Source organism: Isoptericola sp. NPDC055881 (genome assembly GCF_053615895.1).
Map to the genome: position 1 here is coordinate 1 of NZ_JBSHCR010000019.1, position 57671 is coordinate 57671.

Annotated in this window: 45 protein-coding genes and 3 tRNA genes (1 of these 48 running past the window's edge); 25 read left to right on the forward strand and 23 right to left on the reverse strand. The window is 74.6% G+C overall.

Annotation, left to right across the window (positions count from 1 at the left end; genetic code table 11):
• Positions 1–91: 91 nt before the first annotated feature.
• From putP to ACWGKI_RS08100, 3 genes are all read right to left on the reverse strand, one after another.
• A complete protein-coding gene (gene putP, locus ACWGKI_RS08090) occupies positions 92–1597 on the reverse strand; it encodes a sodium/proline symporter PutP (RefSeq protein WP_452186110.1) in 1506 nt (501 codons plus the stop codon).
• 191 nt (positions 1598–1788) lie between these two features.
• Positions 1789–1861, reverse strand: a tRNA-Arg gene (locus ACWGKI_RS08095).
• A 187-nt stretch (positions 1862–2048) separates the two neighbouring features.
• A tRNA-Ser gene (locus ACWGKI_RS08100) sits at positions 2049–2140 on the reverse strand.
• A 113-nt stretch (positions 2141–2253) separates the two neighbouring features.
• Between ACWGKI_RS08100 and ACWGKI_RS08105 the strand changes: the two genes are divergently transcribed.
• Positions 2254–4107: a GMC family oxidoreductase N-terminal domain-containing protein gene (locus ACWGKI_RS08105; RefSeq protein ID WP_452186112.1), complete on the forward strand. Its 1854-nt coding sequence runs from the start codon at positions 2254–2256 to the stop codon at positions 4105–4107.
• A gap of 46 nt (positions 4108–4153) precedes the next feature.
• On the opposite strand, the gene ACWGKI_RS08110 is transcribed toward ACWGKI_RS08105, so the two are convergent.
• From ACWGKI_RS08110 to ACWGKI_RS08130, 5 genes are all read right to left on the reverse strand, one after another.
• A tRNA-Ser gene (locus ACWGKI_RS08110) sits at positions 4154–4241 on the reverse strand.
• A gap of 114 nt (positions 4242–4355) precedes the next feature.
• Complete coding sequence (locus tag ACWGKI_RS08115; protein WP_452186114.1) at positions 4356–5186, reverse strand: GTP-binding protein; 831 nt, start codon at positions 5184–5186, stop codon at positions 4356–4358.
• Between the two features lie 70 nt (positions 5187–5256).
• Complete coding sequence (locus tag ACWGKI_RS08120; RefSeq protein WP_380244951.1) at positions 5257–5673, reverse strand: DUF742 domain-containing protein; 417 nt, start codon at positions 5671–5673, stop codon at positions 5257–5259.
• 10 nt (positions 5674–5683) lie between these two features.
• Positions 5684–6133: a roadblock/LC7 domain-containing protein gene (locus ACWGKI_RS08125; protein ID WP_380244950.1), complete on the reverse strand. Its 450-nt coding sequence runs from the start codon at positions 6131–6133 to the stop codon at positions 5684–5686.
• 34 nt (positions 6134–6167) lie between these two features.
• Positions 6168–9893 carry an ATP-binding protein gene (locus ACWGKI_RS08130; protein WP_452186117.1) on the reverse strand — a complete coding sequence of 1242 codons (3726 nt, stop codon included), beginning with the start codon at positions 9891–9893 and terminating at the stop codon, positions 6168–6170.
• A gap of 180 nt (positions 9894–10073) precedes the next feature.
• Here ACWGKI_RS08130 and ACWGKI_RS08135 point away from each other — a divergent pair, with 180 nt between their 5' ends.
• Both ACWGKI_RS08135 and ACWGKI_RS08140 read left to right on the forward strand, forming a co-directional pair.
• Entirely contained in the window at positions 10074–11051 is a 978-nt protein-coding gene (locus ACWGKI_RS08135) for an NAD(P)H-quinone oxidoreductase (protein WP_452186119.1), read from the forward strand.
• A gap of 37 nt (positions 11052–11088) precedes the next feature.
• On the forward strand, positions 11089–11685 hold the full coding sequence (locus ACWGKI_RS08140) for a bacterial proteasome activator family protein (protein ID WP_380244947.1): 597 nt from the start codon (positions 11089–11091) through the stop codon (positions 11683–11685).
• Between the two features lie 18 nt (positions 11686–11703).
• Here ACWGKI_RS08140 and ACWGKI_RS08145 read toward each other — a convergent pair whose 3' ends face one another.
• A complete protein-coding gene (locus tag ACWGKI_RS08145) occupies positions 11704–12576 on the reverse strand; it encodes an EamA family transporter (RefSeq protein ID WP_452186121.1) in 873 nt (290 codons plus the stop codon).
• Positions 12577–12776: 200 nt separating this feature from the next.
• Between ACWGKI_RS08145 and ACWGKI_RS08150 the strand changes: the two genes are divergently transcribed.
• Complete coding sequence (locus ACWGKI_RS08150) at positions 12777–13229, forward strand: DUF805 domain-containing protein (protein WP_452186123.1); 453 nt, start codon at positions 12777–12779, stop codon at positions 13227–13229.
• 104 nt (positions 13230–13333) lie between these two features.
• Here the strand turns inward: ACWGKI_RS08150 and ACWGKI_RS08155 are convergent, their stop codons facing one another.
• The 3 genes from ACWGKI_RS08155 to ACWGKI_RS08165 all read right to left on the reverse strand — a co-directional run bounded on the left by ACWGKI_RS08155 (position 13334) and on the right by ACWGKI_RS08165 (position 16826).
• The gene (locus tag ACWGKI_RS08155) at positions 13334–14296 is read right to left on the reverse strand and encodes a carbohydrate ABC transporter permease (protein WP_380242878.1); all 963 of its coding nucleotides are present in this window, start codon (positions 14294–14296) and stop codon (positions 13334–13336) included.
• Positions 14293–15282, reverse strand: a complete 990-nt coding sequence (locus tag ACWGKI_RS08160) for a carbohydrate ABC transporter permease (RefSeq protein ID WP_380242876.1) — start codon at positions 15280–15282, stop codon at positions 14293–14295. Before ACWGKI_RS08160 ends, ACWGKI_RS08155 begins: the two co-directional genes overlap by 4 nt.
• A gap of 146 nt (positions 15283–15428) precedes the next feature.
• Positions 15429–16826 (reverse strand): ABC transporter substrate-binding protein, encoded by a 1398-nt coding sequence (locus ACWGKI_RS08165; protein ID WP_452186125.1) that lies wholly within the window; start codon positions 16824–16826, stop codon positions 15429–15431.
• Between the two features lie 222 nt (positions 16827–17048).
• On the opposite strand from ACWGKI_RS08165, the gene map reads away from it, so the two are divergent.
• The gene (gene map, locus ACWGKI_RS08170) at positions 17049–17831 is read left to right on the forward strand and encodes a type I methionyl aminopeptidase (RefSeq protein ID WP_452186127.1); all 783 of its coding nucleotides are present in this window, start codon (positions 17049–17051) and stop codon (positions 17829–17831) included.
• A 73-nt stretch (positions 17832–17904) separates the two neighbouring features.
• On the opposite strand, the gene ACWGKI_RS08175 is transcribed toward map, so the two are convergent.
• Both ACWGKI_RS08175 and serS read right to left on the reverse strand, forming a co-directional pair.
• Positions 17905–18744, reverse strand: coding sequence for an HAD family hydrolase (locus tag ACWGKI_RS08175; protein WP_452186129.1), 840 nt, complete (start codon positions 18742–18744; stop codon positions 17905–17907).
• Positions 18741–20012 (reverse strand): serine--tRNA ligase, encoded by a 1272-nt coding sequence (serS, locus tag ACWGKI_RS08180; protein ID WP_380242868.1) that lies wholly within the window; start codon positions 20010–20012, stop codon positions 18741–18743. The genes ACWGKI_RS08175 and serS overlap by 4 nt, the downstream gene beginning before the upstream one ends.
• A gap of 256 nt (positions 20013–20268) precedes the next feature.
• On the opposite strand from serS, the gene ACWGKI_RS08185 reads away from it, so the two are divergent.
• Positions 20269–21378, forward strand: a complete 1110-nt coding sequence (locus tag ACWGKI_RS08185) for a diacylglycerol/lipid kinase family protein (protein ID WP_452186131.1) — start codon at positions 20269–20271, stop codon at positions 21376–21378.
• 71 nt (positions 21379–21449) lie between these two features.
• Positions 21450–26081, forward strand: a complete 4632-nt coding sequence (locus tag ACWGKI_RS08190) for a hypothetical protein (RefSeq protein ID WP_452186133.1) — start codon at positions 21450–21452, stop codon at positions 26079–26081.
• 42 nt (positions 26082–26123) lie between these two features.
• On the opposite strand, the gene ACWGKI_RS08195 is transcribed toward ACWGKI_RS08190, so the two are convergent.
• A complete protein-coding gene (locus ACWGKI_RS08195; RefSeq protein WP_452186134.1) occupies positions 26124–27335 on the reverse strand; it encodes an ROK family protein in 1212 nt (403 codons plus the stop codon).
• 222 nt (positions 27336–27557) lie between these two features.
• On the opposite strand from ACWGKI_RS08195, the gene ACWGKI_RS08200 reads away from it, so the two are divergent.
• On the forward strand, positions 27558–29237 hold the full coding sequence (locus tag ACWGKI_RS08200; protein WP_452186136.1) for a glycoside hydrolase family 13 protein: 1680 nt from the start codon (positions 27558–27560) through the stop codon (positions 29235–29237).
• 26 nt (positions 29238–29263) lie between these two features.
• On the opposite strand, the gene ACWGKI_RS08205 is transcribed toward ACWGKI_RS08200, so the two are convergent.
• From ACWGKI_RS08205 to ACWGKI_RS08225, 5 genes are all read right to left on the reverse strand, one after another.
• Positions 29264–30637: an MFS transporter gene (locus tag ACWGKI_RS08205; RefSeq protein ID WP_452186138.1), complete on the reverse strand. Its 1374-nt coding sequence runs from the start codon at positions 30635–30637 to the stop codon at positions 29264–29266.
• Positions 30634–31587 carry a ChbG/HpnK family deacetylase gene (locus ACWGKI_RS08210; protein ID WP_452186140.1) on the reverse strand — a complete coding sequence of 318 codons (954 nt, stop codon included), beginning with the start codon at positions 31585–31587 and terminating at the stop codon, positions 30634–30636. The genes ACWGKI_RS08205 and ACWGKI_RS08210 overlap by 4 nt, the downstream gene beginning before the upstream one ends.
• Complete coding sequence (locus ACWGKI_RS08215; RefSeq protein ID WP_380242853.1) at positions 31584–32750, reverse strand: ROK family protein; 1167 nt, start codon at positions 32748–32750, stop codon at positions 31584–31586. Before ACWGKI_RS08215 ends, ACWGKI_RS08210 begins: the two co-directional genes overlap by 4 nt.
• A gap of 107 nt (positions 32751–32857) precedes the next feature.
• Positions 32858–33784 (reverse strand): glycosyltransferase family 2 protein, encoded by a 927-nt coding sequence (locus ACWGKI_RS08220; protein WP_452186142.1) that lies wholly within the window; start codon positions 33782–33784, stop codon positions 32858–32860.
• A 264-nt stretch (positions 33785–34048) separates the two neighbouring features.
• On the reverse strand, positions 34049–34882 hold the full coding sequence (locus tag ACWGKI_RS08225) for a DUF5926 family protein (protein ID WP_380242851.1): 834 nt from the start codon (positions 34880–34882) through the stop codon (positions 34049–34051).
• Positions 34883–35302: 420 nt separating this feature from the next.
• Between ACWGKI_RS08225 and ACWGKI_RS08230 the strand changes: the two genes are divergently transcribed.
• From ACWGKI_RS08230 to ACWGKI_RS08245, 4 genes are all read left to right on the forward strand, one after another.
• Positions 35303–36688: a CoA transferase gene (locus tag ACWGKI_RS08230; protein ID WP_452186144.1), complete on the forward strand. Its 1386-nt coding sequence runs from the start codon at positions 35303–35305 to the stop codon at positions 36686–36688.
• 151 nt (positions 36689–36839) lie between these two features.
• Entirely contained in the window at positions 36840–37433 is a 594-nt protein-coding gene (locus ACWGKI_RS08235) for a sulfite oxidase-like oxidoreductase (protein ID WP_452186146.1), read from the forward strand.
• Positions 37430–38140, forward strand: a complete 711-nt coding sequence (locus ACWGKI_RS08240) for an FAD-binding oxidoreductase (protein WP_452186148.1) — start codon at positions 37430–37432, stop codon at positions 38138–38140. The genes ACWGKI_RS08235 and ACWGKI_RS08240 overlap by 4 nt, the downstream gene beginning before the upstream one ends.
• Positions 38140–38415 (forward strand): DUF6510 family protein, encoded by a 276-nt coding sequence (locus ACWGKI_RS08245; protein WP_452186150.1) that lies wholly within the window; start codon positions 38140–38142, stop codon positions 38413–38415. The genes ACWGKI_RS08240 and ACWGKI_RS08245 overlap by 1 nt, the downstream gene beginning before the upstream one ends.
• 6 nt (positions 38416–38421) lie before the next feature.
• On the opposite strand, the gene ACWGKI_RS08250 is transcribed toward ACWGKI_RS08245, so the two are convergent.
• The 3 genes from ACWGKI_RS08250 to ACWGKI_RS08260 all read right to left on the reverse strand — a co-directional run bounded on the left by ACWGKI_RS08250 (position 38422) and on the right by ACWGKI_RS08260 (position 41478).
• Positions 38422–39399, reverse strand: coding sequence for a Ppx/GppA phosphatase family protein (locus tag ACWGKI_RS08250; RefSeq protein WP_452186152.1), 978 nt, complete (start codon positions 39397–39399; stop codon positions 38422–38424).
• Between the two features lie 91 nt (positions 39400–39490).
• Positions 39491–39871, reverse strand: coding sequence for an SHOCT domain-containing protein (locus tag ACWGKI_RS08255; protein ID WP_380242839.1), 381 nt, complete (start codon positions 39869–39871; stop codon positions 39491–39493).
• A 176-nt stretch (positions 39872–40047) separates the two neighbouring features.
• Positions 40048–41478, reverse strand: a complete 1431-nt coding sequence (locus ACWGKI_RS08260) for a glutamyl-tRNA reductase (RefSeq protein WP_452186154.1) — start codon at positions 41476–41478, stop codon at positions 40048–40050.
• Between the two features lie 49 nt (positions 41479–41527).
• Between ACWGKI_RS08260 and hemE the strand changes: the two genes are divergently transcribed.
• From hemE to ACWGKI_RS08325, 13 genes are all read left to right on the forward strand, one after another.
• Positions 41528–42682 carry a uroporphyrinogen decarboxylase gene (gene hemE / locus ACWGKI_RS08265; RefSeq protein WP_452186156.1) on the forward strand — a complete coding sequence of 385 codons (1155 nt, stop codon included), beginning with the start codon at positions 41528–41530 and terminating at the stop codon, positions 42680–42682.
• Complete coding sequence (locus ACWGKI_RS08270) at positions 42679–44211, forward strand: protoporphyrinogen/coproporphyrinogen oxidase (protein WP_452186158.1); 1533 nt, start codon at positions 42679–42681, stop codon at positions 44209–44211. Before hemE ends, ACWGKI_RS08270 begins: the two co-directional genes overlap by 4 nt.
• A 246-nt stretch (positions 44212–44457) precedes the next feature.
• Positions 44458–45525 (forward strand): hydroxymethylbilane synthase, encoded by a 1068-nt coding sequence (gene hemC / locus ACWGKI_RS08275; RefSeq protein ID WP_452186160.1) that lies wholly within the window; start codon positions 44458–44460, stop codon positions 45523–45525.
• On the forward strand, positions 45522–46370 hold the full coding sequence (locus ACWGKI_RS08280) for a uroporphyrinogen-III synthase (protein WP_452186162.1): 849 nt from the start codon (positions 45522–45524) through the stop codon (positions 46368–46370). The genes hemC and ACWGKI_RS08280 overlap by 4 nt, the downstream gene beginning before the upstream one ends.
• Positions 46371–46420: 50 nt before the next feature.
• Entirely contained in the window at positions 46421–47371 is a 951-nt protein-coding gene (gene hemB / locus ACWGKI_RS08285) for a porphobilinogen synthase (RefSeq protein ID WP_452186186.1), read from the forward strand.
• A gap of 61 nt (positions 47372–47432) precedes the next feature.
• A complete protein-coding gene (gene hemL / locus ACWGKI_RS08290; RefSeq protein ID WP_452186164.1) occupies positions 47433–48761 on the forward strand; it encodes a glutamate-1-semialdehyde 2,1-aminomutase in 1329 nt (442 codons plus the stop codon).
• A 181-nt stretch (positions 48762–48942) separates the two neighbouring features.
• The gene (locus tag ACWGKI_RS08295; protein WP_452186166.1) at positions 48943–50079 is read left to right on the forward strand and encodes a LacI family DNA-binding transcriptional regulator; all 1137 of its coding nucleotides are present in this window, start codon (positions 48943–48945) and stop codon (positions 50077–50079) included.
• A gap of 145 nt (positions 50080–50224) precedes the next feature.
• Positions 50225–51886 carry an ABC transporter substrate-binding protein gene (locus tag ACWGKI_RS08300; RefSeq protein ID WP_380243552.1) on the forward strand — a complete coding sequence of 554 codons (1662 nt, stop codon included), beginning with the start codon at positions 50225–50227 and terminating at the stop codon, positions 51884–51886.
• Between the two features lie 120 nt (positions 51887–52006).
• Positions 52007–52987, forward strand: a complete 981-nt coding sequence (locus ACWGKI_RS08305) for an ABC transporter permease (protein WP_380243562.1) — start codon at positions 52007–52009, stop codon at positions 52985–52987.
• A 5-nt stretch (positions 52988–52992) separates the two neighbouring features.
• Entirely contained in the window at positions 52993–53964 is a 972-nt protein-coding gene (locus tag ACWGKI_RS08310) for an ABC transporter permease (RefSeq protein ID WP_452186169.1), read from the forward strand.
• A complete protein-coding gene (locus tag ACWGKI_RS08315) occupies positions 53961–55634 on the forward strand; it encodes an ABC transporter ATP-binding protein (protein ID WP_452186171.1) in 1674 nt (557 codons plus the stop codon). The genes ACWGKI_RS08310 and ACWGKI_RS08315 overlap by 4 nt, the downstream gene beginning before the upstream one ends.
• An 11-nt stretch (positions 55635–55645) precedes the next feature.
• A complete protein-coding gene (locus ACWGKI_RS08320; RefSeq protein WP_452186173.1) occupies positions 55646–56563 on the forward strand; it encodes an alpha/beta fold hydrolase in 918 nt (305 codons plus the stop codon).
• Positions 56564–56639: 76 nt separating this feature from the next.
• Positions 56640–57671, forward strand: partial view of a glycoside hydrolase family 1 protein gene (locus tag ACWGKI_RS08325; RefSeq protein ID WP_452186175.1) — the 5' portion only. It continues 144 nt past the right edge of the window; only the first 1032 of its 1176 coding nucleotides appear in the window; it begins with the start codon at positions 56640–56642; the stop codon falls past the right edge of the window.

Below are 57671 nucleotides of genomic sequence, written 5' to 3' on the forward strand. Positions count from 1 at the left end.
CGCCACGTCCCGCCACGGCCCGCCGGCGAGGCCGATGAGGCCCCGGCCGGGCACCTGTCCGCCCCCCGGGCGCGGCGGTGCCGGCGGCGCGTCAGACGCGCTGCAGCTCCGGCCGCTCCCCACGGGCGAGACGCCGTGCGGCGTCGAACTCCTCGAGCACCGCACCGTCCGGCCTCGGCGTCACGAGGCTGACGACGACCGCCACGAGGAGGCCGATCGCGAACCCGGGGACGATCTCGTACAGGCTGTCCGCGAGGGACGTACGTCCCCAGACGAACGCGACGACCGCACCGGCGACCATCCCCGAGAGCGCACCCCACCGCGTCAGGCGACGCCAGTAGAGGCTCAGGACGACGACCGGTCCGAACGCCGACCCGAACCCGGCCCACGCGAAGCCCACCAGGTCGAGGATCGAGGACGTCCGGTCCAGGGCGATCAGCGCCGCGACCACCGCGACGAGCAGGACGCCGCCCCGGCCGAGCATCACCTCGGCCCGGGGGCTGAGCCGGAGCCCGGACATCTTCACCAGGTCCTCGACGAGCGCCGAGGAGGACACGATCAGCTGCGACGAGATCGTCGACATGATCGCCGCCAGCACCGCGGCCAGCACCAGGCCCGCCACCAGCGGGTGGAAGAGGAGCTGGGCGAGCAGCAGGAAGATGGTCTCCGGGTTGTCGACCTGGAGACCCTTGACGTTCGCGTAGGCGACGCCGACCAGCCCGGTCATCACGGCGCCCAGCGCGGTCAGCACCATCCAGCCGATGCCGATCCGTCGTCCGGCGGTCGCGTCCTGCGGCGTGCGGATGGCCATGAAGCGCACGATGATGTGCGGCTGCCCGAAGTACCCCAGGCCCCACGCGAGCGCAGAGATGACGCCGGTGGCGGTGGCGCCGGCGAAGAACGACAGGTGCTGCGTGGTGCCGGCGGCGTCCGCGGCTCGGATCCCCTCCTGCACCGCCGACCAACCACCCAGGTCGACCACGGCGATCACCGGCACCGCGACGAGCGCCGCGAGCATCAACACCCCCTGCGCGACGTCGGTCCACGTCGCCCCGAGGAACCCGCCGAAGAGCGTGTAGGCGAGCGTCACGCCGCCGACGACGAGGAGCCCGGTGAGGTAGTCCAGCCCGAACGAGCTCTCGAAGAACGTCCCGCCCGCGACCATCCCGGACGAGACGTAGAAGGTGAAGAACACCAGGACGATCAGGCCGGCCGCGACGCGCAGCAGGTGCGCGGGGTCGCGGAGGCGGTTGTCGAAGAAGCTCGGGATGGTGATCGAGTTGTTCGCGACCTCCGTGTAGGCCCGCAGACGGGGGGCCACGAACTTCCAGTTGAGCCACGCGCCCACGGTCAGGCCCACCGCGATCCACGCCTCGACGAGCCCGGTGAGGTAGATCGCGCCGGGCAGCCCCATGAGCAGCCAGCCCGACATGTCGGAGGCGCCCGCGCTCAGGGCGGCCACGCCGGGGCGCAGCCGGCGCCCACCGAGCATGTAGTCGTCCAGGTCGTCGGTCCTGCGGAACGCTGCGTACCCGATGCCCAGCATCGCCAGGAGGTACGCGACGATCGCGATCGTCTGCCAGGTCTGATCGCTCATGCGATCGATCACCCTCTCGGTCGTGTCGTTGCAGCGTCTGGCGCTGGACGCGCCGACCGCCGCGACGTGCGCGACGGGCCGGGGCCAGGTCGTGACGCGGTCGGCGCTGACCTCGCTGCTGTGCCACCCCGTGGGGCCGAAACGACCAACGGCCCGATCCCGTGTGGGGATCGAGCCGTTGTGCCTTTCGGTGCGCCCGGAGGGATTCGAACCCCCAACCTTCTGATCCGTAGTCAGATGCTCTATCCGTTGAGCTACGGGCGCAGTCCTGACCGGCGCTGTCGCACCGACCGACGAGAACATTACAGGCACCGGGCCCGTTCCCCAAACCGACGGGGCCCATCGTGATGCACGACACCGGGACGACCTCCGGCAGGGCGGTTCTCGCGCCCCGCCGACCCGACATCAGGCAACAGAAAAGGCCCCGGGCGATCAGCAGCCGGAGCCTTCCTGGCGGAGACGGCGGGATTTGAACCCGCGAACGGGTTGCCCCGTTACCACCTTAGCAGGGTGGCGCACTAGACCAGACTATGCGACGTCTCCTCGCGGCAGCACAACCACACCGCGGCGCCCAGAGTAACCGCCGGGCATGCCTGGGGGCAAAAGCCGTGCGCCGTCGCCCCCGCCGCACCCCGGACCGCGCTACGGTCTGGCGCATGCTGGACGACGACGACCAGACCCTCCGCAGAGCCTCCGGCCCGGTCCGCAGCCAGGTCAGCAGCCCGGTCTGCAGCCCGGTCACCGAGCAGCCCGCCGACCCCGCCGACGACTACGACGACTACGACGTCCTCGTCGTCGGCTCAGGCTTCGGGGGCAGCGTGGCTGCCCTGCGGCTCACGGAGAAGGGCTACCGCGTCGGCGTGCTCGAGGCGGGCCGACGGTTCGCCGACGACGAGCTGCCGCGCACCTCCTGGGACCTGCGCCGCTTCCTCTGGGCCCCCGCCCTGGGCTGCTACGGCATCCAGCGGATCCACCGCCTCAAGGACGTCCTCGTGCTCGCCGGGGCGGGCGTCGGTGGCGGCTCCCTCGTGTACGCCAACACCCTGTACCGGCCGCCCGACGCGTTCTGGTCGGACCCCGCCTGGGCGCACGTGACCGACTGGAAGGCAGAGCTCGACCCCTACTACGACCAGGCCGAGCGGATGCTCGGCGCGGTCGAGTACCGCCGCACCACCCCCGCGGACGAGCTCGTGCGCGACGTGGCCGAGGAGCTCGGCGTCGGGCACACGTTCCGCAAGGTCCGGGTCGGCGTGTTCCTCGGGGACGACGGAGCCGCCGGGCCCTCGCGGCCCGGCGACGGGTCCGAGAACGCCGTCCCCGACCCCTTCTTCGGGGGCAGGGGACCGGACCGCAGCCCGTGCCTGCACTGCGGCGAGTGCATGACGGGCTGCCGGCACAACGCGAAGAACACGCTCGTCAAGAACTACCTGCACCTCGCGGAGGCCGCCGGTGCCCGCGTGCACCCGCTGACCACGGCCACCGCCGTCCTCCCCCGCACCGACGGCGGCTACGAGGTGCGCACCCACCGCACCGGGAACCGTTGGGCGGGGCGACGCACGTACCGCGCCCGACAGGTGGTGCTCGCGGCCGGGACGCTCGGGACGCAGCGCCTGCTGCACGCGATGCGGGACAGCGGCGACCTGCCGCACCTCTCCCCGCGCCTCGGACACCTCACGCGCACCAACTCCGAGGCCCTGCTGGGGGCGATGCGGCCGGCCCGCCGCGGCCAGGTGGGCGAGCCCGACTACTCCGAGGGCGTGGCCATCACGTCGTCCTTCTACCCGGACGAGGACACGCACGTCGAACCCGTGCGCTACGGCCGCGGGTCCAACGCGATGGGGCTCCTGCAGACCGTGCTGGTCGACGGAGTCGGACCCGGCGACGGCCCGCGCTGGCGCCGGTGGCTCGCCGAGCTCTGGCGTCGGCGCCGCGACCTACCCGCGCTGTACGACCTGCGGGGCTGGTCGCAGCGCACCGTGATCGCCCTGGTGATGCAGAGCCGCGACAACTCGCTCACGACGTTCACGCGCCGCGGGCTCCTCGGCCGGCGGCTCACCTCACGGCAGGGCACCGGAGCGCCCAACCCGACCTGGATCCCGGTGGCGCACGACGCCGTCCGGGCGATGGCGGCCCGCATGGGCGGGCTCGCGGGCGGCAGCGCGGGCGACCCGTTCGACGTGCCGATGACGGCGCACATCCTCGGCGGCTGCACGATCGGCGACTCCCCCGCCACCGGCGTCGTCGACCCGTACCACCGCGTGCACGGGCATCCCGGCCTGCACGTGCTGGACGGGTCCACCGTGACCGCCAACCTCGGCGTCAACCCGTCGCTCACCATCACCGCCCAGGCCGAGCGGGCGTGCGCCCTCTGGCCGAACCGCGGCGACGCCGACACCCGGCCCGCCCCGGGGGCCGCATACGCCGGCGTCGCGCCCACGCGACCCCGGCACCCGGTGGTGCCGTCCGCGGCACCCGGTGCGCTGCGCCTGCCGATCGTCGAGATCCGCTGACCCGACGACGGAGCGCCGCCGACGCATCCGTCGGCGGCGCTCGCGATGGCGGAGGGCGAGGGATTCGAACCCCCGGTGCATTGCTGCACAACGGTTTTCAAGACCGTCACATTAGGCCGCTCTGTCAGCCCTCCCAGGACGCCGGCCCGGGCCGCCGTCCGGCACAGCAGTGTACAGACCGGGCACGGCCGCGGCCCCGGTCGCCGAGGCGAGCCGGGGCCGCGGGACGGCGGTCGGGACGGCGCTTGTCAGGCGGGGCCGCCACCCGAGCGCAGCTGCCGCATCGCGAGCTGCACGAGGGCGATGAGCGTCTGCTTCGTCGCGGCGCGCGACCGCGCGTCCGTGTAGAGCATCGGCACGTGCGCCGGGATCTGCAGCGCCTCGCGGACGTCCTCGAGACGGTGCTTGGCGACGCCGTCGAAGCAGTTCACCCCGACGACGAACGGCACGCCGCGCGACTCGAAGTAGTCGATCGCCGGGAAGCACTGCTCCAGCCGGTCGGTGTCGACGAGCACGACGGCACCGATGGCGCCGCGGATCAGGTCGTCCCACATGAACAGGAAGCGGTCCTGGCCCGGCGTGCCGAACAGGTAGAGCCAGAGGTTGCCCGGCAGGTTCACACGGCCGAAGTCCATCGCCACGGTCGTGGTGGTCTTCCGGTCGGAGACACCGCCGGCGTCGTCGACCCCCACCGAGTGCTCGGTCATCGCGGCCTCGGTGTTCAGCGGCTCGACGTCCGAGATGGAGCCGATGAACGTCGTCTTGCCGACGGCGAACCCGCCGGCCACGACGATCTTCGTGACGGTCGGCGCGGTGGACGGCTGTGCGTGGGCCGACGTCGGGGCGGGCTGCGCCGGGGCGGAGGGTCCCTGCGCGGTCGCCGCCGGCTGGGCCGGCGCGGCGGCCGGAGCAGCCGCCGGGGCGGGAACCTGCTGGGCGACGGGGCGCGCCGGCGCCGCCGCCGGCACCGAGGTGATCGGGCCCGGAGCCGCGTTCGCCGCCGGGGCGCCGCCCAGCACGCTCTGCCGCTGCGGGGCACCGGCTGCCGCCGGAGCGCCGCCGGCCGTCGGAGCGCTCACCGCGCCGACCGTCTGGGAGACCGGCGCCCAGGCCGGGGACATCCCCCCGGACGCACCGGGCGTCGGGCTGTCAGAGGGCGGAAATGCCATTGAGAACACTCTCCAAGACGCTCAGAGACAGGCCCGAGTGGGAACTGCCGTGACCCGTGTGGACGTTCACCGGGGTCGAGGTGTGCACGGTGATGTGCCCCTCCTCCTGCATGTCCGCGACCAGGATGCGGACGACGCCGAGGGGCAGGCGCAGCAGCGCGGAGAGCTCCGCGATCGAGACGTACGTGTGCGCGGCGTGCTGCAGGATCGCCCGCTTCTCCGGGGTGAGGCCCATGCTCGTGACGGCGCCGGGCAGCACCTCGACCAGCGCCTCGAGAGGCAGGTCGGACATGGCGGAACGGACGCGGCCGCCGGTGACCGCATAGGGACGCACCGTCGAGGCTTCGTAGCCGTCTGCCGAGTGCGCACCCAGAGAACCGAACGATCCGTGCGTCATGGTCGCGACCTCATCCCACCCGCGCGGAGCGCGTCGAACCGTCCACCGGAAGGTTGCCGCGCATCTCCGAGATCAGCTGCGGGGTGAGCGTGGCCTCGGTGCGGGAGACGAGCAGCGCCATCTCGTAGCCGATGAGGCCGATGTCGCAGGACGACTCGGCGACCACCGCGAGGACGGAGCCGTTGGAGACGTTCATCAGGAAGAGGAACCCGTTGTCCATCTCGATGACGGCCTGGCGCACGTTGCCGCCGTTGAGCTGGCGGGAGGCCCCGCGCGTCAGGCTGGACATGCCGGAGACGATCGCCGCGAGCTGGTCACCGCTGGTGCGGTCGAGCTGGTCGGACATCGCCATGAGCAGACCGTCCGCCGAGACCACCAGCGTGTGGCGGCTGCCCGGGACGGTGCGCACGAAGTTGTCGAGAAGCCACCCGAAGTTGGTCGCTTCAGTACTGAGGGTCACGCTTCCTCCTCGTCAAGTACGCCGAAGGCGCAGGTCACCGCTGCTGCGGCGCGGATCCAGGGACATCATTCACGGTGGGGGCGGGCGGCGTCGAGGCCCTGAAGGCTCCCGCGTCGTCACGACCGCGGCTGGTGGCCGACTGGAAGGCCGACAGCCGCGAGCGAAGCTGCTCCGGGTCCCGCTCGATCCGGGCCGTGAAGCGCTCGGCCGACGCCGAGGACTCCCCCGCCCGCTGGCGCCGCGCCAGGCCGCCCGACACGCTCGAGACCGTCGTCGGGCGGTACGTCTGCTCCTCGTTCGTCGAAGTCACGTTCCCTTCCTGGAAGACGCCGCGCTGCAGCATCGTGGACATCTCCTCGTACAGGACGGCCGAGGCCATCCACTCCGACCGGGCCTCGACCGTGTCGGGCACGAAGTGCGGGTCCAGCGGGTCGTTCCCGCCGGTCTCCGTCGGGCGCAGCGGCAGCACCGAGCCGCCGTACGACGTCGCCGCCGGCTCCTCGCGCGGCTCCGGCCGGGGGGCCTCGCGCGGCGCCTCGTACGCCGCCGGGGCGGCGTCGAACGGCGACGCGTCGTAGGGCGCCGGCTCGAACGGGGCCGGCTCGAACGGCGCCGGCTCCGCACGGGCGGCCTCCGGGGCGGTCCCCGTCGCCGCGGGGAACCGCGTCGCCGCAGGAGCCGCGGGAGCCGCGTCCTCGGAGGAGGGCTTGCGCCCGAACAGGCCACGCCGGCGACCCGCCTGCGCCGCCTCGTTCTCGCGCGCCGCGCGGCGCGTCGGCAGGTCGGAGATCAGGTCCTCGAACGCCGGGAGCTCCTGGAACGCGTCCTGGGCGGGGGCCGGCTCGTCGCGCGGCGGCAGACCTGCCGCGGGCGTCACGGGGTCGAACGCCGAGGTAGCGGTCTCCGGCACCTCGCGCACGACCGGCTCGAACGCCGACGTCGCCGGGGCGGCGAACGCCGCGGGTGCGGCCTCCTGCGGCTCGGGGCCGGCCGGAGCCATCGGAGCCATCGGAGCCATCGGTGCCGCCGGGGCCGCCGGCGCGGCGGCGGACGCGCGCGTGGGCAGGGCGACGACCGGCGAGACCTCGGTGGCCGGGCGGTACGGCTCGTGCGCCACGGGCTGCGGCGCAGGGGCGGGGACGGGCTCGGGCTCGGGCTCGTGCAGCGGCACGGCGACGTGCGCCGCCGGCTCCTCGTAGGCCACCGGGGCGAGCTCTCCCGGCAGTGCCGCCGGGTCCTCGGTGACGGCGTCGAGCTGCAGCGTGCTCTCGGTCTCCGAGGCGTCGATCGACCCCATCGACCGGAAGCTCGAGAACAGCCCCGCGCGCTGGTCGACGCCGAGGACCGGCGCGGACACGGGCTCGGGCTCGGCGGCGGCCGGCTCGGGCTCGGCGCGGTGCCGGCTCGGCAGCGAGGTCGCGGAGGCCTCGACGGCCGACGGCGGGCGCCAGGCGTCCGTCGTCGTGTCGTCCACGAGGTTCGGCAGGTTCGGCGTCGCGAGCGGCGGGAGCACGATCGGGCCGGTGTCGACGCCGGGCGAGGTCTCCGCGTGCGCGGCGTCGGAGCGCCGGCGGCGCGGCATGCCGATCGACGTCGTCCCGTCGGTGAGCGCGTCGAGGTCGACGGCCACGGCGGCGGGCGCCTCGGGCGCCGCGGGGAGCGCGGACCGGGCGGACGCGACCGCGGGCGTCGGCGTGGTGCGCGTGTCGTCGGCCGCGGAACCGAACGCCGTGGCCGGCATGGCTGGCATGGCCGGCGCGGCCGGCGCGGCCGGCGCGGCGGAGGGCTCCTCCGCGGCCGCCGGGACCGAGGCCACCGGCGCCGAGGTGGGAGCCTGGAGCGTGCCGAGGGACTGGCCGCTCAGGTCGGCGGCCGCGCTCTGCGTCGCCGCCTCCAGCGGGTCCGTCGGCTCGGGCAGCGGCAGCGCCTCGTCCGGCAGGAACAGGTCCGCCGGGAACAGGACGGTCACCTCGGTGCCGACGCCGCCGTCGCCCGCGCTGAACCCGACGCGCGCGTTGAGGCGGTCGGCCAGCCGGCCGACCACGTAGAGGCCGAGGCGCTGGGCACCCACGGCGTCCGACGCGGACCGGCTCGCGACCTTCGAGTTCGCGTCCGCGATCTCCTCCGGGCTCATCCCGAGCCCGTGGTCACGGACCGTGACGACCACGCCGCGCTGGTCGCGCGCCGTCGTCACCTCGACCGGCGTGTGCGGCTCGGAGAACATCGTGGCGTTCTCGAGGAGCTCCGCCAGCAGGTGCGCGGCGCTCAGCGCGTTGTGGCCGAGCATGTGCGGGTCGACGCCCAGGTTGAGGCGCACCCGGTCGTACAGCTCGATCTCGGAGGACGCCGTGCGGACGACGTCGGAGATGGGCATGGGGTTGCGCACGCGGCGCCCCGAGTCGATGCCTGCGAGCACCAGCAGCGACTCCGCGTTGCGGCGCATCCGGGTGGCGAGGTGGTCGAGGCGGAACAGGTTCGACAGGGTGGTCGGGTCCTCCTCGGACCGCTCCAGCTCGTCGAGGAAGGACAGCTGCCGGTTGAGCAGCACCTGGTCGCGCCGGGCCACGTTGACGAACATCTCGGCGATGGAGCCACGGAGGGCCGCCTGCTCGCGCGCGACGACCATCGTCGTCTCGTTGACCTCGTTGAACGCCGCCGCGAGGCGGCCGATCTCGTCGCTGGACTCCACGGGGACCTGGACCAGGTCGATCGACGGGCCCTGGCCGGGGACGGCCATCTGCTCGACCATGCGCGGCAGGCGGTCGCGCACGTCCGCCGTCGCGGAGGTGAGGCGGGCCAGCGGCTGCACGATGCGGCGGGCGATGAGCAGCGCGAGGAGGAACGACACGAGCACGACGCCGAACGCCGCCGCCCCGGTCAGCAGGGCGGCCGTCTGCGCGTCGTCCGCGAGGTCGTCCGAGTACGCGACGGTCGCGTCCCGGACCTCGTCGCGCACCGGCTGCGTCTGCGCGACCCAGCCCTGGGAGAGCTTGTTCCACTGCCCGGCCGCCTCGGTGTCGAGGCCGGAGAGGTTCAGGTAGCGCAGCTGGAGCCGGAGCTGGGACAGGTCGTTCGCGTAGGCGGGCACCTCGTACCCGCCGGGGATCTGCTCGAGCTGCTCCTGGGCGTCGGTGCGCAGGGCGTCGGTCTGCTGCAGGGTGGTGACCATGCGGCCGTTGAGGTCGGCGGCCGGCGGCTCGCCCGCCTGGAGCGACGCCAGCACGGCGCCGGCGACGGGGCGCTCCAGCGTGTTGGCGAGCATCGCCTCGTCGAGGGCCGTGTAGGCGTTGATGTGCCGGGTCAGGCCGGCGTCGGTGCCGCTCTGGGCCACCGAGCGCGGCACGTCCATCGCGTTCTCGCTGAGCGCCGTGTACTGCTCCGTGGCGCGCGCCTCCGTGAGCTGGCCGGAGATGACCTTGCGCTGGAGCTCGTCGAGCACGGTCCGGTCGCGCAGCGTGCGCGCCACGGCGTCCTGGACGTTCGTCGGCAGCGCGCTGACGTCGAGGACCTCGAGCGCCTCGTCGCGGGCGTCGAGGGCCCGGTCGGTGTCCTCCTGGGCCTTCACGAGCGCCTTCTTGGCACCCGGGATCCCCATCTCGGCCGCGATGTTCGTCGCGCGCTCGGCCGCCACGGCGGAGCCCGCCACGTCCTGCAGCTCGAGCGAGGCCATCAGCGCCGCCGTCTGCTCGGCGCTGCGGTTCTCCTGCAGCGACTGCCAGGTGATCCAGCCCGCCGTCAACGCCAGGACGAAGATCGGCACGGCGAGTGTCGCGAGAATCTTCCCGCGAACGCCCAACCTGCGGAGCATCTGAACCCTCTCCAACACTGTTCGTCGAGTGCGGGCGACCGTCGTCGTCCATGCCTCGGATGGGTGCCATCACGTCCGGCACCGCTCCGCGTGCCCGGCTGGGCTCCAGGTGCGCGAGTAGGCTCCATCGGTGTGCGAGCGGTCACGATATCGGCACCTGGCGGTCCAGGGAAACTCACCCTATCCCTCGTTAACCTGGACAAACCGGGCCCGGGTGAGGTCCTGGTCGACGTCGCTGCGGCGGGCGTCAACCGCGCTGACCTGCTCCAACGCGCCGGAAACTACCCCCCGCCGCCCGGCGCTCCCGAGTGGCCGGGCCTCGAGATCTCGGGTACGGTCCGCGCGCTCGGCCCCGGCGTGACCGGCTGGGCGCCCGGCGACCGCGTCGTCGCGCTGCTCGAGGGCGGGGGCTATGCGGAGCAGGTCGTGGCGCGCGCCGGCCAGCTGCTGCCCGTCCCCGACGGCGTCGACCTCGTCGACGCCGCGGGCCTCCCCGAGGCCGTGTGCACCGCGTGGACGAACCTCGTGGACACCGGTCACCTGCACGCCGGCGAGACCGTCCTGGTGCAGGGCGGGTCGGGTGGCGTCGGCAGCGTCGCGGTCCAGCTCGCGGCGGCCCTGGGGGCGCGCGTCGTCGCGACCGCCGGCGGCGCCGAGCGGGCGGCCCGCTGCGTCGCCCTCGGCGCGACGGTCGGCGTCGACCACCGGTCGCAGGACGTCGTCACCGCCGTGCGCGAGGCCACCGGCGGGCGGGGGGCCGACGTCGTGCTCGACGTGCTCGGCGGCGGCGGCCTCGCGGACAACGTCCGGGCGCTGGCGCCGGGTGGCCGCCTGGTCGTCATCGGCCTGCAGCAGGGCCGCCACGGCGAGCTGGACCTGTCGGCCCTCATGGCGAAGCGCGCCTGGGTGACCGGCACGACGCTCCGCTCCCGGTCGGCCGACGAGAAGGCCGCGCTGGTCGCCACCGTCTGCGAGCGCGTGTGGCCGCTGGTCGCCGACGGCCGCGTGCGGCCCGTCGTGCACGCCCGGCTGCCGCTGGCGGACGCCGCACGGGCGCACGAGCTGCTCGAGTCCGGGGAGCCCTTCGGCAAGGTCCTGCTCGTCCCCTGACCGGCCCGTGTCGGCCGGGTGGGCCACACTGGGGAGCATGACCGCGAGCGACGACGCCACCCGAGCCCCGTCCGACGCCGACCTCCCGCGGGTGGTCACCCCCGACGGGGAGCCCACCGCTCCCGACGCCGACGACGCGGACGCCCCGGAGGGCGCCGAGGTCGAGGAGTCGTCGCGCATCGAGGAACCGGCCAAGGTGATGCGCATCGGCGGCATGATCAAGCGGCTGCTGGACGAGGTGCGCGACGCTCCCCTCGACGACGCGGCCCGGACCCGCCTGGCCGAGATCCACGAGCGCTCCCTCACGGAGCTGGAGGACGGGCTCTCCCCCGACCTCGTCGAGGAGCTGCACCGCATCACGCTGCCGTTCTCCGACGACAGCGTCCCGTCGGACGCCGAGCTGCGGGTGGCGCAGGCGCAACTGGTCGGCTGGCTCGAGGGCCTCTTCCACGGCATCCAGACGGCGCTCGTGGCGCAGCAGATGGCCGCGCAGGCGCAGCTCTCCCAGATGCGCCGGGCCCTGCCGCCGGGCGCTCACCCGACGCCGTTCGGCCCGGGCGGGTCGGCCGGCCCCGGGGACGGCCCGACCGGACCCGGCGACGACCGTCGCCCTTCCCCCGGCCAGTACCTGTAGGGCGCCGGGGGCGCGGCGTCAGCCGCGCGCGGTCATGACGATGGCGCCGGAGACGAGGGCGAGCCCCGCCAGCTCGGGCCAGGTGGGGATCTGCCGCAGGACCACGGCACCGACGAGGACGGCGGTGGCGGGCAGCAGCGCCAGCATGACGGAGAAGGTCGCGGTGCCGACGCGCCGCAGCACCACCTGGTCGAGCACGTAGGGCACGACCGACGAGCACACCGCCACCACGAGCAGGAAGAGCAGCAGGGGGACATCGGTCAGGACCTCCGGCGCCGACGACGCGAAGAACGGGGCGAACGCCAGCGCACCGGCCACCATGCCGACCGCGAGGCCGTCGATCCCCGCTCCCGCGCCGGCGACGCGCTTGCCCAGCACGATGTATCCCGCCCAGCAGGCGGCTGCCGCGAGCACCGCGCCGAGGCCGACGACGGCGTCCTCCCGCGGGATCCCTGACCCGAGCGTGACGCCCGCGAGCAGCAGCACGCCTCCCGCCGCCACGGCGATCGCGGCGCGCTCCTGCCAGCCCCGGCCGGTGATCGCGGCGACCGCGACGGGGCCGAGGAACTCGATCGCGACCGCGACGCCGAGCGGGAGGTGGTCCACCGCGACGTAGAAGACCACGTTCATCGCCGCGAGCACGACGCCGAACAGCACCGCCGCGACGAGGTCGCGGCGCGACCAGCGCCGCCGCCACGGGCGCCGCCAGGCCACCAGGACCACCGCGGCCAGCACGATGCGCCACCAGCCCACGGCGGGGGCGCCGAGGCGCCCGAAGAGCCCCACCGCGACGGCCGCGCCGGCGTAGAGGGTGAGCCCCGAGACCACGAACAGGACGGGTGCCGGGACGCGGTCCAGGGGGCCGCGCGGCGGCGGCGCGGGGGTCGGCACCCAGGGAGCATACGGGCGCCGGGAGCGCACCGTGGGGGCCCGACGGGGAGTTCTCCCCACCGAGTATGTGGATGAGACGTGGACAAACCCTGGACGCGCCGTGCGTGCGCCCCCTACGCTCGCGGGGCCACCGGGGGCCAGCACGCACTCCGCGAGCGCCGGCACACGGACGCCCCCGCCGACGACCCAGTGAGGCCGCCATGTCGTTCCCGGACGCGATCAAGTCCGTCTTCTCGCAGTACGCCACGTTCACCGGCCGCGCGCGCCGCTCGGAGTTCTGGTTCTGGTACCTGTTCCTCGCCATCATCGGCGTCGTGGCGAGCATCGTGCTCGGCGTCGTTGCCGCCACCTCGGTGGACCCCGACACGGCGACGATGGGCGCGGGGTTCACCGTCGCGACGTCCCTGTTCTCGCTCGTGTACCTGGCGGTCCTGCTGCCGACGCTGGCCGTCTCGGTGCGCCGCCTGCACGACCAGGACAAGTCCGGGTTCTTCTGGTTCCTGGGTCTCATCCCGTTCGTCGGCGGGATCATCATGATCGTGCTGTACGCGCAGCCCGGGACCATGGGCCCGAACCGCTTCGGCCCGGACCCGAAGGGCGTGCAGGCTGCGCCCGCGCCCTACGGCGTCCCCAGCGCCCCGCCGGCGGTCTGACGCACCGCACGACACCAAGCACGACGACGGCGGCCCGGGCACACTGCCCGGGCCGCCGTCGTCGTCCCTGCACCGGGACCTTCGTCTGGACCCTCGTCGGGGCGTCAGCCCTTCACGGCGCCCGCGAGCATGCCGCGCACGAAGAAGCGCTGCAGCCCGATGAACACGACCAGCGGCACGACCATCGCGATGAACGCACCGGCGGTCAGGAGGTACCAGTCACCACCGCGCGTGCCCGCCAGCTCCGCGATCTTGACCGTCAGGGGCTGGTACTGCGGGGCGGCGAACGTGAGGCCGACGAGCAGGTCGTTCCAGACCCAGAGGAACTGGAAGATCCCGAACGACGCGATCGCCGGGACCAGCAGCGGGAAGAGCACGCGGAAGAAGATCTTGACGTGCCCCGCCCCGTCCACGCGGGCGGCCTCCACGAGCGAGGCCGGGATGTCCTTCATGAAGTTGTGCAGCAGGAAGATCGCCAGGGGCAGCGCGAAGATCGAGTGCGACAACCAGACCGTCCAGTAGCTGCCGTTGATGTCCCAGTCGACATAGTCCGACAGCAGCGGCACCAGGGCGATCTGCAGCGGCACCACCTGGAGCGAGAAGACCGCGACGAACAGGAAGTTGCGGCCGGGGAACTTGATCCACGCGAACGCGTACGCCGCCAGCAGCGACAGCGTGATCGGGATGAGGACCGCGGGGATGGTGATGACGAACGAGTTGACGAAGAACGTCGACAGGTCGTTGCTGTTCCCGTAGAGCGCCTCGTTGTAGTTGTCCATCGTGAACTGCGCGGACCCGGTGAACAGGTCGCCGAACACCGTCCACCACCCGCTGCGACGGATGTCGTCCTGCGGCCGGAACGAGGTGATGAGCAGGCCGAGCGAGGGGATCGTCCACAGGATCGCGATGATGATCGCGATCCCCGACGCCCACGGCGAGCTCAGCTTGCCCTTGGTCGCGATCGCCCGGCGCTCCAGGCGGGAGAGCTTGCGGACCTGCGCCTGCGGGACGTCCTCGTCCAGCGCGGAGCTCGCGACGGCCTGGCCGGGAGTGGGGGTCGAGGTCATCGGATCTCCTCCGACTTGCGCATCTGCCGCACGTTGTACGCGATGATCGGGATCACCAGGACGAACAGGACGACGGCGAGCGCCGCCGCGAGGCCCTGATTCCCCTGCCGGAACGCCTGCGTGTAGAACTCGTTCGCGACCACCTGGGTGCCGAACTGGCCACCCGTCATCGTGCGGACGATGTCGAACGCCTTCAGCGTGCCCATCGCGATCGTGGTGAGGACGACGACGAGGGCCGGGCGGATGCTCGGCACCGTGATCCAGCGGAACATCCCCATGCCGTGCAGCCCGTCGAGGCGGGCCGCCTCGACGATGTCGTCCGGGATGGCCTTGATCGCCGCGGAGAGCACGGTCATCGCGAACCCGGTCTGGATCCAGATCATCACCACGATGAGAAACCAGGTGTTCCACGGCTGCCCGATGAGGAACTGCTGCGGCGGGAGGCCCACCCACACCAGCACCTGGTTGAGGAGGCCGATCTGCTCGATGCCGGGCTGGTCGGGCCGAAACTCGTAGACGAACTTCCAGATGATCGACGCGCCCACCATCGAGATCGCCATCGGGACGAAGACGAGCGCCTTGGCGAGCTTCTCGAACCGGGTGCGGTCGACCAGCACGGCGTAGGCGAGACCGATGACGGCGCTCAGCAGCGGGGCGAGGATCACCCAGGCGGCCGTGACGAGCAGCACCTGCTGGAACTGGCCCTCGGTGAAGGCCCGCACGTAGTTGTCCACACCGACGAACTCGGTGCCGTTGCGGTTGAAGAAGGACTGCCAGAGCGTGATGAGTCCCGGCCGCAGCAGGCCGTACACCAGGAAGAGGATCGGCACCCCTACGAAACCGAGCGCCACCACCCACGACGGGATCCGCTTGGGGCGGTCCACCAGGAACAGGATCAGCCCCATCACCGCGGCGAACAGCACCACGGCGAACACCATGAGCATGAACTTCTGCGTCGTGGTGTCGGGCTCGAGCAACCAGGTCATCGGCGACCTCCTCGAGTTGTCAGGACGGAGTCAGGGACGGGACGCGCGGTCCGGGCACGTCGTCGGACGTACCCGGACCGCACGGTCGAGCTGGTGTCACGCGAGGCGATGGCTCACCTCGGCCTCACCTCGGCCTCACCTCGGCCTCACCTCGGCCACGACGCCTCGATCTTGTCGGTGACCTCCTGGGTGCTCGCACCGGTGAGCCAGTCGACGATGCCGTTCCAGAACGTGCCGGCACCGACCTCGCCGGGCATGAGGTCGGACGCGTCGAACGCGACGACCGTGTTCGGGTCGGACAGGACGCCCGCCACGTACTGGTCGAACTCCGTGGCCAGGTTCTTCGGGTCGAGACCGCTGTTCGCGCTCACCCAGCCGCCGTCCGGCGTGTTCAGCGCCTTCTGGTTGGCCCAGTCCGCGCTGGACAGGTACGTCTGGAACGCCTGCACCTCGGGACGGTCGTTGAACGCGGCCACGAACTCGCCGCCGCCGAGCATCGGCTTGATGTCGGTCTGGTCCGTCGGCAGGTAGAACGCGAACACGTCGCCGTCCTTGGAGACGGTCGTGCCCTCGGGCCACTGCGTCTGGTAGAAGTTCGCCGCGCGGTGCATCCAGCAGTTGCCGTCGAGGATGCCGTTGCCGGCGTCCGTCCACGACTGCGTGGCGATCGAGTCGACCCCGCCCAGGCCCGCGTTGACGTAGTCCGGGTTCTTGAGGATCTGCCCCGCCGTGTCCCAGGCCTTGACGACCTTCGGGTCGTTGAACGGGATCTTGTGGGTGTACCACTTCTCGTAGTCCTCGATGCCCGCCGTGCGGAGCATCATGTCCTCGATGAAGTCGGTGCCCGGCCAGCCGGTCGCGTCACCGGACTCCACGCCGGCGCACCAGACGGGCCCGCCCGTCTTGTCGTGGATCGTCTTCGTGAGGTCGAGGAGCTCGGTCCAGGTCTGGGGGATCTCGTAGCCCGCGTCCGCGAACATCTTCGGCGAGTACCAGACGAACGACTTCGCGTTGGCGCCGAGCGGCGCGGAGTAGAAGGTGCCGTCGACCGTGCCGTAGCCCTTCCAGGTCTCGTTCCAGTACTTGTCGACGTTCTTGGCCGTCGCGTCCGGTGCCGGCTGGATGGCGTCCGGGTAGTCCTTCACGATCGTGTTCAGCAGGCCCGGCTGCGGCAGGTACGCGATGTCGGGGGCGTTGCCGGCCTTGATGCGGACCTGCAGCTGTGCCTCGAACTCGCGGGACGCCTCGTAGTTGATCTTGACTCCCGTGCAGTCCTCGAAGGCCTTGTACGAGGCCTGCTGGGTCGCGCCCTCCGGGTCGACGATCGAGGTGTAGACGCTGACCGTCTTGCCGTCGAGGTCGCCGAACTCGTCGTACGCGCTGCAGTCGATGCTCGCTGCGGAGGCGCTGTCACCGCCGGTCTCGCTCCCCGTGCCGCCTTCGCCGTCCGGGTCGCTGCAGGCCGCCAGCACGAGCGCCAGGCTCGCGCCGGTCGCGGCCAGGGCCAGTGCGCGTCGCCGCGCCGTCGTCGTTCGTGTGGTCATGCCAAGCTCCTCCACTGCGTCGTGGTTCACGGAAGTTGCCCACCGATGGGCGGCCCGTGCTCCCAGGTCTCCCTAGACCGGGATACTGCCTCCACCCTGAGTCGACCGCACCTGGACCCCTCGATGCAAGTTCCCGCAACGCGTTTCACGGTCACGACTCGGTGACGATTCATGACACCCTGGGACCTGCACCCGCGTCACGAGCATTTCGAGAGGACCGCCATGATCGAGCTGAGGAGCCCGCGAGAGATCGACCAGATGCGCCCTGCCGGGCGCTTCGTGGCCGAGGTCCTCACCGCGGTGCGGGACGCCGCCGACGTCGGGGTGAACCTGCTCGAGCTCGACCAGGTCGCGCACCGCATGATCCGCGACCGCGGTGCCGAGTCCTGCTACATCGACTACCACCCGTCGTTCGGCGCGATGCCGTTCGGCAAGGTGATCTGCACGTCGGTCAACGACGCCGTCCTGCACGGGCTGCCGCACGACTACACGTTGCGCGACGGCGACCTGCTGAGCATCGACTTCGCCGCCTCCGTGGACGGCTGGGTGTCCGACTCCGCCGTGTCCTTCGTCGTCGGGACCTCGGCCACCCCGCAGCGGGCCGCGGCCGACGCCAAGCTCATCCAGACCACCGAGGCCGCGCTCGAGGCCGGCATCGCCGCCGCCACGGCCGGCAACCGCATCGGCGACATCTCCGCCGCCATCGCCAAGGTCGCGCGCGGCGCGGGCTACGCGATCAACACCGACTTCGGCGGGCACGGCGTCGGGCGCACCATGCACGGCGACCCGCACGTGCCGAACGACGGCCGCGCCGGCCGCGGGTTCCCGCTCAAGCCGGGCCTCGTCATCGCCGTCGAGCCGTGGTTCCTCGAGACCACGGACGAGATCTTCACCGACCCCGACGGCTGGACGCTCCGCTCCGCCGACGGTTCCCGCGGCGCGCACAGCGAGCACACCATCGCCATCACCGAGGACGGCCCGATCGTCCTCACCGCCCGCGCCTGACGTCTCGAGACAGTGCTGAGGGCGGTCCGCACCAGGTGCGGGCCGCCCTCAGACCGTCTCGGCCGGACTCGCGCTACCTCGGCAGGGAGAGCAGCACGGGGACGACGCCGTCCTCGTCGATGGTGCCCGTGACCTCGTCGGCAGCGGCCCGCACGACGTCGTCCGCGTGGCCCATCGCCACGCCGCGACCGGCCCACCGCAGCATGTCGACGTCGTTCCGCCCGTCGCCCACGGCCACGGTGTCAGCCGGCCCGACGCCGAGCCGCGCGCGCAGCCGCTCCAGCCCGGACGCCTTCGTGACGCCCTTCGGCGCGACGTCCATCCACGCCGTCCAGCCGACGGCATAGGTGACGTCGCCGAGCCCGAGACGTGCGGCCATCGCACTGAACTGCTCCGGGGTGTGCTCGGGGCTGCGGATGACGACGCGCGTGACCTCGCGCGACCAGAGCTGCTCGAACGCGACGACCTGGTGCACGCCGTCCAGCTCGCCCTCCGGGAACAGCGTGTTCATCCGGAAGCCGACGCCGATGTCCTCGACGGCGTAGCGGGCGTCGGGCAGCTCCTCGCGGAGCAGCCGCAGCGCCGGGCCGGGGTCGAACGTGCGCACCTCGTCCAGCTCCCAGCCCTCGCGCAGCGACGGGTCGAGGCGCACGGTCACCGCACCGTTGGAGCAGACCATCCAGCCGGACGAGATGCCGAGCAGCTCGGCCACCGGCGTCATCGCGATCAGCGACCGGCCCGACGCGAGCACCACGTGGTGGCCCGCGTCCTGGACCGCGGCGACCGCGTCGCGCACCGCCGGCGACAGCCCGCCGTCGTACCCGAGCAGCGTGCCGTCGATGTCCAGGGCGACCAGGTGCACGGGGGCGGTCTCGGCGGCGGTCTCGGCGGGCGCGACGGGCTCGGCGCTCACGCGACCGGCTCGAGCACCTCGAGGCCGCCCAGGTAGGGCCGCAGGCCCTCGGGCACCCGCACCGAGCCGTCCGCCTGCTGGTGGTTCTCCAGGATGGCGACGATCCAACGGGTGGTGCCGAGCGTGCCGTTGAGCGTGGCGACGGGACGTGTCGTGCCGTCCGCGGTGCGCTCGCGCACGCCCAGGCGGCGGGCCTGGAACGTGGTGCAGTTCGAGGTGGACGTGAGCTCCAGGAAGCGCTGTTGCGTGGGCAGCCACGCCTCGCAGTCGAACTTGCGCGCCGCGGACGAGCCGAGGTCCCCCGCCGCGGTGTCGATGACCCGGTACGGCAGCTCGACCTTCGCCAGCATCGCCTCCTCCCAGGCGAGCAGGCGCTGATGCTCGGCGGCGGCGTCCTCGGGGTCGCAGTAGCTGAACATCTCGACCTTGTGGAACTGGTGCACGCGGATGATGCCGCGCGTGTCGCGCCCGGCGGCACCGGCCTCCCGGCGGTAGCACGCGCTCCAGCCCGCGTATCGCTTCGGGCCGGCCGACAGGTCGAGGATCTCGTCCGCGTGGTAGCCCGCGAGCGCCACCTCGCTGGTGCCCACGAGGTACAGGTCGTCCTTCTCCAGGTGGTAGACCTCGTCCGCGTGGCTGCCGAGGAACCCGGTGCCGCGCATCGTGTCCGGCTTGACCAGCGTGGGGGTGATCATCGGCGTGAAGCCGGCGCCCACCGCCTGGTCGACCGCCGCGTTGAGCAGCGCCAGCTCGAGGCGGGCCCCGATGCCGGTGAGGAAGTAGAACCGCGATCCCGACACCTTCGCGCCCCGCGCGGTATCGATGGCGGCCAGGCCCTCGCCGAGCTCCAGGTGGTCGCGCGGGGCGAAGCCCTCGGCCTCGAAGTCGCGCGGCGTGCCCACCTGCTTCACGACGACGTAGTCGTCCTCGCCCCCGGGAGGCGCGCCCTCGACGACGTTCGCAATGCGGTAGAGCAGCTCGTCGACCTGCGCCTCGGCGTCCGACGCCTCCGCCTGCCGGCCCTTCACCTGCTCCGCGAGGTGCTTGGTGCGGGTGAGCAGCTCGGCCTTCTCCTCGCCCTGGGCCCGCGCGACCTGCTTGCCGAGCGCCTTCTGCTCCGCGCGCAGCGACTCGAACTCCGTCAGGGAGGAACGGCGGCGCGCGTCGGCGTCGAGCGCCGCGTCCACGAGGGCGGGGTCGTCGCCGCGGGCCAGCTGGCTCGCACGGACGGCGTCGGGGTTGTCGCGCAGCAGTCGGAGGTCGATCACGCGCGCAAGCCTAACGGTCGGGCGCGCGGGCACCCCGGGAATTCCGGGGGGGGTGCGTGCTACCTCGCGGGCTTGAGTACTACCTCGCGGGGTTGGGTACTACCTCACCGGGTTGCGGACTACCTCGCGGGGTTGCGCACTACCTCACCGGCTTGCGTACTACCTCACCGGGCTGGGTACTACCTCGCGGGGTGGGGTGCGCCACGTCGGGGCACCTCGCCGGGTCTCGTGGCGCGAAACGTCGTAGGTTGCGGTCATGCCAGATCAGTACGCGGGGGTCGTCGCGCTCGTCGTCGTGCTGGTCGCCGGGCTGTCGGCGCTCGCCGCCCTCGTGGTGGTCTGGCGGCGGCCCCGGACGCGGGCGCACGTCGTCGCCGCACGGGACGCGCAGCGGGCGCAGGACGGCGGGTCGCGCGGCATGCGGCTGGCCGTCGTCATCAACCCCTCGAAGGAGGGCGCCGCCGACGTGCGCGAGGTGGTGGAGCGGGTGTGCGGCGACGCCGCGCTCCCCCGCCCGCTGTTCTACGAGACCACCGTGGACGACCCCGGCACGGGACAGGCGCGCCGGGCGCTGGCCGACGGGGCCGAGGTCGTCGTCGCCGCCGGCGGGGACGGCACGGTGCGGGCGGTCGCGGAGGCGCTCGCCGGGACGGGCCGCGCGATGGGTCTCATCCCCGTCGGCACGGGCAACCTGCTGGCGCGCAACCTCGACCTGCCGCTGACGTCCGTCCCGGACGCGGTCGCCGTCGTGCTGGGCGGCAAGGACCGCGCCATCGACGTCGGACGCGCCCGGGTCACCGAGTACGCACCGGACACGGACCTGCCCGACGACCCCGACCAGGCGCACGTCTTCCTCGTCATCGCCGGCCTCGGCTTCGACGCCGCGATGGTGGCCGACGCCGACGACCAGCTCAAGGCCAAGGTCGGCTGGGTGGCGTACTTCCTCGCCGGGGCGCGGCACCTGCACGGCCGGCGCATGCGGGCGACGATCCGGCTCGACGACGACGAGCCGGTGGAGGCGCGGCTGCGCAGCATCATGGTCGGCAACTGCGGGCGGCTGCCCGGCGGGATCACCCTGCTCCCCGACGCGGTCATCGACGACGGGGAGCTCGACGTCGCCGCGATCGACACCCGCGGCGGCCTCGCCGGGTGGGCCCAGCTGTTCGGCGAGGTCGTGGCGCAGGGCCTCGGCGTGCGGAACGACCTGCCCGGCAAGATCGGGCGGATCGACCACACCCGGGCCCGTCGGGCCGTCATCCGGGTGGACGAGGGCGAGCAGGCCCAGGTGGACGGTGACCCGCTCGGCAGCGCCGTCGAGCTGGAGACCTGGGTGGAGCCCGGTGCGCTCGTGGTCCGGACGGGATGATCGTGTGAACGTCCCCACCCTGCCGCCGACCAGCGGCAGCGCGCCCGACCGCCCCGCTTAGGGTGGCCTGCGTGATCAGCACTGCCAGCCCGTCGTCGGGCGTCCGCGCCTCGCGCGCCTCCCGCGTCGCCCTGGCGGTCGCAGCCCTGCTGCTCCTGCTGCTCACCACGTTCGCCGGCGCAGGGCGTGCCGCGGCGGCCAGGGGCGACGACACGCCCGAGGCCCCGGACACCCCGCTGATCCTCGCGGGTGTCTCCGGACTGCAGTGGTCCGACGTCGATGCCGGGCGGACCCCGAACCTGTGGCGCCTCATCGGCGGCGGGTCCGTCGCGTCGATCGCGGTCCGCACGCTGACACCGACGTGCCCCCTCGACGCATGGCTGTCGATCTCGGGCGGCAGCAAGGTCACCGCGCAGAACGACGACGCCACGACCACGGGCGACCCGGACGAGGCCGCGGGGGACGACGCGGCGACGGGCGAGGCCGACGAGGAGGACGCCACCGCGCTCGGCTGCCCGCCCGTGCCCGCACCGGCGCTGACCTCCGGCACCGCGCAGCGCGCGACCGTGCCCGGCTGGTCCGGCCTCGCCGCCGTCGACCCGCTCGTGCCCGCGACCGCGGAGCCGGGCGCCCTCGAGCACCTGGTCGACGCGTCCGGGACGTGTGCGACTGCCGTCGGCGCGGGCGCCGCCGTGGCCCTCGCCGACGGCGACGGCGACGTGCGTCGCTACCTGTCGGACGCGCGTCAGCTCACGGCCGCCCAGGTCGCCGAGTGCCCCGCCACGGTGGTGGACCTGGGCGTGCTGCCCGACGCCGCGGGCGAGCGGGCCTCCGCCGTCGCGGCGCTGGACGCCCAGGTCGGCCGGCTCGCGGGGCTGCTCCCCGCCGGCGGGCGGCTCGTCGTCGCGGGGGTGTCCGACACCCCGCTCGGTCCGTCCGACCTGCAGGCCGTGGTCGACTGGACCGCCCCCGGCGGCGAGGCGACCTGGCTCACCTCCACCTCGTCGCGCTGGGTGGGCGTCGTGGTGCTCGCCGACCTGTCCGCGACGGTCGCGGACACGCTCAGCGGCGGGGAGCTCTCGGGCACCGGACCTGCCGAGCCCGACGACGACGCCGCGCAGGAGGCGGACACCGACCCCCTCGCCGCGGCCCTCGACCCGTTCACCGGCTCCCCGCTGGAGCGCGGCGACGAGCGTCGCATCCCTGTGGCGCGCACGGTGGAGAACCGGCAGTACCTCAGCGTGCTCACCGACACCGTGCCGCGGCTGTCCCCGCTGCTGCTCGGCCTCGTCGTCCTTGCCGACATCCTCGCCGTGGGCGTCGTGCTCCTGGCACGCCGGCGGGGCCGCCCGGGTCAGCCGGACCACCAGCGCCTCGCGCCCCCCTGGTGGCGCTCGACCCTGGCCCTGCTCGTCGTCGCCGCGGGCCTGCCCGCCGCCGCGACCCTCGCGACGCTGGCCCGCTGGTGGGCGTGGCCGTCGCCCGTGATGACGCTCCTGCTGGCGCTGACGGGCGCGGCTCTCGCGGTGGCGCTCGTGGCCTGGGCGGCCCGCCGCCTCCTGCCGCCGTCCCCGTGGCGGCTCACCACGTGCCTGGCGGCCGTGACCTGGCTCGTCCTCACCGTGGACGGGCTGACGGGCACCACGCTCCAGCAGGGTTCGCTGCTCGGCCCGGCGCCCTCCCTCGGCGCCCGGTTCTACGGCTTCTCCAACACCGTGTTCGCGGTGTACGCGGTGGCGGGGCTGGTCCTTGCGGCGGGGCTGGCGGCGATCCTGCGGGCGCGCGGCCTCCGCCCCGCGCGTGCCGGGGCGCTCGCCGGGGCCGTGGGGGTCGTGACCGTGGTGGTCGACGGCCTGCCGCCGTTCGGCGCCGACCTGGGCGGCATCCTCGCGCTCGTGCCCGGGTTCGCCGTGCTGGCGCTGGGGATCGCGGGCGTGCGCCTCACGTGGCGGCGCGGGCTGCTCGTGGGGGCGGCCACCGTCGTGGTGGTGGCGGTCGTGGCGGTCGTGGACTGGCTGGTCGGCGGCTCCAGCAGCCACCTGGGCGGTTTCGTCCAATCGGTGGTCGACGGTCGGGCGGTCGGCGTCGTGGCCGGCAAGGCCGCCGGCGCCTGGGCGACCGTCGCGAACCCCGCGGGCGCTCTGGCGCTGCTCGTGTGCGCGGCCGCCGCCTGGGCGTTGCTCGACCCGGGCCGCGCGCGCCTGCCCGGCGTCGCCGCCGCCTACCGCCGCGAACCGCTGCTGCGCCGGCTCGTGGTCGCGCTCGTCGTGACGGCCACCGTCGGCACGCTGCTCAACGACTCGGGCGTGGCGGTCGCGTTCCTCGTGCTCACGCTGTCGGTGCCTGTGCTGCTCGCAGGGCACCTGGAGGACGCGGGGCACCTGGAAGACACCGCGCCCGCCCCGTCCGCCGTGCGCGAGCCCGGCATCCGCCGCATGCCCACCGTGCTCGTCACGGCCAGCGGCACCCTGCTCGTGGTGCTCCTGCTGGCGTCCACGGTCATCTCCGCCTCCGGCATGCGGGCGGCGTCCGACGTCGCGGAGGCCGGGTCGCAGGTGACGCCCACGCGGGCCGACTCCGTGGCGGCCGACGGACCGCTCGTCGTCGTCGGCACCACCGGGGTGCGCTGGGACGACCTGGCCGCCGGGCGCGCCCCGGCCCTGCAGGGGATGCTCGCGGACGGCGCGTCCGCGGGCGGCGTCTCCCAGCCGACGGGAGCCGGGGCCCGGTGCGTCGACGGCGGCTGGCTCGCCCTGTCCGCCGGCACGCTCGCCGAGGCCGCCACCGGGCGCGCGGCCGACGGCTCGTGGCAGTGCGTGCCCACCCGTCCCGAGACCACGGGGGGCGGCGCGACGGTCGCGGGGTGGGACGAGCTCGTCGACCTCCAGCGGGGCTCCACCTACCAGGCGCGCCTCGGCTCGCTCGGGTCGCAGCTCGCGCCCGCCGGCTGCGCCACCGCCGTCGGGCCGGGCGCCGCGCTCGCGCTGGCCGACCCCGACGGCCGCGTCGCGCGGTACCGCGGCCTCGACGCCGCGCTCGCGCCCGGGTCGGACGGCTTCGACTGCCAGGTCACCGTGGTGGACGCCGGCGACGCGACCGCGCCTCCCGCCGACCCGGCCCTGACGGGAGCCGAGGCGCGCGACGCCCGCGAGCAGGCGCACGTCGGGCGTCTGGCCGGCGTGGACGACACCGTGCGCCGCGTGCTCGCCGCCGCGCCCGCCACCGCGACCGTGCTGGTGGTCGACGTGGCCGGCACGCCCGGTACCCGACCCGTGCTGGGCGTCGCCCTCGTCCGTCCCACCTCGGCGGGCCCCGACCAGCCCCGCTACCTCACGAGCGCCGCGACGCGCACCGACGGCGTCGCGCGCGTGCTCGACGTGCCCGCGACGGTGCTGGGCGCCGCCGGGGTGACGCCCGCCGCGCCCGTGCAGGACACCCCCCTCGCCTGGGGGTCGCCGAGGCCGCAGGACGCCGCCTCGTCCGCCGACGCGCTCACCGACCTGACGACGCTCGACCACGTGCGCCGCACCGTGTACACGTGGTTCGTCGACGTCCCGCTGTACGCGGGGCTCGCGCTGGCTCTCGCCTGCCTGGTGGTCGCCTCGCGGCGCCGGCCCCTCGACGCGCGCTCCCGTGCCCGGCGCCGGTCGCTGTGGGCGTGGGCCCGGGGCGCCGCACTGGTGCTGGCCTCGCTCTCCGCGGGCGCGTTCCTCGTGTCGCTGAGCGGGTGGTGGCGCTTCGACCAGCCCCTGCTCGCGTTCGTCGTCTCGGCGCTGGTCGCCACCGCGGTGGTGGCGGCGCTCGGGGCGCTCGCGCCGCGGCGCCCCGTGTGGCTCGGGCCGGGGATCGTCGCCGGCCTGACGTTCGTCGTGCTGACGCTCGACGCGGTCGTCGGGACCCCGCTGAACCGGGCCAGCCCCCTCGGTGCAGCGCCGACGTTCGGGGCGCGGTTCTACGGCTTCGGCAACCCGACGTTCTCCGTGTACGCCGTCGTCGCCCTGGTCGTCGCCGCGGCCGTCGCGCAGCCGCTCGTGCGGCGCGGCCGCCGGCGCACCGCAGCCCTGGTCGTGGCCGCGATCGCCGTCGTGACGATGGTGGTCGACGTCTGGCCGACGCTGGGCGCCGACCTCGGCGGCGGCCTGGTCCTCGTGCCCGCGTTCGCGGTGCTCGGGCTCTCTGCGTCCGGCGCGCGGCTCACCGTGCGCCGGTTCGTCCTCGTCGCGGCCGTCGGGGTCGCGGCCGTCGCCGCCGTCGGCGTCCTGGACTGGTTGCGGCCCGAGGACGAGCGGTCGCACCTGGGCCGGTTCGTCGCCCAGGTGGTCGAGGGCGAGGCGTGGGAGACGCTGGCCCGCAAGGCGGGCTACGCGGCGCGCTCCCTGCTCGGCGGCGTGCCCGTGTGGCTGACCGTGCTGGTGCTCGTGGCGGCCGCGCTGCTGCTGTTCGCCCCGGCGCGGTTCACGCCGCGCTGGTTCGCGCGGACCGAGGAGGCGTGGCCGTTGCTGCGCCCGACCGTGCTGGCGCTGTGGATCGTGTGCGTCGCCGGCTCTGCCGTGAACGACTTCGGTGTCCGCATCGCCGTCGTCGCGCTGGTGCCCGCCGTCCCGCTCCTCACGGCGGCGGTGCTGCACGCGCACGAGGTGCGCGCCGACGGGCGGGACGACGCCGGCGACGACGCTGTGCCGGAGGTCAGCGCACGCCACTGAGCCCGGGGCTCGGCGGCGGGGCCGGCGGCAGGACCGGCGGTGTCAGGCGTCCGTGGGCAGGTCGCGGTCGAGGGCCCGCGCCCGGACGTGCTCCACGGCGAGACGCACCGCGCCCGTGCGGACCACGTCCAGCCCGAGGTCGGAGACGACCAGCTCGACCGCCGGGTCGTGCAGGTGGTCCGGGAGCAGTACGCGGGCCCGCTCGACCACGGGCCCGAGCGCGGGCGCCATCGCTCCGGTGACGATCACCCGGTCGAGGTCCAGCAGTCCGGACAGGACGGCGCACACCCGCGCCAGACGGTCGGCGAGCCCGTCGACGACCTCGCGGGCCAGGGCGTCGCCCGCTGCCGCGGCCCGCAGCACCTGCTCGGCGTCGAGGCGCTCGCGCGGGACGGCGGCCAGCGCGCTCGATGGCGTGCGACCGGCGTCGAGCAGCCGGCGCGCCTCGTCCCGCGCCAGCGCTCCCAGGCCGTCGCTGGAACCGACGCCCTCGACCAGGTCGAGGATCCGCATCTCCCCGATCGCCCCGCGCGGCCCCCGCCGCAGGGCGCCGTCCAGCACGATCCCCGCCCCGATCCGCTCCCCGACGAGGAGGGCGGCGTAGGCGGCGGCGCCGTCGCCGTGCTCGGCCTCCGCCACGGCGGCCAGGTTCGCGTCGTTCTCCACGACGACGTCCCAGCCGCGGGCCGCGAACAGGTCGTCGAGGCCGGGGTTCATCCGCGCCCAGAACGGGTTGCGCGCACCGGCCGGGACGCCGCCCGTCCCCACCGGAGCGGGCACCCCGAGCACCGCCGCGGCGACCGCGCGGTGGCTCCGGCCGGAGCGTGCCACCGCGGTGTCCACGGCGCCTCGCACCGTCGCCCGGCGCGCTTCCGCGTCGCCGGCCGGGTCGGCCTGGACGGACTCCTCGGCGAGGACGCGGCCGTGCAGGTCGGTCACGGCGGCGGAGACCCGGTGCTGCCCCGCGTCCACGCCCACCACGAGGGCGGCGTCCGGACGGAAGGCGTAGCGCAGGGCGGGGCGGCCCTTCGTGTACGCCCCGGCGGCGCGGGCGTCGTCGAGCTCCACGAGCCAGCCCCGGTCCGTGAGCTCCCGGCACAGCGCCAGGACGGTGGAGCGGGCCAGGCCGGTGGCGGCCATGAGGTCGCTGGCCGTGACCGGCACCCCGGCCCAGACCTCCTGCAGCACGCGCTCGGCGTTGATCCGCCGCACCAGGTGCGTCGAAGGCGTCGCGGCCTCCGGCCCGTTCGTCATCGCGCTCCGTCTCGCGTCGTCGGCCGCGCCTCGGCGCCGACCGGCCAAGGCGTTGATCCTAGTGCGAGATCTTGCCGCCCGAGGGGGGTTGACCGCTCGTGCGCGCGGGTGACATGGTGCTTCTCGGACTTAATTTCGGCACCGCATTTAGTGCCCGGACGTGCGACGGGACCCACCCCCGCCACCACCTCGACCGCAGCACCGGAAGAAGGGCAAGCACCCATGAGCGACCTGTTGGACGTCCCCGCCACCGCCTCGACCGGCACCACCGACGCCACCTGGTGGCGCCAGGCCGCCGTCTACCAGATCTACCCGCGCAGCTTCGCGGACTCCGACGGCGACGGCATCGGCAACCTGCGGGGCGTCACGTCCCGCGTGGACTACCTGGCGGCCCTCGGCATCGACGCCGTCTGGCTCAGCCCGTTCTACCCGTCCGCCCTGGCCGACGGCGGGTACGACGTCGCCGACTACCGGGACGTCGACCCGAAGATCGGCACGCTCGACGACTTCGACGAGATGGTCGCCGCGCTGCACGGAGCGGGCATCCGCGTCGTCGTCGACATCGTCCCCAACCACACGTCCAACCTGCACGCGTGGTTCGCCGAGGCGCTCGCCGCGCCGAAGGGCTCGCCCGCCCGCGACCGGTACATCTTCCGGGACGGCCTCGGGGCCGACGGCGAGCTGCCCCCCGCGGACTGGACCTCCGTCTTCGGCGGACCCGCCTGGGAGCCGGTGGGCGACGGCCAGTGGTACTTCCACCACTTCGCCGTCGAGCAGCCCGACCTCAACTGGGACAACCCCGAGGTGCGGGAGGACTTCCTGCGCACGCTGCGCTTCTGGTCCGACCGCGGGGTGGACGGCTTCCGCATCGACGTCGCGCACATGCTCACCAAGGACCTGCCCGCGCCGGGCGAGCCGCTGCCCTCCCAGGCCGAGCTGGAGGCGCTGCCGCAGGACGGCAACCACCCCCTGTTCGACCGCGACGACGTGCACGACGTGTACGCCGGGTGGCGCGAGGTCTTCGACGCGTACGACCCGCCCCGGACGGCGGTCGCGGAGGCGTGGGTGGGCTCGGCCGAGCGCCGCGCTCGCTACGCCAGCCAGGCGGGCCTGGGGCAGGCGTTCAACTTCGACCTGCTCGAGGCCGACTTCGACGCCGCGCAGTTCCGGGCCATCATCACCGCGAACCTGGAGCTCGCGGCCCTGTCGGGCTCGTCGACCACGTGGGTGTTCTCCAACCACGACGTCGTGCGGCACGCCACCCGCTACGGCCTGGCTCCCCGGGGCGCCAGCCCCCGCAAGGGCGGCGCCGACTGGCTGCTGGCCGGCGGTCCGGAGGCCGACCTCGACCGCGAGACCGGGCTGGCGCGGGCCCGCGCGGCGACGCTCCTCGAGCTCGCGCTCCCCGGCTCGTCCTACCTCTACCAGGGCGAGGAGCTCGGCCTGCACGAGGTGGCGGACATCCCCGAGGACGAGCGGCAGGACCCGACGTTCTTCCGCAGCCGCGGGGTCGAGGTCGGCCGGGACGGCTGCCGCGTCCCGCTGCCCTGGACGACGGACGGGCCGTCGCTCGGCTTCGGCGACGGCCCCGCGCACCTGCCGCAGCCGGCCTGGTTCGCCGACCACGCCGCCGCCGTGCAGGACGGCGCCGAGGACTCCACGCTGACCCTGTACCGCACCGCGCTAGGCCTGCGCCGCCGCCTGCAGACGGCCGAGGAGCTCGAGTGGCTGGAGACCGGGGCGCCGGACGTCCTCGCCTTCCGCCGCCCGAACGGGTGGACCAGCGTGACCAACTTCGGCACGGCGCCCGCCCCGCTGCCCGCCGGCGAGGTGCTGCTCGCCAGCGGCCCGCTCACCGACGGTGAGGTGCCCGGCGGCACGACGGTCTGGCTCCAGGCCTGACCCTGCGCCCTGACCCTGTCCCAGGGTCAGGGCGCGGCGGCCGGGACCGGAGCGCTCGCCGCGGACCGCAGCGGGTACAGCCAGAAGCAGACGAACGCCAGGGCCGCGAGGACCACCGGCACCCCGCCGAGCAGGAGGCGGACACCGGTGGCGACCTCGGGCGCCTGCGCCGTCGCGCCCTCGACGTACCCGCTCGCGGCGAGCACCCCCGCCACGACCACCGCCTGCACGACCACCGCCCCGCGCACCACGAAGCCGTTGGCGCCGAAGTACATGCCCTCGCGACGCAGGCCGGTGCGCCGCTCGTCGTCGTCGATCACCTGCCCGAGCGTCACCTCCAGCACCTGCATGAGGCCGGCCACCCCCAGGCCGACGGCGAGCCCCGCCGCACCCGCGCCGAGCACGGTCGTCGGCAGCAGGTACAGGCACGTCGCGAGACCGTAGACGGCGACCACCGCGAGCATCGTCGTGCGCGGACCGAGCCGCCGCACCACCCACGACCAGCCCCAGATCGCGGGGATCGCGGCCACGAAGATCGGCGCCAGCATCAGCGTGGAGTCCGCGTCGGCACCCCCCACGGTGTACTTCACGTAGAACGGGACGCCCGCGAGGAGCACCGCCGTCGTGCTCTGCAGCAGCAACGAGCCGACCACGTAGGTGACGAAGGCGCGGTTGGCGAACGTGTACCGGAGCTGGTCGCGCAGGCCGACCGTGGACTCGCGGGCGCGGGCCGCGTCGTCGGCGTCGCGCTCGACCATCCCGGCCAGCGACCACGCGAAGAACCCGGCGCACACCACGGCGAGCGCGACGCCCATCCAGGCCCAGCCGATCGAGTCGTACAGCAGGGGCGCGCCGGCGGTGCCGAGGATCATGCCCACCAGCGCGAACAGCTGCCGCGGGCTGTTGCCGCGCGCCCGCTCCGCCGTCGTGCGGAAGATCTCGGGGAACAGCGCGGACACGTTGAGCACCACCGCGACGTACGCGACGTCGAACACGGCCACGACGACGAGGAACCACACGACCAGGACCGCCGGCGTGGTCGCCGGCGGCATCCACACGAGCGCGAACGCCACGACGAGCGGCACGATGCCGAGCACGATCCACGGGACGCGCCGGCCCCACGGCGTGCGGTGACGGTCGGAGGCGGCACCCACCAGGGGGTTGAGCAGCGCGTTGAGGATGCCGTGCGCCACCATCGCCGCCGCGACCCAGCCCGCGGGCACGCCGAGGTGGTCGACGTAGAAGAACACGACGAACGCGGAGAACGTCTGGAGCATGAGGTTCGCCGGGAACGCCGACGCACCGTAGGCGACGGTCTGCGCGCGGTCCGGCGCCCCGACGAGCCGGCGGTCGCGCAGCCGCGCGAGCACCCCGCCCTGCCGGAAGGGCGGGTGGCTCACCGCTCGCCCCGCTGCACCGCGCGCAGGTCGCGCCAGCCCACCCGCACGAGCCCTTCGGCGGCGATGGTGGCCGCGACGTCCGGGTCGCGCAGCAGCCGCTCCTCGAAGCCCCGCTTGGCGGCCGCGTAGTCGACCGCGTCGGACAGCTCGTCGCCGGCCAGCATCGGGTGCAGGAAGATCTCCGTGACCCCCGGGCGGACGTCCCGCAGCAGGTCGAGGAAGGCGGCCTTGACCGTCTCGTAGTCCTCCGCGTCGGGCGTGCCCTCCCCCGCCAGCTCGAAGGGGTGGGTCCACAGCCGGTCGAGGATGACGACTCCGGCCGCGTCGGCCGCCGCCGTGGCCGCGTCGAGGAGCGCCTGCGAGCCGGGGGCGTCCGGGTCCGCGCCCATGGCACGCAGCCCGTCGAGCGAGCGCGGCAGCCGGAAGGGCAGCCCGCGGGCCGCCGCCAGCGTGAGCACCTGCGGCAGGAACGAGCGCCCCGTGGCGAGCCCGTAGACCGAGCCCATGTGGTTGTCGAGGTGGCTGACGTCGAGCCCTGCGGCGAGCGCCGCGTCGAGCTGGGCCGCGAGCTCCGCGGCGACGTCGTCGTCCGAGGCCCCCCGCTCGACGGCGTCCACGTCCGCGGGGAAGTAGCCGGCGGCGTCCACCAGCGACGTGCCCACCCCCGTGAGCGGGCGCCACCGGTACCGCGTCCACTCGCTGGTGAGCACGAGGTGCACGCCGACGTCGAGGCTCGGGTCGGCGGCGGCCGTCGCGAGCGCGTCCGGCGCCCACGGGCACGGCACCATCACCGTGGCGGAGTCGAGGTGACCAGCGGCCAGCAGCGGCATGATCGCGCGGTTGGCCGCCCGGCACATGCCCAGGTCGTCCGCGTTGAGGATGATCGCCCGGGCACCCGGCGCCAGGCCGAGCCGCGCGGTGAGGTCCGAGGGCGCGTCCGGCGCGCTCACCGGGCCGCCCCGCCGACGCCGTCGAGCGCGGCCGCCGCGTCCGCGGCCGCCGCGTCGCGCAGCGCCTCGCCGGCCGCGCGGCCCGCGCCCAGCACCGCGCCGTCCCCGCCGAGGGGCGACGGCTCGATGCGCACGGGCAGGACGGCGACCCGGTCGCGCAGGAAGGCGGTGACCCGCCGCGCGACGGGCGGGCGGGCGGCCTCGTCCGCGAGGATGAAGAGCTCGGGGTCGAGCACGATGGCGAGCGTCGCGACGACCACCGAGATGCGTCGGGCGATCTCCGCGACGACCTCGTCGGCCACGCCGTCACCGGCCTCGGCGCGGTCGATCAGCTCCCGCACCGTGACGTCCTCGGGCAGGTCGTGGTCCTTGGCGAGCGCAGCGACCGCGACGTCGCCCAGCACCTGCTCGCCCAGCGCGTGGCCCGGCTGCGGCAGGAACGCGACCTCGCCCGCGATGCCCGCCGCCCCTCGGTGCAGGTGACCGTCCAGGACGACGCCCGCACCGAAGCCTGCGCCGAAGGAGAGCGTGACGAACGACGACCGGCCCTGGCCGGCGCCGAGCTGCTGCTCCGCCACGGCGGCCAGGTTCACGTCGTTGTCGAGGGAGACGGGGCAGCCGAGGGCGTCGGCGAGGGCGTCGTGGAGCGTCGTGCCGCCCTTCTCGAACCCGGGGACGTGCAGCACGGTGGTGTGGTCGACCCCGACGACGGCGGGGAACGCCACGACCGCGCGGCCGACCTCGACCCGGCGGCCCGGGGCGAGCCGTGCCGCCACGTCCTCGCGGCACGAGTTCGCGAGCCCTGCCGCGGCGCGAGCGCGGGCGACGGGCGTGCGCTGCACGTCGCGGCGCTCGGCGCGCGCCCGCACGGCGCCCGTCGCGTCCACCAAGGCGACCCGCACCCGGTCGCGCGCGACGTCGACGCCCAGCCCGAACGCGGCGTCCGGGTCGACCTGGACGCGGCCTGCCGCGCCGTCCGGGGCGACGACCGCCCCCGTCCTGACCAGCGCCTCGATCGCTCGCGCGACGGTCGCGGGGGGCAGCTCGGTCGCCTCGACGACGGCGGCCTCGGCGACGGGCTCACCGGACGCCAGCGCGTCGAGCACGGCGCGGACGTCGGGCGCCCGCAGCGCGCCAGGTGTTCCGGGGTCAGCGGTGGGCATCGGGCCTCCGTCGGGAAGGGTGGGACAGGAAGGTCCCGCCGGGCTGCGAGCCTAGTCACGCCCCCTGGGGTTGTCGACGTCGGCGTCGGCGCAGATCAGGGCGGTGCTCAGGACGGCGCGTGGTCCCGCGAGCGCCCGATGCCGCGGACGGCGTCGACCGCCCCGCGCACGCGCCGCGCGTTCACGGCGAGCACGACGTCCCGGTACTGACCGGCGCGGTGGAGCTGCCCCTTGAGGTCGTTGGACGACGCCCGGTGCCGCAGGTCGCACGGCACCTCGACGGCCACGTACCCCTGGCGGAGCAGGTCGATCGTCATGCCAGTCTCGACGCCCCAGCCGTGCGCCAGCGGCGTGGCGGACTCGAACGCCTCGCGGGTGAGGCAGCGCATGCCGGACAGCGGCTGGCTGGGGCTCCACCCGGTGAGGTGCTGGATGGCGCGACGGGCCGTGCCCACGACGATCCCCCGGCCCCCGGCGCCGGTCTGCTTCGGCAGCAGGGCGATCGCGAGGTCGGCGACACCCTCGCGCACGGGGGTGACGAGGGGCGCGGTGTTGACGGCCGTGTCGCCCAGGTCGCCGTCGACGAACAGCAGGAGCCGCGGGGCGCGCCCGTCGGCGTCGCGCATGGCGACGACCGCCGCCCCCGTCTCCATCGCGGCGGCCTTGCCCCGGTTGTGCGAGTGCCGCACGACCACGGCGCCGGCGTCGCGCGCCACGTGCTGCGTGTCGTCCGTCGACCCGTCGTCGACGACGAGCACGAGGTCGACGTGCGGGATCGCGCGGGCGGACCGGACCGTCGAGGCGATGCGCGCCGACTCGTCCTTGGCAGGGATGATCACGGCGACCCGCTGGGGGTTGCGCCGCCCCTGCGCCGTCGGCGGCCGTGGCGTCTTCGCGACGGGCAGCGCACCCACGCGGGTGGCGACCGACGCGCTGGCGCTGCCGTCGGTGCCGGCGACGTTCCGGTCGTCGGCGTCGGCCTGGCTGGTGGACACCTCAGCGCCCGTACGGGTCGCTCCGCGGTCCGTGTTCACGACTCCCTGCCTGTTGGGTCTGCCTGTGGGTCTCTGCCCGTGTCGGCCGGACGGACGACGCCCGCCGGCGCTGCTGTGCGATGACTCCTTGGGAGAATCACCGGGGATCAGAAGAGCAAACTTTTCCCGAAGAACTGTACTCCCCCGGAAGGCCCGATCTCTGGTCAAGAAAGGGTGTCGTCCGGGACGTGCCGTGAAGATCGTGCGGAGCCGCCGCCGGGCTGCGGTGCCACCGCGCGGCACCCGCCGCGCGCGAGCGCCGCGTCAGCGCAGCGTCACCTGTCGGGAGACGATACCGGCCCGTGCCCGTCGCTCGTTCGCGTCCAGGGGGTCGGTGACCGCCAGCGCCTCGTCGAGCCGCGTGGCGAGCTCGGCCACGGGCTCCTCGAGCTCCGCCGCCTCCGTGCCGCGGGGCAGCTCCCAGACGGGCACCACGAGCCCGCAGGCGCGGAACATGCCGAGGAACTTGCCCCCCGCGAGGCCCGACTCGCGGCGGGCGTGCAGGCGGGCGATCGCGTCCACGACACGGTCCTCGTCCTCCGTGCGCGCCCAGCGCAGGAACTCGCGCGACATCCGGCACCAGTACGCCGAGGGCACCGACGCCAGCTTCACCGTGGGGATGGACGCCTCGGCGGCCTCGTCGAGCGACTCGCGGATCTCGTCCGTCATCTCGGTGCCGGAGTCGAGCCAGTAGTCGTAGCCCTCGTGCACGGTCACCTCGAACGGGACGTCGAGGTCGAGCACGTCCTGCAGGCGCGGGTCGCCGTCCTGCGCGGCCGGCAGCTCCTCCGGCAGCACGCCGGTGCCGGGCTCCGCCGCCGCGGCGACGAGCAGCGCCGACGCCAGGTCGCGGCTGAGGTCGTCGGCGCTGCCCATGCCGTGCAGCGCGAGCAGGACGGTGCCGTCCTCGCGGTGCAGCGCGCACCAGCCGCCCGGCAGGACGGTCGTGACGACGACGTCGCGCGCCCCGTGGTCCGCGGTGGTCCGCGCGGTGGCCGTCGCGGACGGGACCACCTCGCGCAGGGCGACCCAGTCCGCCTCCCCCGGCAGACCCTCGAACGGACGCAGGACGGGGGCTGTCGCGGTGCTCTTGGCCATGCCCGCGATCCTATCCGGCTCGCGCGTGCCCGCTCCGCCCGCTGAGTAGCCCGCTCGCCCAGGAGGGAGCCCCCAATCCTGCCGAGGTAGTCCACCACCCGCCGAGGTAGTCACCTCCCGCCGAGGTAGTCCACCACCCGCCGAGGTAGTCCACCTCCCGCCGAGGTAGTCCACCTCCCGCCGAGGTAGTCCACCACCCGCCGAGGTAGTCCACCTCCCGCCGAGGTAGTGCGGATCTCGCCGAGGTAGTGCGCGATCTGAACTACCTCGGCACGGTCTGAACTACCTCGGCTGGGCGCCCACTACCTCGGCAGGGTCTGAACTACCTCGGCGGGAGGTGGACTACCTCGGCACGGTCTGAACTACCTCGGCACGGTCCGGACTACCCCGGCAGGAGGGGCACGTGAGTACCGTGGCGGCATGGACGGCTGGCGGCGCCTCGTGGTGGAGTACCGGTCGGGCGTCGCGCCCGGCCTCGGCGACGGCGAGCACGGCGAGCACGGCGAGCACGGCGCGCTCTGTGACCCGCCCGCGCTCGAAGGCGCGCGGGACGGGTGGCTCGCCGCGACGCTGCCGGCGCTCGACCTCGCGCTCGGGTCCGTCGCGGCGCTGTGCTCCGCGGCCGGTCGGGCGGGGGCGACGGGCGCGCTCGTGGACCGGGGTCCGTCGCCGGCGCGGGTGGCCGCGTCGTTCGGCTCGGACCGGCTGCTGCGGCTGGACGGACGGCCGGTGCCAGGGTTCGCGCCGCTGTCGGGGTTCTTCCGCACGGCCGACGGCTGGGTGCGCACGCACGCCAACTACCCGCACCACCGCGTGCGCCTCCTGCGGCTGCTGGGCCTGCCCGACGGCACCGACCGCGACGGCCTGACCGCCCACCTCGCGGGCGCCTCGGCCGCCGCGCTGGAGGACGAGGCGGCCGCGGCGGGGGCGATCGTCGTCCGTGTCCGGGACGAGGCCGGGTGGCGCGCGTCCGCGCCCGGGGCCGCCGCACGCCAGGGGCCGCTCGTGCGGGTCACGGCCCGGGTCGACGACGCGCGCCCCGCCGCGCTGCCCGGCGGGCCGACGCCGCTCGCCGGCGTGCGGGTGCTCGACCTGACCCGCGTCATCGCCGGGCCCGTCGCCACCCGGACGCTGGCCACCCTCGGCGCGGAGGTGCTGCGCGTCGACCCCCCGGTGCCCGCGGAGATCCGCCACCAGCACCTCGACGTCGGGCAGGGGAAGAGGACCGCGCTGCTCGACCTGCGCGACCCGGGCGACCACGAGCGCGCCCAGGCGCTGCTCGACGGCGCGGACGTGCTCGTCACCGGCTACCGTCCGGGCGCGCTCGACGCGTTCGGGCTGCGCCCGCCGGCCGGCGCCGTGGTGGCCCGCGTCTCCGCCTGGGGCGACGCCGGCCCGTGGGCGGGCCGACGCGGCTTCGACTCGATCGTGCAGGCGGCGTCGGGCATCGGGCTCCTCGAGTCCGCCGACGGCGACACCCCGGGCGCGCTGCCCGCGCAGGCGCTCGACCACGCGACGGGCTACCTCCTGGCCGCGGGCGTCGTGGACGCGCTCGCCGCCCGAGGACGCGACGGGCGCGGGCGGGACGTCACCGCGGCGCTGGCCCGCACGGCGGCCTGGCTGCTCGACGCCGACGGCCGCGACCCCGGCCACCCCCCGGCGGCGGCACCCGGGCCGGACGAGGTGGTGAGCCACGGCCACCAGCCCCGCGTCACGACCGCCCGGCCCGCCCTGCCCGGGGTCGACGACCATCCCGCCCCCGCCCGTCCGTGGGGTACGGACCACGCCGCGTGGGTCGCACGATGACGGGCCGCACGATGCCGAGCTGCACGAGCCGGGGCGCGACATGCGGTGACACGCCCGCAGACGTGCGCCGCGCCCGCGGCTCTGGTCTCATACGAGTGGTGACGGGACGACCGCGCCGGTCCCGGCGGAGAGGCTCGACGATGGAGGTCCGATGGGCGTCGTGACACGAGGGTTCGGCGGCCGCCGCCCCGAGCCGGAGCACGAGATCCCCCCGGGGCAGTTCGTCACCGACGACTTCCCGGTGCTCTCCGCCGGCCCGACGCCGAACGTCGACGAGGCGCACTGGGAGCTCACCGTCCGCACGGAGCTCGGCGAGGGCCACAGCTGGACCTGGGAGCAGCTCATGGCGCTGCCGGCGGAGGACGTCGAGACCGACATCCACTGCGTCACCCACTGGTCCAAGCTCGGCACCACCTGGCGGGGCGTGTCCCTGGACACCCTGCTGGAGGACGTCGAGACCAGCGCGGAGTTCGTCATGGCGCACTCCTACGGCGGCTACACGACGAACGTGCCGATGCAGGACCTGCTCGACGGGCAGGCGTGGGTCGCGTTCGAGTTCGAGGGCGAGCCGCTCGACCCGGTGCACGGCGGCCCGGCGCGGCTGCTGGTGCCGCACCTGTACTTCTGGAAGAGCGCCAAGTGGCTGCGCGGGCTGGAGCTGATGGACGCCGAGGACCTCGGGTTCTGGGAGCAGAACGGGTACCACGCCTACGGCGACCCCTGGCTCGAGCAGCGGTACGCATGAGCTGGCACGTCGCGACCGTCGTCGGAGCCCGCCCCCTGACCGACACGGCACGCGAGCTCACCCTCGCCGTGCCGGGGTTCGCGGGCGCGCTGCCCGGCCAGCACGTCGACGTCCGGCTCACCGCGCCCGACGGCTACCAGGCCACCCGCGCGTACTCCCTCGCCACGGCGGGCGTGGACGAGCGCGCCGACCTCGTGGTGGACGAGGTCCCCGACGGCGAGGTGTCGCCCTACCTGGTGCGCGACACCCGGCCCGGGGACCAGCTCGAGGTGCGCGGCCCGCTCGGCGGGTACTTCGTGTGGCACGACGACGACCCCGCGCCCGTGCTGCTCGTCGCCGGCGGCTCCGGCGTCGTGCCGTTCCTCGCGATGACGCGCGCCCGGAGGCTGTCCGGGCGCCGCGCGCCGTTCCGGCTGGTGTGCTCCGTGCGCCGCCCCCTGGACGCGATCGGGCACGAGGAGATCGACACGCCCGACCCCGGCCTCGACGTGCGGTGGGTCTACACCCGCGAGGTGCCGCCGGGATGGCCGACGGCCCCGGCCCGCATCACGGCGGACGACCTGTCCGCCCCCGGGTTCGGGCCCGAGGACGGGACGGACGTCTTCGTCTGCGGGCCCACCGGGTTCGTCGAGGCGGCCGCCGCGCTGCTCACCGGGCTCGGGCACCCGCCCGACCGGGTCCGCACCGAGCGTTTCGGAGGTGCCTGATGTCGGAGCCCCACGGCCCCGCTCCCCTCGACGGGTCGGCCCTGGCGGGGACGCTGGGCGAGTTCTACGCGTTCGAGGCCACCCGCGCCGTCGTGCGCTGCGCCCACTGCGGGCGCACGGACGTCGTCGCCCGCACCACGGTGCACCTCTCCGCGATGGGCGCCGTCGTGCGCTGCGCGACGTGCACCGCCGTCCTCCTCGTCGTGGTCGAGCGGCCCGACGGCACGCGGGTGTCGACGCCCGGCGTCGCCTGGGTGCAGGCGCCCGCCGGCTGACGACCGCTACATCCGGTCCAGCCGCTGCAGCACCGCGCCCTCGCGCAGCGCCCACGGGCAGATCTCGACCTCGTCGACGCCCAGCCCACGCATCGTCTCCTCCGCCACGACCGCGCCGCCGACGATCTGGTACGTGCGGTCCGGGGTGACCCCGGGCAGGGCGGTGCGCCCCTCGGCGGGGATGCGGGCCAGGCGGGGCACCCAGTCGGCGAGCTGCGCCAGACGCAGCCGCCAGCGGTCGTCGGGCCCCACGGCCTCGACCTGCATCCCGGCGAGCCGCGCGAGCGACCGGAACGTCTTGGACGTCGCCACCACGTGGTCCGGCGCAGGCACGGCGGCGAGCCGGTCGACCACCGGTGCGAGCAGGGTGCGGGCGTGCACGCGCAACGCCTCGACCTCCTGCGGGGACGGCGGGTCGTGGGGCAGCAGCTCCCGCGTCGTGCGGCCGGCACCGAGCGGGACCGACGCCGCGAGGTCGGGCTCCTCGTCCACCCCGCAGGCGATCTCGAGGGAGCCGCCGCCGATGTCGAGCACGAGCAGCCGCCCGGCCGCCCACCCGTGCCAGCGGCGGGCGGCGAGGAACGTCAGCCGCGCCTCGTCCTCGCCGGACAGCACCAGGACCTCGCGCCCCACCCGCTCGGAGATCGCGGCCAGCACCTCGGTCCCGTTCGCCGCGTCGCGCAGCGCGGACGTGGCCATGGGCAGCAGCTCCTCGACGGCCGACTCCCGCGCGAGGGCCATGACGTCGTCGACTGCCGCGAGCAGCGCGCGCCGGCCCTCCGCGACGACCGCGCCGTCGTCGTCCAGGTAGCGCATCAGCCGCACCGCGATCTTGCGCTCCGCGTGCGGCACGGGGCGCACGCCGTACCGCGCGTCCATGACGAGCAGGTGCACGGTGTTGGAGCCGATGTCGATCACGCCGAGCCGCGGGGCGGGAGCGCGGCCCGGGGTCGAGGGCGCGGCGGGCGCCGCCGTCGAGGTCATGTCAGCCGAGCGTAGCGGCGGGTGCGGCGCAGACGACGACGCCCGGCCCCGACAGCGCGGGACCGGGCGTCGCAGGTGCTGCGGTGCAACGTCAGGAGAGGGCCTTCGCCTTGAGCGACGCGAACTCCTCCGGGGAGATGGTGCCCTCGTCGAGCAGCTTCTTCGCCGAGGCGATCTGGTCGGCCGGGGTCGCCTGCGCGGCCACCGACTGGATGTAGCTGTCGGTCGCGCTCCGCGCCTCCTTGACCGCCGCGATCTGGCGCTCGGACATGCCGCGGCCACGGGCGATGAGGTAGACGAGCGCGCTGAGCAGGGGCAGGAAGATCAGGAAGATGATCCAGAGCGCCTTCCACCAGCCGGAGAGCTTGTGGTCGCGGAACAGGTCCGTGAGGATCTGGAACAGCACCATGAGGTAGGCGATGAAGAGGAAGATCCAGACCAGGAACCAGATGTAGTCCCAGAAGCTGTCCATGTCGGCGATTCCTTCCGTTGCGGGTCAGGCTTTCGGTAGCGGACCCGGCACCCGTACCGGCATCCCGCGTCTCGCAAGGTAGTGCCGACAAGCAGGACGCGCGCGTTGAAACGGGGTGATCTGGGCCCCGAACCGGCGAACCGGGCTCTGCGGGAGGTTCTCGACAGCGGGTGGCGTCAGCGGCCGACGACGCGGTCGGCGTCCGTCGCGAGCGCCTCGGCAGCCGCCACCACGGCGGCCTCCTCGGCCCGGGCCCGCGCGAGCGCGTCGGCCCGCACGGCCACGATCTGCGCGTGCAGGGCGGAGTGCGCCCGCTTGCGGACGTCGCGCGAGATGGCGTCGACGTCGGCCTCGTCCGGGGTCTCCCCGCGGGCGGCCAGCTCGGTGACGAGGCGGTCCACGGCGGCGTCGACCTCGGCGCGCACCCGGTCCTCGGCCGCGTCGAACAGGGCGACGACGGCGGCGTCGGCCGCACGGCCCAGGCGGGTCTCCTCGAACTCGGCGGCCGCGTCGTCCACGATGCGGCGCGCCCGGTCGACGACGTCCGCCGCGGTCGCGGGGGCGTGCGCCTTGAGCGTCCCCAGGTCGTACAGCAGCACGCCCTCGACGTCGGCCACGCGGGGGTCGACGTCCCGGTGCAGCGCCAGGTCGAGCACCACCAGGGGCCGCGGCTCCGGCTCGTCGCCGGCGGCCGCAGCGGCGCGCTCGCGCGAACGCACCACGGCGGCGGCGTCGAGCACGTACTCCAGGGAGGCCTCGGCGCCCGCGTCGGGCGGGCCGGCGGGACGGCGGCCGCGGGCACCCGAGCACGACACCACCAGGTCGGCGTCGGCCAGCGCCTCGACCAGGTCGCGCACCGGCTCGACGTCGTGCCCCTGGGCGAACGCCTCGGCGCGGCCCGACCGCGAGTACACCCGCACGTCGTCGCAGCCGCGGGCGCGCAGCGCCGCCACGGACGCCCCGGCGTACGAGCCGGTGCCGATGAGCACCACGCGCACGCCCCGCCACGACCCGTCGTGACCGGAGCCGCGGCGCAGGTCTCGTCCGGCGAGGTCCCCGCCCGCGAGGTCCCGGCCCGCGAGGTCGAGGCCCAGCGCCACGACCGACCGCCCGGCCGCGCCGAGCTCGGTCCGGGTGCCGACCCGCTTCGACGTGCGCGACGCCGTCTGGAAGAGCAGCTCGAGCGTCTTGGACGTGGTGCCGTCGGCGCGCGCCTCCGCGAGGGCGCGCTTCACCTGGCCGGCGATCTCCCGCTCCCCCACGACCATCGAGTCCAGGCCGGCGGCCACGGTGAACAGGTGCGACGTGACCTCGGGACCGGTGCGCACCGTGAACGACTCCGCCGCGACCTGCTCGGTCACGCCCGAGCTGGCCGCCACCACGGCCGCGACGTGCCGCGTCGCGTGCCGCACCGCGTCGCCGTGCACCGGGGCGTCGACGTCCAGGTACAGCTCGAACCGGTTGCACGTGGAGATCACCACGGACCCCTGCACGGGCCCGCACGCACCGACGGCGGCACGCCCGACGGAACCCGAGCCGGTGGACAGCCGCTCGAGCGCGTCCAGGTCCAGCTCGCGGTGCGAGGCGGTGAGGGAGAGGAGTACCACAGTGCTCCCACTTTAAGAGAGGCGAACGGGAGGGGCAGAATCATGGACCGTGACATCCCCCACGCTCCCGGTCGAGCCCACCCTGCTGCCCACCGACCACCCGCTGGTCGACGGCCGGACGACGCACGCCCCGCTGGTGCGTGCCCTGCGGGGGGACCGTCCGGACGTGACCCCCGTGTGGTTCATGCGGCAGGCCGGCAGGTCGCTGCCCGAGTACCGCGAGGTCCGTCAGGGGGTAGGGATGCTCGACTCCTGCCTCCGGCCACCGCTCGCCGCGGAAATCACCCTCCAGCCGGTGCGCCGCCACCACGTGGACGCCGCGGTCTTCTTCAGCGACATCGTCGTGCCGCTGCGCCTCGCCGGCGTCGACGTCGACATCCAGCCCGGCGTCGGGCCGGTCATGGACCAGCCGTACCGGACCGCCGACGACGTCGCGCGGCTCACCTCCCGCACCCTCGACGACGGCGCCCTGGCGCCGATCGCGGAGGCCGTGCGCCTCACGGTGGCCGAGCTCGGCGACGTGCCCCTGCTCGGCTTCGGGGGTGCGCCGTTCACCCTCGCCGCGTACCTCGTGGAGGGCCGCCCGTCGCGCGACCACCTCGCCGCGCGCACCCTCATGCACGCCGACCCCGAGACGTGGGGGCGGCTCACGGCCTGGACCGCCGAGCTGACCGGCCGGTTCCTGCGCACGCAGGTCCTGGCGGGCGCGTCGGCCGTGCAGCTCTTCGACTCCTGGGCGGGCTCGCTCGCCCTCGCGGACTACACGCGGCACGTCGCGCCGTCGTCCACGGGCGCGCTGGCGCACGTCGCGGACCTGCGCGCACCCGGGGCCGACGGCGCGCCGGGCGACGGGCTCGCCGCGATCCACTTCGGCACCGGCACGGGCCACCTGCTGCCCGCCCTGCGTGACGTGCTCGACGCCGCGGGCATCACCCACCCCGCCGTCGGCGTCGACTACCGCACCCCGCTCGACGAGGCCGCCGCGCTGCTGGCCGACCACGAGCGCGGCGCGGTCCCCGTCCAGGGCAACATCGACCCCGCGCTGCTGGGCGCCCCGTGGCCGGTCCTCGAGGCGCACGTGCGCGACGTCGTCGCCCGTGGCCAGGCCGCGCCCGGGCACGTGGTGAACCTCGGCCACGGCGTGCCGCCGGACACCGACCCGACCGTCCTGACGCGCGTCGTCGAGCTGGTCCACTCGCTGTGACGCCCCTCCCGCCGCTCGGCGCGCCCGACGCCGCGTCCCCGCCCGTGCGGGCCGCGGAGCACGTCGACGCGGTCGTGGTCGGCGGCGGGATCGGCGGCCTCGTCGCCGCGCGCACCCTCGTGCGGCGCGGCCTGCAGGTGGTGCTCCTCGAGGCCTCCGACCGTGTCGGCGGCCCGGTGCGCGGTGGCGCCTTCGGGTCGGTGCCGCGCGTGCGCCTCGACCTCGGCGCGGAGTCCTTCGCGGCGCGCGGCACGGCCGTGACGGACCTGGCCGACGAGCTCGGGCTGGACGTCGTGAGCCCGGCGCCCCTGTCGGCCTGGGGGTACGCCGGGGGGCACACGTTCCCGCTGCCGAAGGCGGGCGTGCTCGGCATCCCGTCCGTGCCGTGGGCGCCGGACGTGCGGCGCGCCGTCGGCTGGCCGGGCGTGGCCCGCGCCGCGCTCGACCGGGTGCTGCCGCGCTTCGTCGCGGACCCGACGGACCTGGGCTCCCTGGTGCGGTCGCGGCTCGGCCGGCGCGTGGCCGAGCGTCTCGTGGCCCCCGTCGCGACCGGCGTCCACTCGGCGCCGCTGGACCGGCTCGACGTCGCCGCCGTCGCCCCCGGGCTGCTCGACGCCTTCGCGCGGACCGGGTCCCTCTCCCTCGCGGTGGGCGAGCTGCGGGCGGCCGCGCCCGCCGGGTCGGCCGTGCGCGGCATCGACGGCGGCATCCACGCCCTGGTCGAGGCGCTCACCGGCGAGATCGCCGCGAGCGCCGAGGAGTTCGCCGACTCCCCTCGGACCGACGCGACCGGCCCGATCCACGCCGCCGTCCGGGTCGCGCAGCGGGTGGTCGCCGTCGAACGCCTCGGTGCCGACTGGCAGGCGACGACGGCGGCGGGCGAGACGGTGCGCGCCCCCCGGCTCGTCGTGACGACGCCGCGGGTCGCCCCGCTGCTCGGCCCGTGGGTCGAGCCCCTCGGCGGCGGGCAGGGCGGCGGGCAGGGCGGCGGGCAGGGCGGCGCGGGCGTGGCCGTGCCCGTCCCCGAGGACGGCGCCGACATCTGGCTCGCGACCCTGCTGCTCGACGCCCCCGAGCTCGATGCCGCGCCGCGCGGCTCCGGGCTCCTCGTCGCGCCCGACGACGAGGGCGTCGTGTCCGGCGTCCGCGCGAAGGCGCTCACGCACGCCACGGCGAAGTGGCCCTGGCTGGCCGACCGGGTGCGCGCCGCGGCGGGGCCGGGCGTGCACGTGGTGCGGCTGTCCTACGGCCGGATCGGCGTCGAGACGGAGCCGCCCACCGCCGAGGAGGCCGCGCGGGACGCGTCCGCCCTGCTCGGCGTCGACCTCACGGACCGGGTGCGCGACCACCTGCTGCAGCGCTGGGACGGCTCCCTGCCCCCGCCCACGCCCGCCTACCGTGCCGACGTCGCGGCCTTCACCGCCGCCGTCGGCCACACGCCCGGGCTCGCCGTCACCGGGGGCTGGGTGGCGGGGACCGGGCTCGCGGCGATCGTGGCGCACGCGCAGGCCGCCGTCGCCGCCCTCTGACCCGCGACCTGTCAGAACCAGGGCAGGCCATGCCCGCACCTGGTTCTGACAGGATCTGCCGGCTCCGAGCTGTCAGAACCAGGTGCGGCCCTACCCCCACGTGGCTCTGACAGCTCGGTCGAGGGTGGCGGGGTGGTGACGCATCGTCATGACCTCGCGTCAGGACTCCGCACGCACGGTGTGAGATCGGCCTCCCGCCACGCCCGCAGTTGTCCACAGGCGCCGGGGCTGCGCGACACTGGACCGGTGAGCACCCCCGAGCCCGCCCCCGCCCCGCTGCGCCTCGGTACCCGCGGCAGCGCCCTCGCCACGACGCAGTCCGGCATGGTCGCGCGCCGGCTGGAGGAGCTGCTCGGCCGGCCGGTCGAGCTGGTGCGCATCCGCACCGAGGGCGACGTGAAGACCGGCTCCCTCGCCTCGCTGGGCGGCACCGGCGTCTTCGTCACGGCCCTGCGGGAGGCGCTGCTCGACGGACGCTGCGACGTAGCGGTGCACTCGCTCAAGGACCTGCCCACGACGCAGCCGGCTGCGCTGACCGTCGTGACGCCCGAGCGGGAGGACGCGCGCGACGCCCTGTGCGCCCGCGACGGGCTGACCCTCGACACCCTGCCGCGCGGGGCGCGCGTGGGCACGGGCTCGCCGCGCCGGGCGGCGCAGGTGCAGGCCGCGCGCCCCGACGTCGAGCTCGTGGACATCCGGGGCAACGTCGAGACGCGGCTGGCGCGCGCTCTCGGCCCGGACGCCGACCTCGACGCGGTCGTCCTCGCGTTCGCCGGCCTCTCCCGGCTCGGCCGTACCGAGGTCGTGACCCAGCTGCTCGACCCGGCGGTGGTCGCGCCCGCTCCCGGGCAGGGCGCGCTCGCCGTCGAGGCGCGCACCGTCGACCTCGCGGGCGGCTCCGCCCTGGGCGAGGCGTTCGCCGCGCTCGACCACCGCGCCACGCGCCTCGCCGTGCTCGCCGAGCGCGCCGTGCTCGCGCGGCTGGAGGCCGGCTGCGCGGCGCCCATCGGTGCTCACGCCCGGGTCGAGGCGGGCGAGCTGCAGCTCACCGCCGTGGTCGCGCGCGTCGACGGCACCGAGCAGCTCACCCACAGCGCGACGACGGTGCTCGTCGAGGTCACCGCGGGCGCCGAGCAGGACGACGCGGCGACGGCGCTCGGGGTGCGGGTGGCCGAGGCCCTGCTCGCCGACGGCGCCGCGCGGCTCGCGCCGCTGGTCGGGGGGACCGGCCCGGCGCCCGAGGACGTCGCCGCGCGTGCCGACGTCGCGCCGCTGCACACCCCGACCGGCACGGACGACCCGGAGGGCGCGTGACCCGCGAGGGCTCGACGCCGCCCGCCGCCGTGCTCGTGGCCCGGGCGCCGGGCCGCGCGGCCGGGCTCGTGACGCGCCTGCGCGCGGCCGGGCACGACGTCGTCGTCGCGCCCGTGATCGAGCGCGCACCCGTGGACGACGTCGCGCCCCTCGACGACGCCGTCCGCGCCCTGGCCCGCGGTGCGTACGTGTGGACGGTCGTGACCAGCGTGAACGCGGTGGACGCGCTCGCCGCCGCCGCAGCGCGCACCGGCACCGACCTTGCCGCGGCCCCCGCGCGCTGGGCCGCCGTCGGGCCCGCCACGACCCGCGCCCTGGCCGCCGCCGGCGTCCCGACCGCCCTCGTGCCCGACGACGACCCCACCGCCGCGGGCCTCGTCGCCGTGTTTCCCCCGCCGGACGACGGCGCCCCGGACGCGTCGCGCGTCCTCCTCCCGCTCGGCGACCTGGCGCGCCCGACCCTGGAGCACGGCCTGGCCGGGCTGGGCTGGGCGCCGCACGTCGTGACGGCCTACCGGACGGTGCACCACCCGCTCCCCGACGACGTCGCGGCCCGCGCCCGGGCCAGTGGTTTCGACCTGGTCGTCGTCGCGTCCGGCTCCGTCGCGCGCGAGATCGCCGCGCAGACGGGCACGGGCACGCCGGTCGTCGCCATCGGGACGCCGTCCGCGGACGCCGCGCGCGACGCCGGGCTGCGCGTGGCGGCCGTCGCCACGCACCCGACGGACGCGGCCCTCGCCGACGCCGTCGCCGCCGCGCTGTCCGCCGCGGCCGTCCCCACCACCACCGCCCTCGCCGCCGACCCGACGGCGACCGCACCCACGTCCACGAAGGAGCACCCGTGAGCACCTCGGGCATCGTCTACCGCCCCCGCCGCCTGCGCACCACCCCGCGCATGCGTCGGCTGGCCGCCGAGACCCGCCTGCACCCGGCAGACCTGGTGCTGCCGCTGTTCGTCAAGGAGGACCTGGACGAGCCGGCGCCGATCACCTCGATGCCGGGCCAGGTGCAGCACACCGAGACCTCGCTGCGCGACGCCGTGGCCGATGCGGCCCGGGCGGGCCTGGGCGGCGTCATGCTGTTCGGCATCCCCGCCGAGCGGGACGCGACCGGCACCGCCGGCGACGACCCGGACGGCATCCTGCAGCGCGGCATCCGCGTCGCCCGCGAGGCCGTCGCGAAGGTCGAGGCGGAGACCGGGCGGCCCGGCCCGGTCGTCATGGCCGACACGTGCCTGGACGAGTTCACCGACCACGGCCACTGCGGCGTCCTCACGCCCGACGGCGCGGTCGACAACGACGCGACGCTCGAGCGGTACGCGGCCATGGCCGTCGCGCAGGCCCGCGCGGGCGCGGAGGTCGTGGCGCCGTCGGGGATGATGGACGGCCAGGTCGCCGTCATCCGCGACGCGCTCGACGACGCCGGTTTCACCGACGTGTCCGTGCTCGCCTACAGCGCCAAGTACGCCAGCGCGTTCTACGGCCCGTTCCGCGACGCCGTCGACAGCGCGCTGCAGGGCGACCGCCGCACGTACCAGATGGACGCCGCCAACTCGCGCGAAGGGCTGCGCGAGGCCGACCTCGACCTCGCCGAGGGTGCGGACATGGTCATGGTGAAGCCGGCCGGGACGTCGCTCGACGTGCTGCGCGGCGTCGCCGACCGCTCCGACGTCCCCGTGGCGGCGTACCAGGTCTCCGGCGAGTACGCCATGATCGAGGCGGCCGCCGCGCACGGCTGGATCGACCGGAAGGGCGCCGTCCTCGAGTCCCTCCTCGCGATCAAGCGGGCCGGGGCCGACGTCATCCTCACCTACTGGGCCGTCGACGTCGCCGACTGGCTGCGCTGAGCGCCCTGACCGGCCGCCCGACCGACCACCACCGCCCCGAGAGCTTCCCGGAAGGACCACGATGACGGACAACCACGCCGCGTTCCTGCGCGCCCAGGCCGCGATCCCCGGGGGCGTGAACTCCCCCGTGCGCGCGTACGGCTCGGTCGGCGGCGACCCGCGGTTCCTCGCGAGCGCCCACGGCCCGTACGTCACGGACGTCGCGGGGCGCGAGTACGTGGACCTCGTGTGCTCCTGGGGCCCGGCGCTGCTCGGGCACGCCCACCCCGAGGTGGTCGCGGCCGTGCAGGAGGCGGCCGCGCGCGGTCTGTCGTTCGGCGCGCCGACGGTGGCGGAGGTGGAGCTCGCGGAGGAGATCCGCCGTCGGGTGCCCGTCGCGGAGCGCGTGCGCCTCGTGTCCACGGGCACCGAGGCCACGATGACGGCGATCCGCCTCGCGCGCGGCGTGACCGGGCGGCCGCTCGTCGTGAAGTTCGCCGGCTGCTACCACGGCCACGTCGACGCGCTGCTGGCGGAGGCCGGGTCGGGTGTCGCGACGCTCGCCATGCCGGGCACGGCGGGGGTCACGGAGGCCTCGGCCGCCGAGACGCTCGTGCTGCCGTACAACGACCTGGCCGCCGTCGAGGCGGCGTTCGCGCAGCACGGGTCGCGCATCGCCGCCGTGATCACGGAGGCCAGCCCCGCGAACATGGGCGTGGTGCCGCCCGCCGAGGGCTTCAACGAGGGCCTGCGCCGCATCACGCGCGAGCACGGTGCCCTGTTCGTCATGGACGAGGTGCTCACCGGCTTCCGCGTCGGCCCGTCGGGGTGGTGGGGCCTGGAGAACGCGGCGATCCGCGCCGGAGGCGGCGAGGGGTACGCGCCGGACCTCCTGACGTTCGGCAAGGTCGTGGGCGGCGGGATGCCCGTGGCCGGGCTGGGCGGGCCCGCGGCGATCATGGACCAGCTCGCACCGACCGGCCCCGTCTACCAGGCGGGCACGCTGTCCGGGAACCCGGTGGCCGTGGCGGCGGGCCTCGCGACCCTGCGCCTGGCCGACGAGGCCGTGTACGCGCGGGTGGACGCCGTGGCCGACACGCTGGCCACCGCGCTCGGCGACGCCCTGTCGGCCGAGGGCGTGGACCACCGCGTGCAGCGCGCCGGCTCGCTGTTCTCCGTGTTCTTCGGCCCCTTCGCGGCCGAGCACGGCGTGCGCGACTACGCGCAGGCCCAGGCGCAGGAGGCGTTCCGCTACCGCGCGCTGTTCCACGCGCTCCTCGACGCGGGCGTCAACCTGCCGCCGTCGGTCTTCGAGGCGTGGTTCGTCTCCGCCGCGCACGACGACGACGCCGTGCACCGCATCCTCGACGCCCTGCCCGCCGGGGCGCGGGCAGCCGCGGCGGCCGTCTGACCCTCCGCCCGGGGCTCGTTCGGCAGGTTGCTCGAAGCTCGGCACCTGCAGCTGCCGAGCACGGCCGGACCTGCCGGACGACGCCCCGGTGACCTGCCGCGATGCCGCGATGTATGCGCAGTCACTATCGTGGGACCGCTCGCACGGCCGTGCGGGTGAGGGATGCGGTCAAGGAGTTCCGGTGGCGAAGGCCCCCACGGTGTACGACGTCGCGCAGCGCGCGGGGGTGTCGATCGCGACGGTGTCGCGGGTGCTGCGACGGCCCGACGACGTCCGCGAGAGCACCCGCACGGTGGTGCACGAGGCGATCCACGAGCTCGGCTACGTGCCGTCCGGCGCGGCGCGCGGGCTGGCCGCCCGCTCGACGGGCGTGCTGGGCCTGTGCTTCCCCGACGTGGACGGCATCGACGACCTCGCCGACCTGCCCGACCCGGTGCGAGTGGGCGAGGCGGTCGAGGTGGTGCGCGACGTCGGCGGCCGGGCCACGGCGCGGTGGAGCAACCTGTACCTCGGCGAGGTGATGCGCGGGGCCGAGCTGGAGGCGTGGCGCACGGGGCATGCCGTGATGATCGGCGTGGCGCGCGGGCTGCGGCGGGCCGAGGCGGTCAACGAGCTCGCGGGACGGGTCGACGGGCTCGCGGTGCTGGCGAAGTCGGTGCCGGACGACCTCCTGGCGCACATCGCCCGGCGCGTGCCGGTGGTCGTCATGGCCGGCCCGCCGCAGGACGACGCCTACGACCACATCTCGGTGGACAACCGCGCCGGCACGCGCGCGCTCGTGGACCACCTGGTCGCGGAGCACGACATCCGCGACCTCGCCTTCGTGGGCGGCCCCTTCGACTCCCCGGACGCCCACGAACGCTTCCAGGGCTTCCGCGACGCGCTCACCGCGGCCGGGCTTGAGGCGCCCGACGAGCCGGCGGCACGCAGCGACTTCACGCGCGACGGCGCGCGCACGCTGGCGCGGCGGATGCTCCAGAGCCACGTCACCGGGCGGGGCCGGTCGGGCGGCGAGACGGGCAGCGCGCTCCCACGGGCGCTGGTGTGCTCGAACGACCAGACGGCGCTCGGCTTCCTCGACGTGCTCACCGAGGCCGGCGTCGACGTGCCGGGCGACGTGGTCCTCACCGGGTTCGACGGCATCGACGCGACCCAGGCGTCGATGCCCCGGCTCACCACCGTGAGCCAGCCGATGGTCGAGCTGGGGCGGGCCGCGGTGGAGCTGCTGCGCTCCCGGCTCGCGGACCCCGGCTCCCCCGCCGCGACCGTGAACCTGCCCGTGCGGGTGCTGCTGCGCGAGAGCTGCGGCTGCCGCTGAGGCGCTCCGGGCGCCTGGCCTCGGACTTTGCCGCACGGTTTGGCAGCCGCAAATGTATGCGCATACACTCCCCAGGACGGCGCACGCTGACCGGGTGTGCGCGGGCCCTCGCAGGAGAGGCCTCGATGAAGAGGAGTGGATGTCCATGACGCGCACAGCGCGCTCGGGGCGGCGCCTGGCCGCCGTTGCGGCCACCGTCGCGGTGCTGGCCACGGCGGCCTGCTCGGCACCGGTGCAGACCAAGGGGGACGACGGCGCCACCGGCGGCGCGACGTCGATGCTCATCGCGGCGGACAACGGGTCCCCCACGTTCGACCGGAACTTCAACCCGTACTCGTCCGGCAAGCGCAACACGACGACCTACCTGTACGAGCCGCTGATCATCATCAACGAGATGAGCGGCGTCGAGACCCCCTGGCTCGCCACCGGCTACGAGCAGCCGGACGCCAAGACGGTCGTCTTCACGATGCGCGACGGCGTCACCTGGTCGGACGGCGAGCCGCTCACCGCCGAGGACGTGAAGTTCTCCTTCGACCTCGTCAAGAAGCACCCCGAGATGGACCTCAAGGGCGTGTGGTCGCACCTGAAGTCCGTCGAGGTCGACGGCACCAAGGTCGTCGCGCACCTGCAGACCGAGGACGTCCCCGCCGCGAAGATCATCGCGCAGCAGCTCATCGTGCCCGAGCACGTCTGGAAGGACGTCAAGGACCCCGTCACCTGGACCAACGAGGAGCCCGTCGGGTCCGGCCCGTACGTCCTCGGCCAGTTCACGCCGAACCAGTACACGCTCAAGAAGAACGAGAAGTACTGGCAGGCCGACAAGGTCGCGGTCGACGAGCTCGTCCAGCCCGCCGCGAACTCCGAGCTCGACATCGTCAACAACGGCTACGACTGGGCGTACGCGTTCATGAGCGACGTCGAGGACACCTGGGTCAAGGCCGACCCCGACCACAACACCTACTGGTTCCCGGCCGGCGCGGCGATCTCGCTGATCCCGAACATGACGAAGGCGCCGTACGACGACGTCAACTTCCGCACGGGCGTCGCCTACGCCCTGGACAAGCAGGTCATCGCCGACAAGGCCGAGCAGGGCTACGTCGACCGGGCCAGCCAGACCGGCCTCATGCTGCCCAACCAGGAGTCGGTGCTCGACACCTCGATCCCGAACCAGGGCTACATCGACCAGGACGAGGCGAAGGCGCTCGAGTACTTCGAGAAGGCCGGCTACACCCAGCAGGGCGGCAAGCTCGTCGACGCCGCGGGCAAGCCGCTGAAGATCACCATCACCACCCCCAACGGCTGGTCCGACTGGCTGCAGGGCGTGGAGCAGGTCAAGGGCCAGCTCACGAAGATCGGCATCGACGTCACCGTCGTCCAGCCGCAGGCCGCGGCCTACCAGAAGGAGCTCCGCTCGGGCGACTTCGACATGATCATGGGCACCGTCGGCGGCACCGGTCAGCCGTACCAGGACTACAACGGCCTCATGGGCTCGGAGTTCCGCCTGCCCGTCGGGGAGACCGCCGCCGGCAACTTCGGGCGGTTCGAGTCGAAGGAGGCCGACGCGCTCCTCGCCGAGCTGAAGGTCACCACCGACGAGGCGAAGCAGACCGAGATCACGCACCAGCTCCAGCAGATCACGTACGAGCAGCTGCCGATGATCGCGCTCTTCTACGGCGGCTCGTGGGGCCTGTTCTCGACCAAGCACTTCACCGGCTGGCCCAGCGCGGACGACCCCTACGCCTCCCCGAAGACGTGGGACTCCACCCCGCTGCTGATCCTCACGCACCTCAAGCCCGCCCAGGGCTGACCCTCCGGCTCTCGTTCGGCACCTGCGCCCCCTCGGCACCTTCAGGGACCTCACCAGCGCGCAGGTGCCGGACGAGACCCTCGACCGACAGACCCACCGACCACCGACCCGGAGGCACCGTTGCGCTACGCGCTCCGCAAGCTCGGCCTGCTGGTCCTCACGCTGTGGGCGGCGGTGACGCTGAACTTCGTCATCCCGCGCCTCATGCCCGGCTCGCCCGCAGACGCGGCCATCGCCAAGCTCGCCCAGAACGGCCCCGTGACGCCGTCGGTGCAGGCCGCGATCGAGGCCCAGCTGGGCGTCCCCGGCGGCAGCATCTGGGACCAGTACGTCACGTACCTGAACAACGTCATCCACCTCGACTTCGGGGTGTCGTACACCTTCTTCCCGCAGCAGGTCTCCGAGCTCGTCGCCGGCGCCCTGCCCTGGACGCTGATCATGGTCGGCGCGGTGACGATCATCGCCTTCGTGCTCGGCACCCTCATCGGCATCGGCGCCGCGTGGAAGCGCGGCACGTGGATGGACTCGCTGCCCACCGTCACCGGCAGCTTCCTCTCCGCGTTCCCGTACTTCTGGACCGCGCTGCTCATCGTCTTCTTCCTCGGCTACGTGCTCGGCTGGTTCCCGACGTCGGGCGCCTACTCCGCCACCGCCGTGCCGAACCTGTCGTGGCAGTTCCTCGGGGACGTGCTGTACCACGCGGCCCTGCCCGCCGTCACGATCCTCATCACGTCGCTCGGCGGCTGGATCCTCGGCATGCGCAACACCATGATCAACACGCTCGGGGACGACTACGTGACGTTCGCCGAGGCCAACGGCCTGCGCGGCCGCACGGTCGCGATCCGCTACGCCGCCCGCAACGCGATCCTGCCGAACCTCACCGGCTTCGGCATGGCGCTCGGCGGCGTCGTCGGCGGCTCCCTGCTCGTCGAGCAGGTCTTCGCGTACCCCGGCGTCGGCTACCTGCTGTTCAACGCCGTCACCAACCAGGACTTCCCGCTGATGCAGGCGCTCTTCCTCATGATCACCGTGAGCGTGCTGCTCGCGAACTTCCTGGTGGAGATCCTCTACGGCGTCCTCGACCCCCGAACGAGGCGGTGACCCCGATGGCTGCTGACCCGACCACCACCCAGCCCGCCACGACGCCGGACCCGGAGGGCCCCGCCCCCGAGGCCGTCCAAGGCCCCGCCCGGCCGGCCCGCACCCGCCTCGGCCGCACCGGCCAGGTGCTGGCCCGCGCGTTCGCGACCGTCTGGGCCAACCCGAAGGCCCGCGTGGGGCTCGTCATCCTGGGGCTCTTCGTCCTCATGGCGGTCTTCGCGCCCCTCCTGGCCCCCTACTCCCCCCACGACGACTCCTTCGGCCGCAACGAGCCCGGCAGCGCCGCCCACTGGCTGGGCACCACCGGCGCCGGCGAGGACGTGCTGTCCCAGGTGATCTACGGCGCCCGCGTCTCGCTGCTCGTCGGCTTCGTCGCCGGCGGCCTGTCGACGCTCGTCGCCGTCGTCATCGGGCTGTCGTGGGGCTACCTGCGCGGCTGGGGCAACGACGTCGTCAACTTCCTCGTCAACCTGTTCCTCGTCATGCCGGGCCTGCCGCTGATGATCATCATCGCGGCGTACCTGCAGAACGGCGGGCTGCCGATGATCATCCTGGTCGTCGTCATCACCGGGTGGGCGTGGGGCGCCCGCGTGCTGCGCTCGCAGACGCAGTCCCTGCGCTCGCGGGACTTCGTGACGGCGGCGATCTTCTCCGGCGAGAGCTCCGCGCGCGTCATCTTCCGCGAGATCCTGCCGAACATGACCTCGATGATCGCGGGGTCGTTCTTCGGCGCCGCGACCTCGGCCGTGCTGGCCGAGTCGGGGCTGTCGTTCCTCGGCCTGGGCGACATGGCCACCGTGTCCTGGGGCTCGATGATCTTCTGGGCGCAGAACTCGATGGCGATCCTCACCGGCCAGTGGATCCTGCTGTTCGCCCCCGGCCTGTGCATCGCGCTGCTGGCGACCTCCATGACCCTCGTGAACTTCGGCGTCGACGGGTTGAGCAACCCGCGCCTGCGGGAAGGGACCGGCCGATGAGCCTCCTCGAGATCCAGGACCTGTCCGTCGTCTACGAGCCGCGCGGCGCCGTCCCGACGCACGCGGTGAAGCACGCGAGCCTCTCCCTGGAGCAGGGCGAGTTCGTGGGCCTGGTCGGCGAGTCCGGCTCCGGCAAGTCGACGCTCGGCTTCGCCGTCACCCGCCTCGCCAAGGCCCCGGCGCGCATCTCCGGCGGCCGCATCGTGTTCGACGGCACCGACATCGCGCACCTGGACGCCGAGGAGCTGCGCGTGCAGCGCCGCGGCGGGTTCGCCATGGTGCTCCAGTCGGGCATGAACGCCCTCAACCCGGTGCGCACCATCGCGCACCACTTCGGCGACATCTTCGCCGCGCACGGCCACGTGCCGAAGGGCAGGCGCCGCCAGCGCGCCGTCGAGCTGCTCGACAAGGTGCAGCTGCCGTCCACGGTGCTCGACCGCTACCCCGGCGAGCTGTCCGGCGGCATGCGCCAGCGCGTCTCCATCGCGCTGGCCCTGTCGCTCGAGCCGCGCCTCATGGTGTTCGACGAGCCGACCACGGCCCTCGACGTGCTGGTGCAGCACGCGGTCATGGACACCATCCGGGAGCTGCAGGCCGCGGAGGGCTTCACGGCCGTGCTCATCTCCCACGACCTGGGCGTGGTGCTGGAGTCCGCCGAGCGCGTCGTCGTCATGCACGACGGCGAGATCGTCGAGGACGGCGCGTCGCGGCAGATCTTCGCCGCCCCCGCGCACCCGTACACGCAGATGCTGCTCAGCCACTACGCCGACCCGCGCGCCGAGGTCGTGGAGCTGCCCGGCTTCGAGCGCAGGGCGGGCGGGGCCGCGGGCGCCGGCGCGAGCCGTCACGAGCGGGCGGCCGCGCACGACGCGATCGTCGTCGACCACGTGTCGAAGGTGTACCCGCCGCCGCGCCGCGGCGAGCAGGCCGTCACCGCCGTCGACGACGTGTCGTTCCGGCTGGAGCCGGGCGCCGCGATGGCGCTGGTCGGCCAGTCGGGCTCGGGCAAGTCGACCATCGCCAAGATGGTCACGGGAGTGGAGCGCCCGACGTCGGGCACGGTGACGTTCGGCGACCTGCGGGTCGACCGGCTGCGGCGCCGTCGCCTGAAGACGCTGCACGCGGACGTCCAGATGGTCTTCCAGGACCCCTACTCGGCACTCAACCCGCTGCACACCGTGGAGTACACGCTCACCCGGCCGGTGGAGAACTTCACCGGCCTCCGCGGCGAGGCGGCGCGCGGCCGCGTGCTGCAGCTGCTGGAGACCGTGGGCCTCACGCCCGTCGAGCAGTACGCGGCCAAGCTGCCGCACCAGCTGTCGGGCGGGCAGCGCCAGCGCGTCGTCATCGCGCGCGCCCTGGCGTCGGACCCGCAGGTGCTCATCGCCGACGAGCCCGTCTCGATGCTCGACGTGTCGCTGCGCGCCGGCGTGCTCAGCCTGCTGGAGGACCTGCGTGCGGACCTCGGCGTCTCGCTGCTCTACATCACGCACGACCTGCTGTCGGCGCGCGTCGTGACCGACCAGATCATGGTGCTGCACCACGGCAAGGTCGTGGAGTCCGGCGACACCACCCAGGTGCTGCGGTTCCCCGAGGACGCGTACACCACCCAGCTCCTGGACGCCGTCCCACAGCCCGCGCGCCGGTTCGCGGGCGGTGCGGCGTCGTGACGGCGTCGCCGGTGTCCCCCGTCCCCGCGGTGCGCGCGGGCGCACCCTTCTCGGTGCTGCCGCTGCCTGATGGCGTCGAGCCGCTGGTGCTCGACGTGCCGGTGGGCCCGCTCACCGCGCTGCGGTCCGTCGTGCCCGACGGCGTGGCGCGCCGCGCGGTCGCCCTGCTCGTGCCCGGCTTCACCGGGTCGCGAGAGGACCACCGGCTGCTCCTGCCGTTGCTGGCGGCGCGCGGCGTCGAGGCCTGGACGTACTCGCAGCGCGGTCAGGCCGACTCGGCCGCGCCGCGCGGCGTGGGCGCCTACCGCCGCGACGACTTCACGGGCGACCTGCTCGAGGTCGCCGCCCTCGTGAGCGCGGCCGCCGGCATCCCGTCCGGCGCCCTGCACCTGCTCGGGCACAGCTTCGGCGGCACCGTCGCGGCGGCCACGGTCGCCCGGGACGCCGCTCCGTTCGCGAGCCTCACGATGCTCTGCTCCGGCCCGCACGGCTGGCCCGGGCGCAAGGACGCCGAGCGCGACCTGCTGCTCGCCGCCGCCGGGCTGGTCGACCTGTGGACGCTGGACAACCCCGCGCTCGCGCGGCGGATCGCCGAGGACCCGGCCGCGCTGGCGAGCCTCGACGCCGACACCCGCTTCCTGCGGGATCGCTCGGTCGCCACCAGCACCGACAACCTGCTGGGCGCGATCGACGTGCTCTCCGACGTCCGCGACGTCACGCCGGACCTCGCCGCCGCCGGACTGCCCGTGCTGGTCGCGCACGGGGTGGACGACGCCGCGTGGCCGCAGCCCTGGCAGCGCGCCATGGCCGAGCGGCTCGGCGCGCGCTACGCCGTCGTCGACGGGGCGGGGCACCTGCCCAACGTCGAGAACCCTGCCACGACCGCCGACCTGCTCGCGGACTTCTGGACCACGACGCCCGCGCGCTGACCCGCCGCTCGCCACCCCCACGAACACCGCACCACCGCACCACCGACGTACCGCACCACCGACGTAAGGACCACCCGTGCTGCACTTCCCCGAGGGCTTCCGCTGGGGCGCCGCCACCGCGGCCCACCAGATCGAGGGCAACAACGTCAACAGCGACTGGTGGGTGCGCGAGCACGCCGCCGGGACCTCGATCGTCGAGCCCAGCGGCGACGCCGCCGACAGCTACCACCGCTACCGCGAGGACATGCGGCTCCTGCGCGACGCCGGCCTCGACACCTACCGCTTCTCCGTCGAGTGGGCGCGCATCGAGCCCGAGGAGGGCTTCGTGTCGCGCGCCGAGATCGCGCACTACCGCCGCATGGTCGAGACGTGCCTCGAGCTCGGCATCACCCCGATGGTCACGCTGATGCACTTCACGGTGCCGCGCTGGTTCTACGACGAGGGCATGTGGCGCTCGCCGAAGGCAGCCGACCGCTTCGCCCGCTTCACCGAGCTCGCGCTGCCGATCCTCGGCAGCGACGTCGACTACGTCTGCACCATCAACGAGCCCAACATCGCCGCGATGATCGCCGGCGGCGAGGACCCGGCCAACCTCGTGGCCTACGGCCTGCCCGACCCCGACCTGCAGGTCGCCGACACCCTGCTCGAGTGCCACACCCGATCCCGCGAGATCCTCGCCGGCGTCGGCGGGATCAGGTCCGGCTGGACCGTCGCCACCCAGGACTTCCAGCCCGAGCCCGGCTGCGAGGACGTGGCCCACGCGTACGGGTACTCGCGCGACGACTGGTACCTCGAGGCTGCCCGCGGCGACGACTGGGTGGGCGTCCAGGCCTACACGCGCACGATCATCGGCCCCGACGGCCCCCGCCAGGTGCCCGAGGGCGTCGAGACCACCCTCACCGGCTGGGAGTTCTACCCCCTCGCGCTCGAGCACGGGGTGCGCGCCGCGTGGGAGAAGACGCAGGGCGTGCCCGTCTTCGTCACCGAGAACGGGATGGCCACCCAGGACGACGCCCGCCGCATCGACTACACCGAGGGCGCGCTGGCGGGCCTGCACGCGGCGATCCAGGACGGCGTCGACGTCCGCGGCTACCTGCACTGGAGCCTC

Excerpts from the sequence above, each read along its gene's own strand:
- putP (WP_452186110.1), bottom strand. The coding sequence starts at position 1,597 with ATGAGCGATCAGACCTGGCAGACGATCGCGATCGTCGCGTACCTCCTG.
- ACWGKI_RS08105 (WP_452186112.1), top strand. The coding sequence starts at position 2,254 with ATGCTGGACGACGACGACCAGACCCTCCGCAGAGCCTCCGGCCCGGTC.
- ACWGKI_RS08120 (WP_380244951.1), bottom strand. The coding sequence starts at position 5,673 with ATGACGCACGGATCGTTCGGTTCTCTGGGTGCGCACTCGGCAGACGGC.
- ACWGKI_RS08140 (WP_380244947.1), top strand. The coding sequence starts at position 11,089 with ATGACCGCGAGCGACGACGCCACCCGAGCCCCGTCCGACGCCGACCTC.
- ACWGKI_RS08150 (WP_452186123.1), top strand. The coding sequence starts at position 12,777 with ATGTCGTTCCCGGACGCGATCAAGTCCGTCTTCTCGCAGTACGCCACG.
- ACWGKI_RS08155 (WP_380242878.1), bottom strand. The coding sequence starts at position 14,296 with ATGACCTCGACCCCCACTCCCGGCCAGGCCGTCGCGAGCTCCGCGCTG.
- ACWGKI_RS08160 (WP_380242876.1), bottom strand. The coding sequence starts at position 15,282 with ATGACCTGGTTGCTCGAGCCCGACACCACGACGCAGAAGTTCATGCTC.
- ACWGKI_RS08165 (WP_452186125.1), bottom strand. The coding sequence starts at position 16,826 with ATGACCACACGAACGACGACGGCGCGGCGACGCGCACTGGCCCTGGCC.
- map (WP_452186127.1), top strand. The coding sequence starts at position 17,049 with ATGATCGAGCTGAGGAGCCCGCGAGAGATCGACCAGATGCGCCCTGCC.
- ACWGKI_RS08185 (WP_452186131.1), top strand. The coding sequence starts at position 20,269 with ATGCCAGATCAGTACGCGGGGGTCGTCGCGCTCGTCGTCGTGCTGGTC.
- ACWGKI_RS08195 (WP_452186134.1), bottom strand. The coding sequence starts at position 27,335 with ATGACGAACGGGCCGGAGGCCGCGACGCCTTCGACGCACCTGGTGCGG.
- ACWGKI_RS08200 (WP_452186136.1), top strand. The coding sequence starts at position 27,558 with ATGAGCGACCTGTTGGACGTCCCCGCCACCGCCTCGACCGGCACCACC.
- ACWGKI_RS08215 (WP_380242853.1), bottom strand. The coding sequence starts at position 32,750 with ATGCCCACCGCTGACCCCGGAACACCTGGCGCGCTGCGGGCGCCCGAC.
- ACWGKI_RS08225 (WP_380242851.1), bottom strand. The coding sequence starts at position 34,882 with ATGGCCAAGAGCACCGCGACAGCCCCCGTCCTGCGTCCGTTCGAGGGT.
- ACWGKI_RS08230 (WP_452186144.1), top strand. The coding sequence starts at position 35,303 with ATGGACGGCTGGCGGCGCCTCGTGGTGGAGTACCGGTCGGGCGTCGCG.
- ACWGKI_RS08235 (WP_452186146.1), top strand. The coding sequence starts at position 36,840 with ATGGGCGTCGTGACACGAGGGTTCGGCGGCCGCCGCCCCGAGCCGGAG.
- ACWGKI_RS08240 (WP_452186148.1), top strand. The coding sequence starts at position 37,430 with ATGAGCTGGCACGTCGCGACCGTCGTCGGAGCCCGCCCCCTGACCGAC.
- ACWGKI_RS08245 (WP_452186150.1), top strand. The coding sequence starts at position 38,140 with ATGTCGGAGCCCCACGGCCCCGCTCCCCTCGACGGGTCGGCCCTGGCG.
- ACWGKI_RS08250 (WP_452186152.1), bottom strand. The coding sequence starts at position 39,399 with ATGACCTCGACGGCGGCGCCCGCCGCGCCCTCGACCCCGGGCCGCGCT.
- ACWGKI_RS08255 (WP_380242839.1), bottom strand. The coding sequence starts at position 39,871 with ATGGACAGCTTCTGGGACTACATCTGGTTCCTGGTCTGGATCTTCCTC.
- hemB (WP_452186186.1), top strand. The coding sequence starts at position 46,421 with ATGCGTCGGCTGGCCGCCGAGACCCGCCTGCACCCGGCAGACCTGGTG.
- hemL (WP_452186164.1), top strand. The coding sequence starts at position 47,433 with ATGACGGACAACCACGCCGCGTTCCTGCGCGCCCAGGCCGCGATCCCC.
- ACWGKI_RS08300 (WP_380243552.1), top strand. The coding sequence starts at position 50,225 with ATGACGCGCACAGCGCGCTCGGGGCGGCGCCTGGCCGCCGTTGCGGCC.
- ACWGKI_RS08310 (WP_452186169.1), top strand. The coding sequence starts at position 52,993 with ATGGCTGCTGACCCGACCACCACCCAGCCCGCCACGACGCCGGACCCG.
- ACWGKI_RS08315 (WP_452186171.1), top strand. The coding sequence starts at position 53,961 with ATGAGCCTCCTCGAGATCCAGGACCTGTCCGTCGTCTACGAGCCGCGC.